Below are 57,671 nucleotides of genomic sequence, written 5' to 3' on the forward strand. Positions count from 1 at the left end.
GATGGTCGAGTTCCGACTGGGAACGGCGATCGAGGGCGGTGTGCCGGTGCGCTACGCCCAGCTCGCCGGCTCGCTCGGTGTCGAGCTCGGCACCCGTGTCGCCCCCGCCGACGTCCGCGCCGAGGTGCTGCGGCTCCGCGGGTCGAAGGGCATGGTGCTCGACGACGCCGACCCCGACACCTGGAGTGCCGGCTCGTTCTTCACGAACCCGATCGTGTCGGCCGGGTTCGCCCGGACCATGCCCGCCGACGCCCCGCGGTGGCCAGCCGGGGACGACGTGAAGCTCAGCGCCGCCTGGCTCATCGAGCGCGCCGGCGTGCACCGCGGCTACGGCCTCCCGGGGTCCCGCGCGGGGATCTCCACGAAGCACACGCTCGCGTTGACGAACCGCGGGGGCGCGACGGCCGCCCAGGTCGCCGAACTCGCCCGCTACGTGCAGGTGACGGTGGCGAACCGCTTCGGTGTGACGCTCGTGCCGGAGCCCGTCGTGGTCGGCGACCTGCTCGCCTGACGGACCGGACGGACCGGACGGACCGGACCGGCGCGCCGGACGCGGGGCGTGCCTCCCGGACGTCGCCGGTGTCGGCACCACGGTCGGCGACACCGCGCACCGTCACGGGACGGGGCGCGGTGTGCCGAACGGAGGCGGTCAGCCGAAGAAGCGTGCCAGGCGCGCGACGCCCTCGGCGATGTCGTCGTCGCCGAGCGCGTACGACAGGCGCAGGTACCCGGAGGGTCCGAACGCCTCGCCGGGGACGACCGCGACCTCGGCGTGCTCGAGGATCAGGTCCGCCAGTTCGAGCGTCGTGGTGGGGGTGCTGCCGGCCCACTCGCGCCCGAGCAGTGCGGTGACGTCCGGGTAGACGTAGAACGCGCCCTGCGGCTCCGGCGTGACGAAGCCCGGGATCGCGTTGAGGCCCGCCACGATCGCCTTCCGGCGGCGGTCGAACGCGCCACGCATGGCGGTGACGGGCTCCTGCGGACCGGTGAGGGCGGCGATCGCCGCGCGCTGCGAGACGTTCGAGACGTTCGACGACAGGTGGGACTGGAGGTTCGACGCGGCCTTGATCGCGTCGGCCGGGCCGACCATCCAGCCGACCCGCCAGCCGGTCATGGCGTACGTCTTGGCGACGCCGTTCACCAGGATCGTCGTGTCCGCGAGCGCCGGGACCTGCTCGAGCACACCGGAGAAGGTCAGGCCGTCGTAGACGAGGTCCTGGTAGATCTCGTCGCTGATGACCCAGATGCCGTGCTCGAGCGCCCATGCGCCGATGGCACGGGTCTGCTCGGCGGAGTAGACGGCACCGGTCGGGTTCGAGGGCGAGCAGAAGAGCAGTGCCTTCGTGCGCGGGGTCCGTGCCGCCTCGAGCTGCTCGACGGTGACCAGGTACCCCTGGTCGCTGCCGGCGAAGACGTCCACGGGCACACCGCCGGCGAGACGCACGGCCTCGGGGTAGGTGGTCCAGTACGGCGCGGGGAGCAGGACCTCGTCACCGGCGTCGACCACGGTCTGGAACGCCTGGTAGACGGCTTGCTTGCCGCCGTTCGTGATGATGACCTGCGACGGGTCGACGGTGGTGCCGGAGTCGCGAGCGGTCTTCTCCGCGACGGCGCGCTTGAGCTCCGGGAGGCCGGTGGCCGGTGTGTACCGGTGGTTCGCCGGGTCCTGCGCTGCCGCGACGGCCGCGTCGACGACGTGCGCCGGCGTGGCGAAGTCGGGCTCGCCTGCGGCGAAGGAGATCACGGGACGACCCGAGGCCTTGAGCGCCTTCGCCTTGGCGTCGACCTTGAGCGTGGCGGACTCGGCGATGGCCGCGATCCGGGAGGCGATGCGCGGCCGGTCCCCGGGCGCACTGGCGTCCGTACCCGTGCGGGTGCTGGTGTCGGGGCTGTCGGTGGGCTGAGGGCTGGCGGCTTCGGTGCTCACGGGGTCAGCCTACCGACGCGCCGCGCCGGAGCATCCGTCAAGTGGACACCGCCGTCGGGACTCCCGTACACTGTTCTGCGGCGGTTGAAGTCTGTCGGAAACGGACTTCTTCTCCCTGGAACGACCGGATCCCGTACGGGTGGACGTTCCGAAGGGCGGTGGCTCAATTGGTAGAGCAGCGGTCTCCAAAACCGCAGGTTGCAGGTTCAAGTCCTGTCCGCCCTGCACATCGGGAAGGGTTGAAGTGGCGAGCAAAGACGTGGAGACGACCGACGACGTCGTCGCCCAGGCAAAGGTCGACCGCGCACAGCGCCGCGGGCCCTTCGCCGCGATCGCACTGTTCATCCGCCAGGTCTTCGGCGAACTGCGCAAGGTCGTCACCCCGACCCGCAAGGAACTCTTCAGCTACACGGGCGTCGTGCTCGTGTTCGTCGTCGTGATGATGATCCTCGTGTCGGTCCTCGACTTCGTGTTCGGTCTCGGCGTCGGCTACGTGTTCGGCAACGGCCCCACGGCCTGACCCAGCTGGCATGAACCCCGGCGCGCTGCACTCCTGGCGCGCCCGGCCTGACCGCAGGTCCGACCGCTCCGGTCCTCGTCGGGGTACGGTCTCCCGGAGACGGCGACCCGTTCCCCGCCCGGGATCCGAGCGCCACACCGATCCGCACCATCGAACGGAAAGAACCGACTGTGTCTGACTACTCCCGCGACGACATCGACCTCGCGACCGCTGCCGAGCAGTCTTCCGAGGTCGAGGAGAACCAGGAAGGCGACGTCGAGACGAGCGAACTCCGTTCGACCGACTCCGCCGAGGAGCGCGCGATCTCCGTCGAGGACGAGGACGACGAGTCCCTCGGCCTGAGCGACGAGCCGGACGACGGCACCGTCGGCGCCGAGCTGGACGAGACCCTGGACGCCCTCGCCGAGTCCCGTGACCCGGAAGCCGACGCCGTCGTCGACGACGCGCTCGAGATCGACACCGCCGACGAGGCCGAGGCCGCCGTCGAGGCCGTCGAGGACGAAGAAGAGTCCGAGCTCGAGGTCGAGACCGCCGCCGAGGCGAACGCGACCATCGCCGCCGAGGAGTCCGCCGACACGCTCGGTGCCATCGCGCCGGAGTCCGAGGTCGACCTGGCCCCCGACACCGAGGTCACGATCACGGCCGAGGACGAGGACGACGAGTCCGAGGTCGACCCGTACGAGGCGTTCAAGGCCGAACTGCGGATGAAGCCGGGCAAGTGGTACGTCATCCACTCCTACGCGGGCTTCGAGCGCCGCGTGAAGGCCAACATCGAGAACCGCATGGTCTCGATGTCGATGGAGGACTACATCTACCAGGCCGAGGTCCCGATGGAGGACGTCGTCGAGATCAAGAACGGGCAGCGCAAGCTGGTCACCCGTGTCCGCATCCCCGGCTACGTGCTCGTCCGCATGGACCTCGACGAGGACTCGTGGTCGGTCGTCCGTCACACCCCGGGTGTGACCGGCTTCGTCGGCAACGCGCACAACCCGACCCCGCTGCGCTTCGACGAGGCGTTCGGCATGCTGAAGTCGCTCGTCCAGGTCGCCGAGGCCGCTCCGACCAAGGGCGGCGCGAAGGGCAGCGGATTCGCACAGGCGCAGCCCCAGGCCGAGGTCGACTTCGAGGTCGGCGAGACGATCACCATCAAGGAAGGCTCGTTCGCGGGTCTGCCCGGGTCGATCTCCGAGATCAAGCCGGAGAGCGGCAAGCTCACCGTGCTCGTCTCGCTCTTCGAGCGCGAGACGCCGGTCGAGCTCAGCTTCGACCAGGTGACCAAGCTCTAGAGCTGGACACCATCCACTAGACTGTTCGAGTTTGGGTCCGCGCGCCTCGTGCGCTGCGGGTCCGTCACCGCGATCCGGAACCGCCGGAGACGCGGGAGAGTGCACGGGTCCCCGTGCGTTCGATCCCAGGAGGAAAGCGAAACATGGCACCGAAGAAGAAGGTCACGGGCCTGATCAAGCTGCAGATCAACGCGGGCGCCGCCAACCCGGCACCGCCGATCGGTCCGGCACTCGGTCAGCACGGCGTGAACATCATGGAGTTCTGCAAGGCGTACAACGCCCAGACCGAGTCGCAGCGCGGCAACGTCATCCCGGTGGAGATCACCGTCTACGAGGACCGTTCGTTCACGTTCATCCTCAAGACCCCGCCGGCCGCTGAGCTCATCAAGAAGGCCGCGGGTGTGAACAAGGGTTCCGCGACGCCGCACACGGTGAAGGCCGGACGCATCACGGCGGACCAGATCCGTCAGATCGCCGAGACCAAGCAGGCCGACCTGAACGCCAACGACATCGAGCAGGCGACGAAGATCATCGCCGGTACCGCTCGTTCGATGGGCATCACGGTCGAGGCCTGAGCCTCACCCTCCACACCCCAGTACTCACCGTGGGAGAGCCGCGCCGGCTCGCCAACCACGTATCTCGCAAGGAGACCACCATGGCGAAGAAGTCCAAGGCGTACCGCGCCGCGGCCGCGAAGATCGTGGCCGACAAGTTCTACACCCCGACCGAGGCAGTCGCCCTGGCGAAGGAGACCGGCTCTGCGAAGACCGACTCCACCGTCGAGGTCGCACTGAAGCTCGGCGTGGACCCGCGCAAGGCGGACCAGATGGTGCGCGGCACCGTCATCCTCCCGCACGGCACCGGCAAGACCGCCCGCGTCATCGTCTTCGCGACGGGTGCAGCCGCTGAGGCCGCCATCGCCGCCGGCGCCGACGAGGTCGGTGGCGACGAGCTCATCGCGAAGGTCGCCGAGGGCTACACCTCGTTCGACTCCGCGGTCTCGACCCCGGAGCTCATGGGCAAGGTCGGTCGTCTCGGCAAGGTGCTCGGCCCGCGTGGCCTCATGCCGAACCCGAAGACCGGCACCGTGACGCCGAACGTGGCCCAGGCCGTGAACGACATCAAGGGCGGCAAGATCGAGTTCCGCGTCGACAAGCACTCCAACGTGCACTTCGTCGTCGGCAAGGCCTCGTTCACGCCGGAGCAGCTCGACGAGAACATCACCACCGCGCTCGACGAGATCGTCCGTCTCAAGCCGAGCGCCGCGAAGGGCCGCTACATCATGAAGGGCGCCGTCTCGACGACCTTCGGCCCGGGCATCCCGCTGGACGTCAACGTCTTCTGATCCTGATCAGCGGCGGATCGTCCTGATCCCCAGCGGCACTGCACCACACGAACGGCCCGCACTCCGGTGCGGGCCGTTCGTCGTCCGCCGGACCGGGTGCCGGACCAGTACCGTTGGGCCGTGCGGATCTTCGTGAACGTCCTGCGGCTCGTGGCCGCGATCGCCATCGTCGCGGCGATCGTCGACGACCTGCAGCGCGCACTGCAGAACGGGTTCGTGTTCTGGAACTTCTTCGGCTACTTCACGAACCAGTCGAACATCCTGGTCGCCGTCGTCTTCGTCCTCACCGTGGTGGCCGCAGCCGGACGCCGTGACGCCGGGCGACGGCTGGACCTGTTCCGCGGCGCGGCGACGGTCTACATCGCGACGACCGGCCTGGTCTACAACACGCTGCTCGTGCAGGTCGGTCAGGCGGTGGGGGAGTCCTGGTCGAACGACGTCCTGCACCGGTGGATCCCGCTCTACGCCGTGCTCGACTGGCTGCTCTTCTCGGACCGCAGCCGGCTGTTCTTCCGGGACGTCTGGTGGTTCCTCGTCTACCCCGCGGTCTGGCTCGTCGTGGTCGTGATCCGCGGAGCGACCGACGGCTGGGTGCCCTACCCGTTCCTCGACCCCGACTCGGGCTACGGCGTCGTGACCCTGTACTGCCTGGGCGTCGCGGTGTTCATCGGCCTGATGGGGCTGATCGTCGTCGCGCTGTCCCGACTGCGGCTGATCCCGGTCAGCGAGCGTCCCGCAGGCGGTCGAGCACCAGGTCCGCGAGTGCGATGAGTCCGCGGATGGCGTCGTCGTCACGGTCGATCCAGCGGCACTCGGGCTCGTCGGCGACCGGCACGAAGTCGTCGTGCTTCTCCCAGACGAACAGCGTCCGGTCGGCTCCGAGCACGTACTGCTGCCACCACACCTGCCGCATGTAGTGCCGGGGGACGCGGGTGAACCCGTTCGAGGTCGTCTTGATCTCGGCGAGGAGCAGGCGTCCGTCGCGGTCGAGGCCCACGCCGTCCGGTGTCGCCAGGTGCGCCCGGTTCGTGGCCGCGTGGAACAGGTGTGCGGAGGGCTGGATGCCGTGGGTCGCCGCGACCCACGAGGCGATGACGGGTTCGCGTTCCTTGCCGTGCTCGGTGTAGACGTTGCCGGCGAACCGGGAGCCGTACCGCTTGTCGGCGACGACCGCGTCGACGGCGCGCAGCGAGGCGAGGCGTGCGACGTCGGTGGCCGTGATGCCCATCGCGCGGGCGCGGAGCCAGGCGACCCGGTCCGACGAGTGCGCCACGATCCGCTCGGTGTGCCCGCGGAGGGCGGTGAAGGCGTCGTGTGCGCGGGCCGGTCGAGCAGCACCGGAGGACCGACCGCCGGCCGACGTGACGGGGCCGGGCTGGGCCTCCCACCCGTCATCCAGGTCGCCCCAGAGAGTGGGCTGCACGATCGTCACCCGATGATTCTCCACCCGACCACCGGCACCCGCGAAACCGGCACGCGGTCGGGGTGCGGCGGTCAGGAGACCAGCTGCCGACCCTCGGCCATCGTGACCAGCTCGTCGACGCCCGCGGGGGAGAGCGCGTACGCGATGGCCAGGGCGGCAGCGCCCTGGAGAGCGGCGATCGACCCGGCTCGGGACTGCGCGATGACGAGGTGCTCGGTGGCGAGGGGCATCGAACGGGAGTAGACGACCTCGCGGACGCCGGCGAGCAGGTGCTCCCCGGCCTGGGTGATCGAACCACCGAGTGCGATGACCGACGGGTTGATGAGGGAGACGCAGGTGGCGAGGACCTCGCCGATGTCCCGGCCCGCCTGGCGGACCGCGCCGATCGCGTCGAGGTCCGACCGGGCGACGAGTTCGATGACGTCGGCACTGGTGTGCACGTCGTGGCCCTTCGCGCGGAGTGCCCGGGCGATCGCGGGGCCGGAGGCGACGGCCTCCAGGCAGCCGGTGTTGCCGCAGTGGCAGGGGACGTCGCCGGCGCGGGAGACCCGGACGTGCCCGATGTCGCCCGCGGTGCCCTGTGCACCGCGCTGGAGCCGGCCCTCGGACACGATGCCCGAGCCGATCCCGGTCGCGACCTTGACGAAGAGCAGGTGGTCGAGGTCGGGCCAGCCGTGCGCCCGTTCGCCGAGTGCCGCGATGTTCACGTCGTTGTCGACGAGCACGTGGGCGCGGACGTGCTGCCGCAGCCAGCCCGGGACGTCGAACCCGTCCCAGCCGGGCATGATCGGCGGGTTCGCCGGGCGCCCGGTCGAGAACTCGACGGGGCCGGGCAGGCCGATGCCGAACGCGATGACGTCGTCCCGGACACGTCCGACCGAGTCGAGGAGTTCGTCGACCACGCCGACGAGCCACTCGAGCGTGGGGACGGGGCCGGCGGCGATGTCGATGCTGGCGTCGCGGGTGGCGAGCTGCCGGCCGATCAGGTCCGTGACGGCGACGCGGCCGTGGGAGGCGCCGAGGTCGGCGGCGACGACGAGTCGCGCGGCGGGGCGCAGCGCGATCTGTGCCGGGGGACGACCACCCGTCGAGGCGGCCGTGTCGACGGCGCCGACGAGTCCGACGTCCACGAGGGCGTCGATGCGCACGCCGATGGTCGAGCGCGCCATCCCGGTGAGGGCAGCGAGTTCACCGCGGGTCCGCGGGACGCCGTCGCGCAGGATCTGGAAGAGCTCGCTGGCCCCGACCGGCGGCGTCGTTGCCGTCCGTGTCAAGTCGACCATGCTCGGAGTGAACCACACATCGTCCGGGCCACGCAACGAAGGTCGTCGAACCCCTGCGAACTTTTGCTTGACCGCCGACAAAAGGCCCCATAGTGTGACGATCGGTCAGCGAAGACCACATCTCGATGAGGAGAACACCTGGTGACCCAACCGCTCTCGGTCCAGCTCTACACGGTGCGTGACGCACTGACGACGGACCTCCCCGGAACCCTGGCGACGATCGCCGACATCGGTTTCACGAACGTCGAACTCTTCGGCTTCGTCGACCGTGCCGACGAGTACGCGGCCGCCCTGCAGCAGGCCGGTCTGACCGCGCCCAGCGGGCACGCACGTCTGGTCGACGCGGACGAGCAGGAACTCGAGCGCATCCTCAGCGCGAGCGTCACCGTCGGGCTCGGCACCCTGATCGACCCGCACGTCGACGAAGCCCGCTGGACCACCCGCGCGGACGTCGAGGCCATCGCCCGGACGTTCAACGAGCTCGCCCCGCGCGCCGCCGACCACGGCCTGGCACTCGGGTACCACAACCACGCGTTCGAGTTCTCGAACCGGATCGACGGCACGAGCGCCTTCGAGGTCTTCGCCGGCGCGCTCTCCGACGCCGTCGTCCTCGAGCTGGACACCTACTGGGCGAAGGTCGGCGGGGACGACCCGGTGGCCGTGCTCGGCCGGCTCGGCGACCAGGTCCGCTTCCTGCACGTCAAGGACGGCGACGGCTCGCACGACGACAAGCAGCAGGTCGCGGTCGGCAACGGCATCATGCCCGTGCGCGACATCGTGGCCGCCGCACCCCACGCCCAGCAGGTCATCGAGCTCGACGACCACGACGGCGACGTCGTGCAGGCCGTCCGCGACTCGTACGCCTTCCTCGCGGGAGCACACGCATGAGCGGCGCAGGACGCGTCGGCGTCGGCGTCATCGGCGCCGGGGTCATCTCGGACCAGTACCTGTCCAACCTGACGGTCTTCCCCGACGTCGAGGTCCTCTTCATCGCCGACATCGACCTGCCCCGGGCTGCGTCGCAGGCCGAGAAGTGGGGCGTGCCCGGCTCCGGCACGGTCGACGAGCTGCTCGCGATCGACGCCATCGAGATCGTCGTGAACCTCACGATCCCGGCCGCGCACGTCGAGGTCGCCCTGCAGGCCCTGGCCGCCGGCAAGCACGTCTGGGGCGAGAAGCCCTACGCACTCGACCGCCAGAGCGCCGCGCAGCTGCGTGACGCCGCGGTCGCCGCCGGCAAGACGGTCAGCGTCGCCCCGGACACGTTCCTCGGCGCCGGACTGCAGACCGCGCTGCGCACGATCCGCGACGGGCGCATCGGCACCCCGCTGAACGGGCTCACCCTCTTCCAGAGCCCCGGCCCGGAGTCCTGGCACCCGAGCCCCGAGTTCCTCTTCGCGTACGGCGCCGGCCCGCTGTTCGACATCGGCCCGTACTACATCACGACCCTCGTGCAGGCGTTCGGACCCGTCGCGAAGGTCACCGCCACCGCGTCGAAGTCCCGCGCCACGCGCACGATCGGCTCGGGACCGAAGGCCGGCACCGAGTTCCCGGTCGACGTCCCGACGAACCACTCGGCACTCATCCAGTTCGAGAACGGCGGCAGCGCACAGAGCGTGTTCTCGTTCGAGTCCGACCGCGGCCGCACCGGCTTCGTCGAGATCGCCGGCGAGACCGGCACGGTCGTCTTCCCCGACCCGAACGACTTCGACGGCGACACCGAGCTGTACTCCCTCGGTGCCGACGAGCCCGAGACGATCCCCGCCGTCGGGTCCACCTACTCGCGGGGGACGGGCGTGGTCGACCTGGCCCGCTCCCTCCGTGCGGGTGAGGAGAACCGGGTCCCCGGTGCCCTCGCCTTCCACGTCCTCGACGTGATGGTCTCCATCGCCGAGGCAGCCGAACGTGGTGAGACCGTGCTCGTCGAGAGCACGGTCACACCCTCCCCGACCCTCCCCGAGGGTTGGGACCCCGCGGAGCAGACCCTGGCCTGACCAGGTCCAGCCCGACCGGATCCTGGTCCGTCACGGCCCTGCCCCGTCCCACACAGCAGCACCCAGCACCATCACCACCCTCCTGCAAGATCTCAACGACGAGAAAGTAGAGCCTCATGCGCACTGCCATCCGCGCACTGGCCATCACCGCGGCCGCGGCACTCACCGTGACCGGCCTCGCAGCCTGCTCCTCCGGGTCGTCCGGTTCCGCCGGCGACTCGAAGACGCTCACCTACTGGGCGTCGAACCAGGGCACGTCCCTCCAGAACGACAAGGAGGTGCTGACCCCCGTCCTCGAGAAGTTCACCAAGGAGACCGGGATCAAGGTCAACCTCCAGGTCATCGGGTGGAACGACCTCCAGACGAAGATCCAGACCGCCGTCACCTCGGGCCAGGGCCCGGACGTCGTGAACATCGGCAACACCTGGGCGACCTCGCTCCAGGCCACCGGCGCCTTCCAGGAGTTCGGTGACTCGGAGATGAAGGCGATCGGCGGTGCGGACAAGTTCGGCAAGGTCGCGCTCTCGACCGGTGGCGCCCCCGGCAAGACGGTCACGAGCGTCCCGCTCTACGGCCTCGCCTACGGCCTCTTCTACAACAAGCAGATGCTCAAGGACGCGAACATCGAACCGCCCACGAACTGGGACGACCTCGTCACCGCGGCCAAGAAGCTGACCAAGGGTGACACCTACGGCTTCAGCCTCGCCGGTGGGTCGTACACCGAGAACGCGCACTTCGCGTTCATCAACTCGGCGCAGAACGGCGGCGAGTGGTTCGACAAGGACGGCAAGCCGACCTTCACCTCGAGCGCCAACGTCGACGGCATCAAGCGCTACATCGACCTGATGCAGGTCGCGAAGGCCGCGAACCTGTCGAACGCGCAGTACGACAACGCCACCCAGTCGGTCACGGACTTCGCGAACAAGAAGGCCGCGATGATCCTCAACCAGAACAACGCGAACAACACCATCAACTCGCTCGGCATGAAGTCGGACGAGTACGGCGTCGTCCCGCTGCCCGCTCCGACCGGCGGCGAGCAGATCGCCAGCTTCCCGGCCGGCATCAACCTCTCCGTCTTCAAGAACACGAAGAACAAGGAGGGCGCGCTGAAGTTCGTCAAGTACATGACGAGCGCGGACACGCAGACCACGCTCGACAAGCCGTACGCGGCACTGCCGGTGCTCGCCGCCGCTGCTGACTCCGTCACGGACGAGCAGACGAAGACGTTCCTCGACATCTACAACAACAAGGCGAAGCCGCTCCCGCTGGTGCCCGCCGAGGACCAGTTCGAGTCCACGGTCGGCAAGGCGATGAACGACATGTTCGCCAAGATCGCGACGGGTTCGACGGTGTCCGACAAGGACATCAAGAGCGCGCTGCAGACGGCCCAGGACCAGGTCTCCCAGGCCGCAGGCTGATCTGACGGGAGGCCCGGACCACGACCGTCAGGTCGGGTCCGGGCCTCCCGCCCCACCTCTCGAACCCCCTCCACCAGCCGGAAGGCCTGCCCATGTCCACGACGGTCCTGCCAGACTCCGAGGCCATCGACCTGACGCACACCAAGGCGCCGACCCTCTCGGGGCCGTCGCCTCGCGGGAAGCGTCGCGTCCCGTGGCTCCCGTACGCGCTCGTCGGCCCCGCGATCCTCTTCGAGCTGCTCATCCACATCGTGCCGATGCTCGTCGGCATTTGGATCAGCTTCGTCCAGCTCACCAAGTACTTCATCGCGAACTGGGGTGCCGCGCCCTTCGCCGGGCTGCGCAACTACTCCGTCGCGGTCGACTTCGACCAGGCCATCGGGCGTGGGCTGCTCAACTCGTTCCTCATCACCTGCGCCTTCACGATCCTCGTGGTCGGGCTGTCGTGGGGCTTCGGCATGGCCGCCGCGGTCGCCCTGCAGAAGCCGTTCCTCGGCCGGGGCCTGTTCCGCACGCTGTTCCTGGTGCCGTACGCCCTGCCGATGTACGCCGGCGTCATCACGTGGAAGTTCATGTTCCAGCGTGACTCCGGCGCCCTGAACCACGTCCTGGTGGACCAGCTGCACCTGTTCGGCGCCAACCCGCCGTTCTGGCTCATCGGCAACAACGCCTTCGTGGCCGTCGTCATCGTGGCGATCTGGAAGACCTGGCCCTTCGCGTTCCTCATGCTCATGGCGGGTCTGCAGTCCGTGCCGGCCGACGTGTACGAGGCAGCCTCCGTCGACGGTGCGAAGCCGTTCCGCCAGTGGCGCTCGATCACGCTCCCGATGGTCCGTCCGGTCAACGTCACCCTGGTGCTCGTGATGTTCCTCTGGACGTTCAACGACTTCAACACACCGTTCGTGTTGTTCGGGTCGACCGCGCAGCCGCCGGCCGCCGACCTGTTGAGCTTCCACATCTACAACGCGTCGTTCATCACCTGGAACTTCGGCTCCGGTGCTGCGATGAGCGTCCTGCTCCTCCTCTTCCTGCTCGTCGTCACCGGCATCTACCTGGCCGTCACCAACCGGAGGTCCGTCCGTGCGTGAAACAGTGGGCGCAAAGTCCTTCAAGGTCATCGTCCTGGCACTCCTCACCGTCTTCACGGTGGTGCCGCTCTACGTCATGATCACGACGGCGATCAAGCCGCTCGGCGACGTGCAGAACGACTTCACGTGGATCCCGTCGCGGATCACGTTCCAGCCGTTCATCGACATGTGGTCGACGGTCCCGCTCGGCCGGTACTTCATCAACTCGCTCGTGGTCTGCACGGTCGCGACGGTGTTCTCGCTGATCATCGCCACGTTCGCCGCCTACGCGGTGTCGCGGTGGAACTTCAAGGGCAAGACCGCCTTCACCACGACGGTGCTCTCGACCCAGATGTTCCCCGGCGTGCTGTTCCTGCTGCCGCTGTTCCTGATCTTCACGAACCTCGGCAACTCGCTCGGCATCCAGCTCGTCGGCAGCTGGCTCGGCCTGATCATCACCTACCTGACGTTCACGCTGCCGTTCTCGATCTGGATGCTCGCGGGCTACTTCGAGACGATCCCGCGTGAGCTCGACGAGGCCGCGATGGTCGACGGTTCCGGCCCGATGGGCGCGCTGTTCCGGATCATCCTGCCCTCGGCCCGCCCGGGTCTCGTGGCGGTCGGCATCTACTCGTTCATGACGGCATGGGGCGAGGTCCTCTTCGCCTCCGTCATGACGAACGGCCTCGGCTCCACGCTCGCGGTCGGTCTGCAGCAGTACTCGACGCAGACGAACGTGTACTGGAACCAGATCATGGCGGCCTCGCTCGTCGTGTCGATCCCGGTCGTCATCGCGTTCCTCGTGGTGCAGCGCCAGTTCGTCGCCGGCCTCACCGCCGGCGCGGTGAAGTAGCCGCGACCACCTGACGGGAGGCGCGGTGCGGGTCCGTCCCGCACCGCGCCTCCCGTCTGTGGTGCGGCCCGTTGTCTGCGAAACACCGGTGTTCGTGCGTGGCATCGCGCTTTGGCGCGGCGTCTCCGACGAACACCGGTGTCTCGCCGCCCGCTCCCGCCCGCCCGCTCGACCGATCTCGCACGACAGGATGGACGCATGACCGAGACCCGTGGGCGGCAACTGCTGCCCGGACAGACCAGCCGCGTGCACGTGTACGACGTCGAGACGCGGACCGCTCGTCTGGTGTTCGCCTCGGACACGGTGCTGGTCGAGGCGCCGAACGTCCTGGACGCCGACACCCTCGTGCTCAACGCCGACGGCGACCTCTGGCTGCTGCCCGTGCCGGCGGCCGGGACCGTCCTCGACGAGACGGCCCTGGTGCCGGTGCCGATGGCGGGCGTGCCCGAGATCAACAACGACCACGTGCTGGAGCCCTCGGGGGAGTCCGTCGTGGTGAGCGGTCGTGACGGCGAGCTGTACCGCGTGCCCCTGCCGGGCGGCGGCACCGGGGTCCGGATCACCGACACCGCCGCCGTGCTGCCGACGGTGCGGAAGTACTACCTGCACGGCGTCGCACCGGACGGCTCCGCCCTGGCCGCGATCGTCGGCGAGCGCTCACCGGAGGGCGTCTGGACCACCGACGTCGCCCTCGTCGACCCGGCGACCGGTGCCACGACGTTCCGCACCCGTGACGGGCACCCGGACGACGGGTGCGCATGGACCCCGGACGGCGGGACCCTGCTGTTCAACACCGAACGCTTCACCCCCGGTACCGCGCAGCTCGCGGCGCTGCGGGACGGGTCGACCGACCCCGTGCAGATCACGGGCGACGAGCGGGTGAACTGGTTCCCGCACGTCTCACCGGACGGCGCGCACCTGCTCTACCTGTCGTACGAGCCCGGCGTGCAGGGGCACCCGGCCGACCACCGGGTGGAGTTGCGGCTGCTGCCCGGGCTCCTCGCCCGTGGTGCGCGGATCGCCGTGGTGCCGGAGACGCTGGTCGCCCTCGACGGTGGGCAGGGGACCGTGAACGTGCCGCCGTGGGCGCCGGACTCGTCGTGGTTCGCGTACTGCGACTACCCGGTCGCGGCGGGCTGACGCCGCCGCGGTCGCGGCGCGGCGGCTGCGGTGCGACTGGCGCGGCCGAGCTCCGTGGAACACCGGTGTTCGTCCGTCACGCCGCGGAGATCCGCGGTGTGACGCACGAACACCGGTGTTTTGCCGCCCCCCGCCCCCGCCCGCCGGCGCGACGCCGCGACTACACGTCGCGGACCTGTCCCTGCTTGATGTGCAGCCGACGCTCCGCGCGCCGCGCGACCCACGAGTCGTGCGTCACGATGACGACCGTCAACCCGCGGTCCTTCCACTGCCGCTCGATGAGGCCCATGATCTCGTCGCGGGTGCCCTCGTCGAGCGCACCGGTCGGCTCGTCGGCCAGCAGGACCGTCGGGTCCTTCACCAGCGCTCGGGCGATCGCGACGCGCTGCTGCTGCCCGCCCGAGAGCTCCGCGGGCAGGTGGTCGAGCCGCTCCTCGAGGCCGACCTCGCGCAGGGCGGTGCTCGCCCGTTCGCGGACCTCGGCTCGCGACCGGTTGGCGAGGCTGCCTGCGAACGCCGTCTCGACGTTCTCGAGTGCGCTGAGGGTCGGGATGAGGTTGAAGCTCTGGAACACGAAGCCGATGTCGGTCGCCCGGACGTCGGTGAGCGCACGGTCCCCGAGGGACGCGACGTCCCGGTCGCCCAGGTACACCGAGCCACTGCTGGGCCGGTCGAGGGCACCGAGCATCTGCAGCAGCGTCGACTTGCCGCCGCCGGTCGGGCCCTGGACGGCGACGAGCTGCCCCTGCGGGATCTCGAGGTCGACACCGGCCAGTGCCGTCACGGTCCGGTTCTTCTGTCGGTAGGTCTTCGTCACGCCCGACAGGCGGTAGACGGGCCGGGAGGCGGTGGGCACGCCGCCGGTGGTCGGTGCGGTCTCGGTGGTGGTCACGATGGCTCCTGGGTCGGTCGTCGGGGTGGTCGTCCTGGTCGTGCTGGTCGTGCTGGTGCCGGTGCCGGTGCCGCTGGTGCCGGTCGGGGTGCGGCGGTCCGTCGGCATCAGGCCACGCTCCGGAGCGCTTCCGCGGGACGCAGCCGGGAGGCCCGCCACCCGCCGAGCGCACCGGCGAGCAGCCCGCCGAGGACCGCGAGCCCGATCGCGAGCAGGATCACCTCGACGGTGACCGGCGCGTGCAGCACGACGTCCGTGGTCGCCGCCGCCTGACCGCCGCCCCCGAAGCCACCCGCGGGAGCGCCGCCGGTCGTGCCGCTGCCGGCCGCCGCCGTCGCCGCTGCACCGGGCATGCCACCGCCTGAGCCGGGGCCGGTCCGGGTGCTGGTGGTGGCGCTCGCCGAGACGGTGGGGGCGATGACGTTCACCACGAGGATGCCGACGAGCCCCGCCGCGGCACCGATGACGCCGCCGATCAGACCCTGCACGAGCGACTCGCCCGCGACCTGCCGGGTGATCCGACCGTTCGACCAGCCGATGGCCTTGAGGGTGCCGAACTCCCGGGTGCGCCGGGTGACGCCGGAGATGGTGAACAGGATCGCGATGAGGAACGCCGCCGCCAGGACGACGATCGACAGCCACCGGCCGAGGTTCGACACGAGGCTCGACGCCGTCGCCAGGGAGCCGGAGACGCTCGAGGCGAGGTCGGACTCGGTGGACACGGTCGCGCCCGACAGCTGCTCCTGCAACGCGGCCTTGACCGTCGCGACGTCGGAGGACGACTCCGCGGAGACGTACACGGAGGTCACCTTGCCGGACAGGTCGGCGAGCGTCTGCGCGGTGTCGAGCGGGATGTACGTGTTCGAGCCGGTGGTGGACGCCGACCCGGTCGAGGCGACGATGCCGATGACGTCGAAGGTCTTCCCGCCGATCGAGACGGTGTCGCCGACGGCCTCGGACTCGCTCGTGGCGTACGCCGAGTCGAGCACGACGACGTCCTTGCCGGCATCGGCCGCGGTGAAGGTGCGACCCTTCGTCGTCTCGGTGCTCGTGAGCGGGCCGACCGTGTCGCCGGACACGGGGATGCCGGTGACGGTGAACGAGTCGACGCTGAACGAGCCGCCGCCGAAGCCGCCGCCGCCGCCCTGCCCGGTGCCGCTGGGCGGGCCGCCCTGCGCCGCGCTGTCACTGCTGCTGCTGTCACTGCTGCTGCTGCTGTTCTGCTCGACCTGCCCGGAGAACGTGCTGTTCTCGAGTGTCAGGACCCCGGTCGCGGCCTCGACCCCGGCGGTGCCGGTGACCGTCGCCACGTTCGCCGCGGTCAGGGTGCTCGACCCGCGGGACACCGCCAGGCGGGACTGCGAGAGGTCCGTCGAACCGCTGCTGCTGTCCGACGAACCCTGGTCGCCGAAGTCGAACGACGGCCGTCCGGTGCTGCTCGACGACGGGGTCTCGGTCTTCGTCACGGTGATGTCGGTGCCGACGCCGTACACGGACGCCAGGACGCTCGACTGGGCGGACTGCACGCCGCTCGCGATCGACGAGACGATGACGACGAGCGCGATGGCCAGCGCCATCCCGACCGCGATGATGACCGTCTGCTTCTTGCGGTTCGTGAGCTCGCGCCTGAGGTAGGTCAGGAACATGGTTCTCCTCGATGGGGGCCGGCTCCGGGAGCCCCGGTCGCGCGGATCGCGCGGCGGGGGCCGACGAGGAGAACCTAGGAAGGGGTGCCAAGGGCACCCCTTCGGTCCGCTATGAGGAGTGTGTGGACGTCAGGACGCGTCGCCGTAGGTGCGGCGGAGGTGCTCCGCGTACCCGCCGGGGGTCCGGCCGTCGAACCGACCGCTGGTGACGACCGGGAGGCTCGTGGTCGCGTCCACACGCAGCCCCAGCGCGCGGGCGCGGGCCACCAACCGCACGTCCTCGTGCTCGGGCACCGGGTCGAAACCGCCGACCGCACGGTAGGCGTCCGACCGGATGCCGAGGTTCGCCCCGTGCACGTGGCCGAGCGTGGCCCCGGGCGGGTGCGTCGCCTGCCACCGGGCGAGGACCACGGCGTCGAGGTCCGCCGGGTCCGGCACGACGGCCCCGACGAGGACGTGCGCACCGGCCAGGAGGGCGTCGAGCTGCTGCACGAGCCACCGCGCCGACACCCGGGAGTCCGCGTCGGTGTGGGCGAGCCAGCGCCGGTCGAGGTCGGCGTCGTGGTCCTCGGGCTGGTCGTCGGCGGCTGCGAGCGGTCGGGCCAGAGCATGTGCGGCACCGAGCGACCGAGCCGGACCGACCCCGACGTGGTCGGTGACCAGCGAGTCGAGCCACGAGGACCCGGCGGCGCGGGCGGCGACCAGCGCCGCGGTGTCGTCGGTGCAACCGTCGAGGACGACCGTCACGTGGACCGCAACGTCCGGGTGCTCGTGCCGGAGGGTCGAGACGGCGGTGCCCAGTGCCTCCAGACAGGCGGTGATCCGGTCCTGTTCATCGTGGGCCGGGACGACGACGTCGAGGCGCGGCGTCACCGGACGAGTCCCTCGGCCCGGGCGACGCTCGTCACCGACGGACCGGGCAGGACGCTGAGGACGAAGTCCGGCTCCACGTGCCGGACGAGTGCCGGCCGGGGCCAGCGGGCGGACAGGTGCGCGTCGACCGTGTCCCCGTCCGTCACGGCGTCGCTGTCCGGGTGTCGCCAGTGGCAGGCGACGAGCACGCCGTCGTCGTCGAGCGACGCGAGCACGCGGTCGATCGTGACGTCGAGGTCGGCCGGGGAGAGGTAGTACCCGACCTCCGACATCACCACCAGGTCCCAGCGTCCGGTCGGCCACTCGGCGGGCAGGGCGGCCTGGACGAACCGGGCGGACGGCGCTCGCCGACGGGCACGCTCGAGCGGCGCCCGCGAGATGTCGGTGCCGAGGACGGCGTCGGCGCGCTCGGTCAGCGCAGCGGTGAGCACGCCGGTGGCGCAGCCGAGCTCGAGCGCCGATCGGAAGCGGGGGCGGGGGAGGGCGGCGAGGGTCACGGCACGTTTCCGCTGCTCGTACCAGGAGCCGTCGAAGTCCCAGCCCTCGGGCTTCCGGTCGTAGTGGGCGTCGAAGGACTCGCGAGAGCGCGAGGCCGTCGCGGGCTCGGTCGTCGCGTGCTCGGTGTCCGCGGTCACGAACCACTCCTCGGTGCGCAGGTGGTGCCGGGCGTGCCGGTCGTCGACGATCGCCTCGTCCCCGGGCGCCGGCGAGAGGGGGCGGACCTGCGAGTCGTGGGCGTCGAGGGCCCGGCGCTTCCGGTCGAGCACGGCCGTCGACAGCGGCAGCGCGCGGAGCCCGGCGACGGGCAACTCCGGCGTGGCCGGGTCGTCCCAGTGCCACGCCCACACCGGGTAGGACAGCAGGTCGACGTCGGGCGCGTCCGCGGCGATGCGCTCGGCGATCTCGCCTGCGATCCGGTGGTCACGGTGGCCGTCGCCGCGCCACGGCGCCACGAGCAGGGTGCGCCCGGGTGTGGCGGAGCCCGGCCCGGTCGCCAGCTGCTCGGTGAGTGCGACCGCGAGGACCTCGGCGTGCTCCCGCAGGCCGCCGTCCGGCACGTCCAGGACGGAGGACGTCACCGCGGGGTGCAGCGCCAGGAGCGCGACACGGAACTCCTCGGCCCGACGGACGGCGAGGTCCGCGGCCGTGGTCGTGGGGGAGTCCGGGTGCGAACCCTCGCCCCGGCTGACCAGGACGACGTGCACCGGCAGTCCGGCGTCCGCCGCGGTCGCGATGAGCCCGCCGGCACCGAGGGTCTCGTCGTCGGGGTGCGGCGCCACGACGAGCACCCGGTCGTGGCGGTCCAGGGTGACCGGCAGCGAGTCGACCGCGTCGAGCACCGGCGTCCAGGCGTCCGGGTCGGTCCCCGGGGCCCGGTGGTCGAAGCTCACCACGCGACACCGCCGCGCTCGAGCACCATCCGGCCGATGCGGGCGAGGTCGCGGTCACCGTGGTCCTGCAGCACGTAGAGCTCGAGGTCGGCGACCCGCGCGGCGACGGCGGGGTCGCTCGTCAGCGGCCCCGGGCCGATCGAGCGGACGACCTCGGTCCGGACGGCGTCGACGGCGCGACGCACCCGGGACCGGACGAGCTGTGCGACGAGGGGCCAGTCGGCGTCGTCGGACCCGCTGGCGCTGTCGTCGATCAGCCGGGCAGCACCGGCGACGGCGTCCTCCGCGTCGGCCAGGTCCGCGACCACTGAACCGAGTGCGGTCCGGAGCAGTTCGGAGTCCGGACGTGCGGCGGCGTGGGCACGGAGCACCCGGGCCAGCCCGACGGCACCGCCCCACCAGCAGGCCGCGACCCCGATGCCGCCCCAGGCGAAGCCCGGACGTCGGAGGTACCAGCCGGGTTCCCCGACCACGCTGGCCCGGACGTCGGTGAAGTCGACCGGGCCGCTCGGCACGTCGGGCAGCCCACGGGCGACCCAGACCGCGTCGTGCGGCACGACGCCGTCTTGGCGGAGCGACACCGCGACGAGTCGGCGCTCGTCCCCGACGTGGGCGGTGACGAGGGCGTGCGAGAGCGTCGACGCGAGGGAGCACCAGGGCTTCGTGCCGTCGAGGACGACCGTGCCGACCGGTTCGGCTCCGGCGGGGTGCGCCTCGAGGCGGAGGCCCGGGGCCTCGGCAGCGTAGACACCCCACGTCGAGCCCGCGGGGACCTCCACCCCGGCCTGCGCCAGGATGGTCAGGGCGTCGAGGTGCGGTTCGACCACCCGGGCGGTCGCGACGTCCGCCGCGGCGACGGCGGCGAGGGTCGCGAAGACCTGGCCGGCGGTGCCGGCCACGAGCGGCGGGGTGGTGGCCGCGAGGGTCTGCGCGACGGTGAGCCGGTGCGGCGGGGGCGGGACGGCCCTCCCGGCGGTGGTGTCCGGTCCGTCCACGAGGGCGGCGATCGCGGCGGTGGCGACGTGGCGCGCGCCGTCGGACCAGGCAGGGGAGACCAGCATCACGACCAGGCTAATGAGGTGTCCATCCACATCGCGAGGTCGATCCACAGGGCGCACTGGGACGGGCCACAGACGGCTCATAGGAATCTCTCGATACTCGAAGACGTGACCATCTCCCAGCCCTCCGCACCCCCGCGCCTCACGCGTGCCGACGGTTCGCCGTTGCGCATCCTGGTCGTCGACGACGAAGCCAGCCTCACCGACCTGCTCTCGATGGCGCTCCGCTACGAGGGCTGGGATGTCCGGAGCGCGAACGGCGGGCAGGACGCCCTCACCAAGGCGCGGGAGTTCCACCCGGACGCGATGGTGCTCGACGTGATGATGCCGGACCTCGACGGGCTGCAGGTCCTCAGCCGGCTGCGCCAGAACAACGACGACACCCCGGTGCTGTTCCTCACCGCCAAGGACTCCGTCGAAGACCGCGTCACCGGTCTCACCGCCGGCGGCGACGACTACGTCACCAAGCCGTTCTCCCTGGAAGAGGTCGTCGCACGCCTCCGTGGGCTCATCCGCCGCTCGCAGATCTCCGTGAGCGAGGCCGGGGACTCCCGCATCGTCGTCGGCGACCTGGTGCTCGACGAGGAGTCCTACGAGGTCACGCGCGCCGGCCGGTCGATCGAACTCACCGCGACCGAGTTCGAACTGCTCCGCTTCCTCATGCGCAACCCCCGCCGCGTGCTGTCGAAGGCGCAGATCCTGGACCGGGTGTGGTCGTACGACTTCGGCGGCAAGTCCTCCGTCGTCGAGATCTACATCTCCTACCTGCGCAAGAAGATCGACGTCGGCGAGCAGCCGATGATCCACACGGTGCGTGGCGTCGGCTACGTCATCAAGCCCACCGCCTGAACCCGGGCGCCCGCATGACCCTCCGTCGCCGGCTCGTCCTGAGCATCGTCGCCCTGGTCGTCGCCGTCAGTGCGGTGATCGGGGGCGGCAGCATCATCGCGCTCTTCTCCATCCAACGCTCGGCCATCGACGAGCAACTGCAGTACGCGACGAGCCGGGCGCAGCGATCGGTCGAACAGCAGGGGCCGAACGGGCCGGAGTTCGGGCGCCCGTCCGCGCAGGCGGCCGGAACCCTGACGGTGTACATCCTCGACGGCAACGCGGTCGTCGGTAGCCTCCTCGACAACTCGGGCCAGGCCGAACGTCTGTCGACCGCCGTGGTCCGGCCGCTCAGCGGGCTGGCCGTCGACGGGCAGCCGCACACCATCGACCTCGGGTCGGACCTCGGCCGCTACCGGGTGACGGCCGCGAACGTCGGTCCCGCCGTGCTCGTCGTCGGACTGCCACTCGCGCCGGTGTACGAGAGCGTGTGGAAGCTGCTCGGGGTGGTGCTCGTGGTCACCGTGCTCGCCCTCCTCGTCGCCTCAGCCGTCGCCACCGCCGCCGTCCGTCGCGCACTCCGGCCGCTCGACCGCGTCGCCGAGACCGCCTCGACCGTCGCCCGGATGCCCCTCGACCGCAGCGACGCGCTCGACGGCGTCCGCGTGCCCGACGCCGACCCCGCGACCGAGGTCGGCCGCGTCGGCACCGCCTTCAACCGGATGCTCGGGCACATCGGGAACGCCATGCAGGCCCGCGAACGGTCCGAACAGAAGGTCCGGCAGTTCGTCGCCGACGCCTCGCACGAACTCCGGACGCCCCTCGCCTCGATCCGCGGGTACGCCGAACTCACCCGGCGGATGGGTGCCGACCTGCCGCCGGACGTCGTCTACGCGATGAGCCGGGTCGAGTCGGAGTCCGTCCGGATGACCTCGATGGTCGAGGACCTGCTGCTCCTCGCCCGACTCGACGAGGGCCGCGAGATCCAGTTCGCCGACGTCGACCTGACCGGCCTCGTGCTCGACGCCGTCAACGACGCCCACGCTGCCTCGCCGGACCACCCGATCGAGGTCGACCTGCCCGCCGAGCCCGTCGAGGTCGTCGGCGACGCGGCACGCCTGCACCAGGTGATCGTCAACCTCGTCACCAACGCCCGTACCCACACGCCCGACGGCACGCGCATCACCGTCGGCATCGCACCGGCCACCGACGGTGGCGTCGACCTCACCGTCCGCGACGACGGACAGGGCATCGACCCGGAGTTCCTGCCGAAGCTCTTCGAGCGGTTCGCCCGCGCGGACAGTTCACGCTCGCGCACCGCGGGGTCGACGGGGCTCGGGCTCGCGATCGTCGACGCCGTCGTGCAGGCGCACGGCGGTCAGGTCGGCGTCACGAGCGAACCGGGCGCGACGGTGTTCACGGTGCACCTGCTCGCACGGGGCGCGGGTGCGGACCACGTCGCGGGCGAGCCGGCGGTCGCCGGTGCGCCGGTCGGGGGCGCGCCGGCCGTCGGCGGCGGCGGCGCTGCTGCTGCCGGCAATGCTGCTGTCGGCGATGCCGACGTGGACACGTGGTCCGGGGTGCCGGAGCGCTCGTGAGCGGGACCGGCGGGGCGGGCGGGGACCGCGCCTCCCGGCTGGTCGGTGGTTCCGGACCGCCGCCGTCGTGTGGTACGGTTCTGTTCAGCCAAAGACCGCTGGTCGTTGCTGCCGTGCTCAGGTACGGACAGTGACCGAAGGTCCTCGTCACGAGGCCGCCCGCGCAGGTGTTCAGAACCACTCCCACACATCGTGCGGGAGCAGCTCCGAGCCTCTGCGCCGGAGCTTTTTTCGTGTGCGGGTTGTGTTCACCACAGCCATGGGACCCGGGGCTGCCAGCAAGAACCCCAAGGAGAACCATGGCGAACAAGGAAGCTGCGGTCGCCGAGCTCACGGAGTCCTTCCGTAGCTCGAACGCCGTTCTGCTCACCGAGTACCGCGGTCTCACGGTCGCGCAGCTCAAGGAGCTCCGCAACTCGATCCGTGAGCACGCCACGTACGCCGTGGTGAAGAACACGCTGACCAAGATCGCGGCCAACGAGGCAGGCATCACGTCGTTCGACGACGAGCTCGCCGGTCCGTCCGCTCTCGCCTTCGTCCACGGTGACACCGTCGCCGTCGCGAAGTCGCTGCGTGCATTCGCCAAGGCGAACCCCGAGCTCGTGGTGAAGGGTGGTTACTTCGACGGTAACCCGCTCTCCGCGACCGAGGTGGACAAGCTCGCCGACCTCGAGTCCCGCGAAGTGCTGCTCGGCAAGCTCGCCGGCGCCTTCAAGGCCTCGCTGTTCGGTGCTGCGTACCTGTTCAACGCACCCCTCTCGCAGGCCGTCCGCACGGTGGACGCCCTCCGCGAGAAGCAGGAGTCCGCGGCCTGACCAGGCACGCGTTCCACAACCACATCACGTACTGAGTAGTAGGAGAAAATCATGGCGAAGCTTTCGCAGGACGAGCTCATCGAGGCCTTCAAGGAGCTCACGCTCATCGAGCTCTCTGACTTCGTGAAGAAGTTCGAAGAGGTCTTCGAGGTCACCGCTGCTGCCCCCGTCGCGGTCGCCGCGGCCGGTGGCGCTGCTGCCCCCGCCGAGGAGGTCGAGGAGAAGACCGAGTTCGACGTCGTGCTCAAGTCGGCCGGTGACAAGAAGATCCAGGTCATCAAGGAGGTCCGCAGCCTCACGTCGCTCGGCCTGGGCGAGGCCAAGGCCCTCGTCGAGACCGCCGACGCCAAGGTGCTCGAGGGCGCCAACAAGGAGACCGCCGACAAGGCCAAGGCTTCGCTCGAGGCCGCCGGCGCCACCGTCGAGCTCGTCTGAGTCTGACCTTCTGGTCACGAAGGCCGCTGCCCCTCGGGGCGGCGGCCTTCGTCGTGTGCGGGGCGCGCGGCCGCGGGCGGACCGCGGGCGCCGAGCCTCGGCGCTGCTGCTCCGCCTCAGACGCGGATGCCGTGCTGTCGGAGGAGTGCGGAGTCGCTCGGGGTCGGCGAGGTACCACCAGGTGACACGGATCACCGTGCGGACTCCCGGCAGGGCGCGGAGTTGGTCCTCGCGGATCTTCTCCTGCCAGAGGACCTGCGCTGCATCGCGGCCCGCGAGCATCGTGGGGTCGACGTACTTCTGCTGCCCGTCGAACTCGAGGACGACACCGAGCGAGGGGATCCAGAAGTCGACCCGTCGGAGGGTGCCGTCCGGTGACCGGAACTCGTACTGCGGCTGGGCCGGACCGACGCCGAGCTCGACCAGGCGGACTGCGGTGGAGGACTCGCCGACTGACTCGTGCCGTGCATCGAGAGCCGCAACGACGAGCCGAGCGCGACGCGACCAGCGGGCTGGCGCTTCGGGGAGAGCGAGCTGGAGGGACGCCGGGTCGACGGACCCGTTGCGGACGGCGTGGTCGATCGCCACGGCGGCGGTGCTCGGGTCAGACGTGGTCGCGACCAACACCGCCGTCACGGCGCGGAGCAGGGTCGGCTCGGTGATCTCCATGGAACCGAGGCTCGCGCTGCCGGACGCGGTGCGGGCCTCCCCGCCGGTTCCGGTGCACTGACGCCGTTCTCCACAGCAGCCGGCGGGGAAGCGAGGCTCGCCTCAGCGGACACTTTCCGTGCGCCAGCCGCCGCAAAATGTCCGCCCGGCCGAGGCTCGGCGCCGGGCCCGCCCGCCCGCGGCGGGGCGCTACGCGAGCGTGCTGTGGCGGCGGCCGTAGGCCACGTACAGCACTGCGCCGACGACCATCCAGATGCCGAAGGCGATCCACGTGCCCGCACCGAGCGTCACCGCCAGGAACAGGCAGAACAGGACGCCGAGGACCGGCACCACCGGGAAGAACGGCACGCGGTACGACCGTTCCAGGTCCGGCTGGGTGCGACGGAGCACGATCACCGAGATGTTCACGAGCGCGAACGCGATGAGTGTGCCGATGCTCGTGGCGTCGGCGAGTTCGCCGAGGGGGACGAGCGCCGCCACGATCGTGACCACGATGCCGACGATGAGGGTGTTCGCGATCGGGGTCCCGGTGCGCGGTGACACCCGCCCGAACACCTTCGGCACGAGACCGTCACGCGCCATCGTGAGCAGGATGCGGGTCTGGCCGTAGAGCACGGTCAGGACGACGCTGGCGATCGCGATGACGGCGCCGATCGAGAACACGAGCGCGACGACCGGCTCCCCGGTGACGTCGACGACGATCCGGACGAGCGAGGCCTCGTCGGCGGAGAACGACGTCCACGACCGGGCACCGATCGCGGCGACGGCGACCAGGATGTAGAGCGCGGTGATGAGGGCGATCGACCCGATGATCGCGCGCGGCAGGTCGCGGCGGGGGTTCTTCGCCTCCTCGCCGGCGGTGGATGCGGCATCGAACCCGATGTACGAGAAGAACAGTCGGGAGGCAGCCGCACTCACGCCCGCGGCACCCATCGGCGCGAGCGGCTCGAAGTTCCCGATCCGGAACGCCGAGAACGCCACGATGACGAAGAACACGAGCAACGCGATCTTCACGAGCACCATGAGCGTGTTCACCCAGGCGCTCTCCTTCGCCCCGGGCAGCAGGACGAGCATGGCCACGAGGACGAGCGCGGCGGCCGGCAGGTTCACGAGACCGCCGTCGCCCGGAGGCGCGGAGAGCACGGCCGGCAGGTGCAGCCCGAACACGCGCAGGGTCTCGTCGACGTACTCGCTCGCTCCGACCGCGACGGCGGCGACCGACACCGCGTACTCGAGGACGAGACACCACCCGCAGACCCAGGCGATGCCCTCGCCCATGGTCGCGTACGTGTAGGAGTAGCTCGACCCGGAGGTGGGGACCGCTCCGGCCATCTCGGCGTACGACAGTGCCGACAGCAGCGCGGCGACGCCGGCGAGGACGAACGAGATCCAGACGGCGGGCCCGGCGAGCGGGACGGCGGTGCCGAGGACGACCAGGATCCCGGTCCCCAGGGTGGCCCCGACGCTGATCATCGTCAGGTGCCACACGCCCAGGGTCCGGCGGAGCGGCTGCCCGTCGACGCCCTCCGCGGCCTCGGATCGGAGCTGGTCCACGGGCTTCCGCCGGAGGAGCTGATGGGCGAGTGACGGCGCGGACGACATGGGACCTCACGGGGGCACGAGCGGGGGACGGGTCATCGTCCCACGGCCCCCGGACGGGGTCCAAACCGGTCCCGTCCGCTCCTCCACACGGGAGGCACGGATCACCTCTGTCCACAGCCCTCGGCGAACGGGTCGGGCCGGGTCGGTCCGCGGGCGTACATTCGTGCGAGGACGACGCCGCGAGGCGTGGAGAGGGTGTCGATGAGTCAGATGGGCTCCGTCGCCGGTGGCGGCGGGATGCGTGGTGGTGGCGGGCCCGGCGGCGGGCACGGCCGAGGCCGGATCTCGAGTGGCGACCCGGACGCGCAGCGTGCGGCGAACGCGGAAGCGCCCCGGATCCCGCACCTGCTCCGACGCATCGCCGGGCTCTTCGTCCCACACCGACGCTCGATCGGCCTGACCGTCGTCCTCGTGCTCATCGGCGCGGCCATCTCGGTGATCCCGCCGCTGCTGACCCAGCAGGCGTTCGACCGCGGACTGTTCCCGCCCGGCGGACGACCGGACGTGCCGGTGCTCGCCGTGCTCGTCGGCGCCATGATCGGCCTGTGGATCCTCAACGCCGGCATCGGCGTCTGGCAGACCTACCTGACCGCCACGGTCGGCAACAAGGTCATGGGTGCGATGCGGATGCGGCTCTTCGGACACCTGCAGCGGATGGAACTCGCGTTCTTCACGCGGACGAAGACCGGCGTGATCCAGAGCCGGTTGCAGAACGACGTCGGCGGTGTCGCCAGCGTGCTGAACAACACGATCTCCTCGGTGCTCGGCAACACCGTGACCGTGATCGCCGCCGTCGTCGCGATGCTGTTGCTGAGTTGGCAGATGACCCTCGTGGCCGTCGTGCTCCTGCCGTTGCTCGTCATCGCGCAGCGGAAGGTCGGCAAGGTCCGCGCGCGGATCGCCGCGCAGACCCAGGAGTCGTTGTCCGACATGACGTCCATCACGCAGGAGACCCTGAGCGTGTCGGGGATCCTGCTCGCGAAGAGCTTCAACCAGCAGCGCAGCGAGATCCACCGTTACGGTGACGAGAACCGCAACCAGATCGGCCTGCAGGTGCGCCAGCAGATGTCCGGTCAGTGGTTCTTCGCGATCGTGTCGATCTTCCTGTCGATCATCCCCGCGGTGATCTACCTGGTCGCCGCGTACCTGATCGAGGGCGGGGTCCCGATCACCGCCGGCACCATCGTGGCGTTCACGACCGTGCAGTCCCGGCTGCTGTTCCCGACGGTCGGACTGCTGCGGGTCGTCCTCGACCTGCAGACCTCGGGCGCCCTGTTCGCCCGCATCTTCGAGTACTTCGACCTGAAGCCGGCGATCACGGACTCCGCCACGGCGAAGCCCGTCGACGAACGACGCGTCGGGCACGTGGCGTTCGACGACGTCTCCTTCGCCTACCCCGACGGCGAGCCGGACAAGCCGACCCTTCGCGGCGTCTCGTTCGAGTTGCAGCCGGGGCAGTTCGCGGCGTTCGTCGGACCCTCCGGTGCGGGCAAGACCACGATCTCGTACCTGGTCCCGAGGCTCTACGAGGCGACGGCGGGTTCCGTGCGGTTCGCGGGGCAGGACGTGCGGGACATCGAGCACGACGACCTGATGGCGCACATCGGCATCGTCAGCCAGGAGACGTACCTGTTCCACTCGTCGATCGGTGACAACCTGCGCTACGCCAAGCCGGACGCGACGGACGCCGAACTCGAGCGTGCGGCACGGGCGGCGAACATCCACGAGACGATCGCGTCGTTCCCGGACGGCTACGACACGATCGTGGGGGAGCGGGGCTACCGGCTCTCCGGCGGCGAGAAGCAGCGCATCGCGATCGCCCGCGTCCTGCTCAAGGACCCGCCCGTCCTCGTCCTCGACGAGGCGACGAGTGCCCTCGACTCGATCTCGGAGCGCGTCGTGCAGGCGGCGCTCGACACCGCTGCCCGGGGGCGGACGACCATCTCCATCGCGCACCGGCTGTCGACGATCCGGGATGCGGACGTGATCTTCGTCCTCGACCACGGGCAGATCACCGAGCAGGGCACGCACGACGAACTCCTCGCACTCGGCGGGACGTACTCGACCCTGCACGAGCAACAGAGCGATCCGGTGGTCGCCGGTCGCGCCTGACGCCGGAGGACGGACCAGACGGAGCGGGGTCACGATGGGGGCCTGCTGAGCATCCGTCGTCGGACGTCGCACAGGCAGGACCGCCACCTAGACTCGTCGGGTGCGTTACGCGAACTCCGTCGTCGACCTGGTCGGCGACACCCCGCTGGTCAAGCTGAACCGTGTCACCGAGGGCATCCGGGCCACCGTCCTGGTCAAGGTCGAGTACCTGAACCCGGGTGGGTCGTCGAAGGACCGCATCGCGACGCGGATCATCGACGCGGCCGAGGCCTCCGGCGACCTGCGTCCCGGCGGCACCATCGTCGAGCCGACCTCCGGCAACACCGGTGTCGGTCTGGCGCTGGTCGCCCAGCAGCGCGGGTACCGGTGCGTGTTCGTCCTCCCCGACAAGGTCGGCGAGGACAAGCGGAACGTCCTCACCGCGTACGGCGCCGAGATCGTCGTCACCCCGACCGCCGTCGCCCCGGAGGACCCGGAGTCCTACTACTCCGTGTCCGACCGGCTGGTGCGCGAGATCCCCGGGGCCTACAAGCCGAACCAGTACGCCAACCCGAACGGGCCGCGCAGCCACTACGAGACCACGGGTCCCGAGATCTGGCGGGACACCGAGGGGCAGCTCACGCACTTCGTCGCGGGGGTCGGCACCGGCGGCACGATCTCCGGCACCGGCCGGTTCCTCAAGGAAGCCTCCGACGGTCGGGTCCGGATCGTCGGCGCCGACCCGGAGGGCTCCGTCTACTCCGGCGGCACCGGTCGCCCCTACCTGGTGGAGGGCGTCGGCGAGGACTTCTGGCCGGACGCCTACGACGCCGGCGTGCCGGACGAGATCATCGCCGTCTCGGACGCCGACTCGTTCGCGATGACGCGGCGGCTCGCTCGCGAAGAAGGCCTGCTCGTCGGTGGGTCGAGCGGCATGGCCGTGGTGGCCGCGCTGCGCGCCGCCGAGTCGTTGTCCGAGGACGACGTCGTCGTGGTCCTGCTCCCGGACGGCGGCCGCGGGTACCTCGGCAAGATCTTCAACGACCGGTGGATGCGCTCGTACGGCTTCGCCGAGACCGACGACGAACGCTCCGTCGGCGACCTCATCGCCGGCAAGGACGGCCGTCTGCCCGACCTCGTGCACGCCCACCCCTCGGACACCATCCGCGACGTCATCGACATCATGACGAAGTACGGCGTCTCGCAGATGCCCGTCCTCAGCGCCGAACCGCCCGTCGTGATGGGCGAGGTCGTCGGTGCGGTCGAGGAGAAGGCCCTGCTCGGCCAGGTCTTCACCGGCGCCGCGGGCATGGCCGACGCGCTCACGCCGTTCGTCGGCGACCCGCTGCCGTTGATCGGCATCGGGGAGTCGCTCGCAGCCGCCCGCAAGGCCCTCGAGGGGGCGGACGCCCTGCTCGTCGTCGGCGACGGCAAGCCGGTCACGGTCCTCACCCGCCACGACCTCCTCACCTACCTCTCCGAGTGACGGCGGCCCGGCCGGCGTCGACCGAGCCCGCCGCAGAGCACCCGGTACCGTCGGCCACCGCGAGCCGACCCACCCAGACCGCACCGAGCCTCCCGGAAGGGGCACCCGCGACATGACCGAGTTCAGCACCCGCGCCATCCACGCCGGCCAGGAGCCGGACGGCCCCACCGGCGCCGTGATCCCGCCCCTCTACCTGACCTCCACCTACGTGCAGGACGGCATCGGCGGTCTGCGCGGCGGGTACGAGTACTCGCGGTCCGGCAACCCGACGCGTGACTCGTTGCAGACGCTCCTCGCCGACCTGGACGGCGGCGTCGCGGCCTACTCGTTCTCGTCCGGTCTGGCGGGTGAGGACGCACTGCTCCGCGCCTACCTGGAGCCCGGTGCCCGGATCGTGATGGGCAACGACGTCTACGGCGGCACCCACCGGCTGGCGAACCGCCTGCACGTGCCGTGGGGCATCGAACTCGTGACGGTGGAGATGAGCGACCCGGACCGCGTCCGCGCCGCGCTCGCCGACAGCCCCGCGAAGACCGTGCTGTGGGTCGAGACCCCGACGAACCCGCTCATGAAGATCGCCGACATCGAGACCCTCGCCGCGATCGGACACGAGGCCGGCGCCCTGGTCGTCGTCGACAACACCTTCGCCTCGCCCGCCCTGCAGCAGCCGATCGCGCTGGGCGCCGACGTCGTCGTGTACTCGACGACGAAGTACCTCGGCGGTCACTCGGACGTGGTCGGCGGCGCCGTCGTCCTCCGCGACGCGGAGCTCGCCGAGAAGGTCGCGTTCGTGCAGTTCGGCGGCGGTGCGATCTCGTCACCGTTCGACGCGTGGCTGACGATCCGCGGCATCAAGACCCTCAGCGTCCGCATGCAGCGGCACTCCACCAACGCGCAGACCGTCGCCGAGGCCCTCCTCGCCCACCCGGCCGTCGAGCACGTCTACTACCCGGGCCTGCCGGAGCACCCGGGACACGACGTCGCCGCGAAGCAGATGCGTGGCTTCGGCGGCATGCTGTCGGTGGCGCTCGCCGGTGGTGCCGAGGCGGCGAAGCGGTTCGCGGAGTCGACCGAGCTGTTCGCGCTGGCGGAGTCGCTCGGCGGGGTCGAGTCGCTCATCGGGTACCCGAGCGAGATGACGCACGCCTCGGTCAAGGGCACCGAGCTCGCCGTCCCCGAGAACGTCGTCCGGCTGTCGGTCGGCATCGAGGACGTCGGGGACCTGGTCGCGGACGTGCAGCAGGCGCTCGAGCGCTGAGCCCCGGCCCGTAGTCACGGCCGCGGCCCGGCTGCGGGCCAGCGCCAGCGCCAGCGCCAGGATCACGACCACGGAGCACGGGTCGGACGGGCCCGGCGCTCGGCGTCCTACGATGAACGGGTGACCTCCACGACGGCGACGCGGCCGAGCATCTTCGAGCGCCGACACCTCGTGGCCACGATGGGCATGATCGCGATCGTGGCGGTCTCGGCCTTCCAGAACCTGGCGATGACGACGATCATGCCGGTGATCGCCGCCGACCTGCACGGTGAGCGGCTGTACTCCCTGAGCTTCGCGGCGCCGCTCGCGGCCGGCGTGCCGGGCATGGTCCTGGCGGGCAACTGGGCCGACCGGGCTGGCGGCCGGATCGTCGCGTGGGTGTCCGCCGCCTTCTTCGCGACGGGCACGGCGATCGTGATGCTCGCCCCGACCATGCCGGTGTTCCTCGCCGGTCGCCTGGTCGAGGGGTTCGGCGCGGGCGCGATCGACGTCGTGCTCTACGTCCTCGTCGCACGGGTCTTCCCCGCCGAGCTCCACGGCTCGGTGTTCGCCGGGTTCGCCGCCGCCTGGGTCGTCCCGGCGCTCATCGGTCCGGCGCTCGCGGGCATCGTCACCGACGCCTTCGGCTGGCACTGGGTCTTCGCCGGTGCACTCGGCATCGCGGTGGTCGCGTTCGCGTGCCTGGTCCCGACGCTCCGCCGTCTGCACCCGCCCCTCCGGGAGGCACGCCCACCATGGCAAGGTGCGCGGATCGGGTGGTCGGTCGGCGCCGCCACCGCGGTGCTGCTGCTCAACACGGCACCGGACCTGCCCGGACCGGTCCGGGTGGTCGCCGTCGTGGTGGGGCTGGTCGGCGCATGGGCCGCGCTCCGGCCGCTGCTGCCGCGGCGGACCTTCACGGGTGGCCCCGGTCTGCCGTCGGTCGTGTTGCTCCGCGGCGTCCTGGCGGCGGGGTTCTTCGGCAGCGAGGCGTACGTCCCGTTCCTGCTGCAGGCACAGCACGGGTTGCGTGCCTCGACCGCCGGACTCGCCCTCACCGTCGCGGCGCTGAGCTGGGCGTCGGCGAGCTGGGCGCACGGCCGACTCGGCGAGACCCGACTGCCCGCCGCCCGTGCGTTCGGCGTCGGCCTGGCGCTGGTCCTGGTGAGCCTGCTGGCGGCGCTCGCGGTGGCGGTGTTCGACCTGCCCGCCGGCGTCCTGGTCGCCGGGTGGTTCGTCGGTGGTGCGGGCATGGGCGTCGCGTACCCGCGGACGTCGATGCTGACGCTGCGGTTCTCCCGCGAGGGCGACGACGGGTTCGCGAGTTCCGCCCTGACGATCGCCGACGCATCGGGGAGCGTGGTCGGGTTGGCCGTCGCCGGACTGCTCTTCACGGCGGCGGGCGGACGGGACGAACCGGTCGCCTTCACGCTCGTCTTCGCGGCGATGACCCTGATCGCCCTCGTGGGGATCGTCGCCGTGCGTCGCCTCGGTGCCGTCCCGCCGCCGCCGCTGTCGGGCGGGTAGCCTGACAGACCCGGAACGAGGAGGAACCGTGCGCCGCACCGCAGCTGCCGTCCTGACCGCCGCACTCGCGGCGTTGACGGTCGTGGTGTCCGGTTGCACCGGGACGACCACCGCCGCCCCGACGCCCGTCCGGAGCACCGACCTGACGAGTTCCGACGGTGGCTTCGCCGAGAACGCGGTGATCGGTGTCGTCCTGACCGGGGACGCGGCGACGCCCGGCGACTCCGGGGACGGCCGTTCGTTGGCGACCCGGTTCCGCGAGGAGCTGACGGCGGCGGGCTTCCGGCCGGACATCCGTGTCGCCGGTGCCGATGAGGCCGCCCGGCAGCGGTCGGCGGTCCGCGACCTGGTGCAGACCGGCGCGAAAGCACTGCTCGTCCGTGCCGCGGACCCGTCGACGCTCCGGAGCGAACTCCGCACCGCGCACGACGCCGGGGTCGTCGTGGTGGCGCTGGACGGTCCGCTGCCGTCGTCCGGTGGTGGCAACGACGGGCTGTCCTCGGACTACCGGCTCGACGGTGGCGACTCCGACGCGCAGCTGGTCAGCCGGGCGATCGAGATGGTGACCTCGCTGCAGCGCGGCGAGGAACCCACGGAGCAGTAGGGGCGGGTCAGCTCCACCAGGCCGGGAACGACCGGGTGATCGTCTCGACCAGGGCCTTGCGGGAGCGCCGCGGACCGCCGAGCCAGGCCTCGATCGCACCGACGAACCCCTGGGCCACGAAACCGGCGGCGACCTCGTCGATGATCTCCGGCTTCACGGCGGGGTCGAGGCCGCGGATGTGCATCGCGCTCGACACCGTGAAGTGGTCGACGAGCAGGCGGTGCAACGAGGCGTCGGCGGTGTCGGGGAGCGCGAGTGCGTAGATCTCGCGGTGGGCCGTCACGTGGTCGACGACGGCGTTGATGCCGCGCCGGGTGATGGCCGCGAGTTCGTCCGGGCCGGCACCGTGCTCGACGGCGGCGCGTCGGGCGTCGGCGTCGTCCTCACGGATCCGGTCGAGTTCGGGTGTCAGGACGTCGGCGAGCAGCGAGCCGGGGGAGACCGCGTGCGAGTAGAACGTCGCCCGGTTGATGCCGGCCGCGCGGGTGACGTCGGCGACCGTGATCTGCGAGACCGGACGGTCGGCGGCGAGGCGCAGGACGGCCTCGCGGAGCGCGGCCGTGGTGTGCAGGATCCGAGCGTCGACCATGACGCTCCTCCCATCTCGTTCGGTCCCGCGACGTGCGCGGGTCGGGAGTCCGACGGTACCGCACCGTCCGGCCCGGCCACGCGTCCGCCGCACCGTCCGTCGGGGACGGAGGACGGGCCTCCCGGCCGTGGTCCGAAGGCGAGGACGACGGTGCAGGACGAGGTCGGTCCGTGGAGCGCGGACCGTCCCGACCGACGGTTGTCCGCCCTCCGGACGAACCCGTACCATGACGGAACGGACCGAATCGATTCGAGCGGCCGATCCCCTCTTCTTCTCCCCCCTTCGGAGGACTCCTCGTGTCCGCGCCCGCGACCACCGGTTCCCACAAGACCGTCCTGCACCCCGGCGATTCGCTGACCCGTGCCCAGCGCCTGGTCTACGTCTTCGTGCTCGGCGCGCTCACCGCGCTCGGGCCGTTCACCATCGACCTCTACCTGCCCGCGTTCCCGTCGCTCGAGCGCGACCTCGGCATCTCCGCGGGAGCGGTGCAGCTCACCCTCACGGCGACCACCATCGGCTTCGCGATCGGCCAGCTGCTCGTCGGCCCGTGGAGTGACAAGGTCGGTCGCCGACTGCCGCTCATCATCGCGACCAGCGTGCACGTCGCCGCGTCGATCTGCGCCGCCCTCGCGCCGAACGTCGAGGTCCTCGCCGTGTTCCGCGTCCTGCAGGGCATGGGAGCCGCGGCCGGCGGTGTCGTCGCGATGGCGACGGTCCGCGACCTGTTCGGCGGCAAACCGCTCGTCCGGATGCTCTCGCGTCTGGCGATGGTGAACGGGTTGGCGCCGATCCTCGCACCGCTCATCGGCTCGCAGATGCTCCGGTTCGTCTCGTGGCGCGGCATCTTCGTGTTCCTCGCCTGCTACGGCACCGCCGTCGTGATCGCGTCGATCCTGCTCATCGTCGAGACCCTGCCGAAGGAGCGCCGCCAGGAGGCCGGACACTCCACCATCGGGCAGCGCTACAAGGCGCTCTTCTCGGACCGGATCTTCGTCGGTGTCGCCCTCATCGGTGCGATGGTGTTCAGCGGGCTGTTCTCGTACCTCAGCGCGTCGCCGTTCCTGTTCCAGGGGGTGTTCGGGCTCGATCCGCAGCAGTACGGCCTGCTGTTCGCGGTGAACTCCGTCGGCGTCGTGCTCGGGGTGCAGATCTCCTCCCGGCTGGCGCAGCGGGTCGGACCGCAGTGGATCCTGGCGTGCTCGACGGCGACCCTCTTCCTCGCCGCCCTGGCCATCGTGGTGCTCGACCAGCTCGGCGCCGGGCTCGTCGGAGTCCTCGTCCCGCTCTGGTTCTACATCGCCGCATGCGGGTTCTCGTTCCCGCTCGTGCAGGTGATCGGCCTCGCCTCCCACGGGAAGGAGGCCGGGACCGCCGCCTCGCTCCTCGGCGCGCTGAACTTCGGTGTGGCGGGGATCATCTCCCCGGTCGTCGGGCTCCTCGGCATCTCGACCGCGACCCCGATGGCACTCGTGATGGGCTGCACGGCGGCCGTCGCGATCCTGGTCCTCTGGGTCGTGGTGCGTCCGCGAACGGTGCCGGCGCTGTCGCACTGACCGGGTTCTCCACAGGTCTGCCACTGCTCCGGACGGGGCACCGGTGCGTCCCTAGGCTGTGCCGCATGGACGACGACGCGGTGGAGCAGGCCCGGGCAGCGGCGGTCGCTGCGCGGGCGGCAGCGGACGAAGCGGTGCGGTTGGCCGAGGACGCGGTACGGCGGGCGGACGAGCTCGCGGCCGCGTTGCGTCCCGGGCCGGAGGCGCCGCTCACGTCCGACGCCGAACCGGCGGTCGTGCGGTCGCCGGCCCCGACCGGGGCGGAGGCTCCGCTCGCGCCCGATGCGGAGCCTGCGCCCGGTGCGGAGCCCGTACCCGGTGCGGAGCCCGTACCCGGTGCGGAGCCCGTACCCGGGGCGGAGCCCGCACCCGTCGCGGGGTCGGCGCCCGTCGCCGCGGCAGCGCCCGCTGCGAGGCCGCCCGTGGTGTCCGGTCCACTCGGCGCCGACGCGGTCGCCGCGGTCCGGCAGGGCTACCAGCTCGAGGGCAGCGTGCTCGAACTCGGTGTGCTCGTGAACGGCGACGCGCTCCGCGACGTGCCGATCCGCATCCCGCTCGGCATGCTCAACCGGCACGGCCTGGTGGCCGGCGCGACGGGCACCGGCAAGACCCGCACCCTGCAGCTGCTCGCCGAACAGATCGCGAGCGCCGGGGTGCCGGTCTTCGCCGCCGACGTCAAGGGCGACCTGTCCGGACTCGGGGTGCCCGGTGAGCCGACCGACCGCCTGCTCGAACGGACGACGGGGATCGGTCAGGACTGGTCGCCCGCGGCCGTCCCGGTGGAGCTCTACTCGTTGGGCGGGCAGGGGACCGGGGTGCCGATCCGGGCGACGGTGTCCGGCTTCGGCCCACTGCTGCTGGCGAAGGTCCTCGGGCTGAACCACACGCAGGAGTCCTCACTCGGCCTGGTGTTCCACTACGCGGAACGGTCCGGACTCCCCCTGGTGGACCTCGCCGACCTGCGGAGCGTCCTGACGTTCCTGGTCAGCGCCGAGGGCAAGGCCGAACTGACGGAACTCGGCGGCCTGTCGAAGCAGACGGCGGGCGTCATCCTCCGCGAACTCATCACCTTCGCCGACGCCGGTGCCGACCAGTTCTTCGGCGAGCCGGAGATCGACACCCGGCTGTTCCTCCGGTCGGCGCCCGACGGCCCCGGCATCGTCAGCCTGCTCGAGGTGCCGGGCGTGCAGGACCGGCCCGAGGTCTTCTCCACCTTCCTGATGTGGCTGCTGGCGGACCTGTTCAACGAGCTCCCCGAGGTGGGGGACCGCGACCGACCGGAGCTGGTGTTCTTCTTCGACGAGGCACACCTGCTGTTCGACGGCGCCTCGAAGGACTTCCGCGACCAGATCGTCCGGACGGTCCGCCTCATCCGTTCGAAGGGCGTGGGGATCGTCTTCGTCACGCAGAGCCCCGAGGACCTGCCGAGCGAGGTCCTGGCGCAGCTCGGGTCGCGCATCCAGCACCAGCTCCGCGCGCACACCCCGGACGACGCGAAGGCGCTCCGTGCTGCCGTGTCGACGTACCCGACGAGCGACTACGACCTGGCGCAGGTGCTGACCTCGCTGGCCACGGGCGAAGCGATCGTCACCGTGATGGACGAGCGCGGTGCGCCGACCCCGGTCGCGTGGACCCGGCTCCGGGCGCCGCGGGGCTCGATGGACCCGATGCCCGCCGACGTGATGCGGGCACACGTCGATGCGTCGCCGCTCCTGGCGACCTACGGCATCCGGGCGGACCCGGACTCGGCGCACGAGATGCTCGCTCGTCGGCTGGAGGCCGCGGCGGCCCGGGCGGCGGCCGACGACGCCGCCGAGGCCGCTGCGGACGCCGCGGCCGACGCCGGACGAGCAGCCGCGAAGGCCCAGGCCGAGGCGGCACGTCGGGCCGCAGCGGATGCGAAGCGCGAGGCGGGGGAGCGTGCCGCCGCGCAGGCGGAGTACGAGAAGGCGCAGCGGGACATCGAGCGGGCGGATCGTGCCGCGGCACAGCGTCGGTCGCGGTCGTCGTCACGGTCGACCAGGTCGTCCACCTCCCGCTCGGACGGGGACCCGTTGAGCGACCTGCTCGGCGGAGCGCTGGGCAGCTCGCTCGGACGGTCCATCGCGAAGGAGGTCGTGCGAGGCGTCTTCTCGACGCTGCGTCGACGTCGGTAAGACGGGCCCCGTCGGCGTCGTGAGGACGGACCCGTCGTCGCCGTCAGCGCCGAGCGAGCCCGACGGCCTCGGCGACCAGCAGCCCGCCGACGGCAAGGGCGGTCACCCCGCCGACGAGCACGTAGGCGCGGGGCTGCTCGTACCAGGCGCGGATGCCGGGCCAGCGGCGGGTGAACTCCCGTGTCGACATCGGGCGGGCGAGCCGGATGGTGCGGACGTCCAGGGCGTCCACCAGACGGTCGATGCCGTCATCGCCCCAGACCTCGCCCCGCATCCGGAACAGGGTGTCACCTGCCGCGTCGAAGGCCACGAGTTCACGACTGGTGCGGTCCACCGTGGGCCCGTGGGTGATCGCGAGCACCAGCTCGTGCACCTGTGTGCGCGAGAACGACCGGCGCGCGCTGAGCACGCCACGGATCGCGACCCGACCCGGGTCGACGGCGACGAAGGACGAGCGCAGGCGCAGGAAGACGGCCAGGACACCGACCGTGAAGAGCGCGACGACCGCGCTGACGACGAGCCAGGGGCCGTTCGGGACGGCGACCCAGACGACGGCGACGGCGATCGGGACGGCCGAGAACCCGATGCTCAGGGCCGTCGACCGGACGAGGGCCGCACGCGGTCGGATGACCACGTCTGCGGTGCTGGTGTCGAGCGGTGTCGCTCGCGCCGTCGTTGCCCCCACGGCAGGCCTCCTCGTCCCCGGACTCCGCCGGACCGCTCGGCAGGTGCCCGGATCAGGGGCGACCGCTGGAGCGGAGATCGCGCCGGGAGCGGCTCGTCGCCGGTCCCGTGACAGCGCCTGTGCCGTCCGATGCTGGTGAGCCGACCGGGTCCCTCCGGCGTGCTCGGTCCGGTCAGCATAGGGGAGAGTCGGGCGCCGGAACAGGGTGTGTGCCGCTTTCCGGACGGTGCTGAGTGGACGGGGTTCGTGGCGGTCCGCAGCCTGGGGGACCAGCGGCCGACGTGCCTCCCGCCGACGTGCCTGCCTGAACGACGGAAGCCCCTGAACGACGGAACCCCCGCAACTGACGCTGCGGGGGTCCGGTCTCGATCTGCGGAGGATGGGGGATTCGAACCCCCGAGGGCTTGCACCCAACACGCTTTCCAAGCGTGCGCCATAGGCCACTAGGCGAATCCTCCGAGCCGTCACCTCGCGGTGACGACACCCCATGGTACAGGTCCGGGAGGGTGCTCACGACCACCGCGACGGCCAGGGACCTCACGGGCGCCCCGGAGGTCCGTGCACATGCGAGGGCTACCCTGGGGCAGGTGTCGACCCGCATCTACATCACGTCAGCAGAAGGACACACCGGGAAGAGCACCGTCGCACTCGGCGTGCTCGAGACGCTCGCCCGCACCGTCGGACGCGTCGGCGTCTTCCGACCGGTCGCGCGGTCGGTCGCCGAACCCGACTACGTCCTCGAGCTCCTGCTCCAGCACACCGCCGTCGAGATCCCGTACGACGACGCGGTGGGGGTGACCTACGACGACGTGCACGCGGACCCGGACGCAGCCCTCGCGACGATCCTCACCCGCTTCGGCCAGGTCGAGCGTCGCTGCGACGCGGTGGTCGTCCTCGGCTCCGACTACACCGACGTCGGCAGCCCCACCGAGCTGTCGTTCAACGCGAAGGTCGCCGCGAACCTCGGCGCACCGGTGCTCCTGGTGCTCGGCGGTCGCGACTCGGCCGAACGGGCTGCCCGCACCGCGGACGACATGGCACAGGTCGCCGACGTCACCACGAGCGAGCTCCGTGCCGAGCACGCCCAGCTGCTCGGCGTCGTCGTGAACCGGGCGGACCCGGACGCCCTCGAGTCGATCGTGGCGAGCGTCACCACCGCCGTGCACGACCACCACCCGGACGCCCCGGTGTGGGCGATCCCGGAGGACGCGGTCCTCGTCGCCCCGACCGTGCGTGCCCTCCTCGCCGCGACCGGGGCGACCCTGGTCCGCGGCGACGACGCGCTCCTCGACCGGGAGGCCCTCGGCACCGTGGTCGCCGGCATGAGCATGGAGAACGTCCTGCCGCGGCTCATCGAGGGCGGCATCGTCGTCGTCCCCGGCGACCGCAACGACGTCCTCATCGCCACGCTGCTCGCCAACGAGTCGGAGACGTTCCCGAGCATCGCCGGGGTGATCCTCAACGGCGGCTTCGAGACGGCACCGCAGATCTCCCGGCTGCTCGAGGGACTGTCGAGCTCGTTGCCGATCGCGCAGAGCGACCTCGGCACCTACGACACGGCGCTCCGCATCACCCAGACGCGCGGACGTCTCGCCGCCGACTCGCCGCGCAAGGCCGAGCTGGCCCTGGCGCTCTTCGAACGGCACGTGGACGCCGAAGCGCTCCTCGCCCGTCTCCAGCTGACGCCGTCCGGGGTGGTCACACCGCTGATGTTCGAGCACGGTCTCATCGACCGGGCGCGCGAGCACCGGAAGCACATCGTGCTGCCCGAGGGCGACGACGACCGCATCCTCCGTGCCGCTTCGACACTGCTGCAGCGACAGGTGTGCGACCTGACGATCCTCGGCGACCCGGCTGCGATCCGCGCACGCGCGACCGAGCTCGGCCTGGACCTCGACGCGGCCCAGCTGCTCTCCCCGTTCGACCCGGAGCTGCGGGAGCGGTTCGCCGAGGAGTACACGGCCCTCCGCGCCCACAAGGGCATGAGCATCGAGCTCGCCCGCGACACCGTCACCGACGTGTCGTACTTCGGCACCCTCATGGTGCAGCTCGGCCTGGCCGACGGCATGGTCTCCGGCGCGAAGCACACCACGGCGCACACCATCCGGCCGTCGTTCGAGATCATCAAGACCCGACCGGACACCTCCATCGTGTCGAGCGTGTTCCTGATGGCCCTGGCCGACCGGGTCCTGGTCTACGGCGACTGCGCCGTGATCCCCGACCCGACCAGTGAGCAGCTCGCCGACATCGCGATCTCCTCCGCCGAGACCGCGACGCAGTTCAGCATCGAGCCGCGGGTCGCGATGCTCAGCTACTCCACCGGCGACAGCGGGTCGGGTGCGGACGTCGACAAGGTCCGCGCCGGCACCGCCTTCGTCCGCGAGCGTCGACCCGACCTGCCCGTCGAGGGCCCGATCCAGTACGACGCCGCCGCCGACCCGACGGTCGCGAGCACGAAGATGCCGGGCTCCGCGGTCGCCGGGCAGGCCACCGTCTTCATCTTCCCGGACCTCAACACCGGCAACAACACGTACAAGGCCGTGCAGCGCTCGGCCGGTGCGGTCGCGATCGGACCGGTGCTGCAGGGGCTGCGCAAGCCGATCAACGACCTGTCCCGCGGCGCGCTCGTCAGCGACATCGTCAACACCGTCGCCATCACCGCGATCCAGGCCGGCACGGCAGCGCCGACCACCCGAACAGAAAGCGACCCCTCGTGAGTGCAGCCCTCGTCGTCAACTCCGGCTCGAGTTCGTTCAAGTACCAGCTCATCGAGCTCGACGACGAGCGCACGCTCGCGTCCGGACTCGTCGAGCGCATCGGCGAGTCCCGCGGATCGTGGAAGCACACCAACGCGCTGACCGGGGAGACCTCGTCGAACGACAGCGCCGAGGTCCCCGACCACGCTGCCGGCTTCCAGGCGATGATCGACGCGTTCAGCAAGGTCGGGCCCTCCTTCGACGAGCACCCGCCGGCGGTCGTCGGCCACCGCGTCGTGCACGGCGGGACCCGCTTCGACCAGGCCACCGTCGTCACCGACGAGGTCGAGCAGCAGATCGACGACCTGTCGAGCCTCGCACCGCTGCACAACCCGGCGAACCTCGAGGGGATCCGCGCCGCGAAGCAGGTCTTCTCGGACGTCCCGCACGTCGCGGTCTTCGACACCGCGTTCCACCAGACGATGCCGCCGCACGCGTACACCTACGCGATCCCGGCAGACCTCGCCGAGCGCTACCAGATCCGCCGCTACGGCATGCACGGCACGAGCCACAAGTACGTCTCGGAACAGGCCGCGGTCTTCCTCGACCGGCCCCTCGCGGAGCTCAAGACGATCGTCCTGCACCTCGGCAACGGGGCCTCCGCCGCAGCCATCGACGGCGGGAAGTCGATCGAGACGTCGATGGGGCTCACCCCGCTCGAGGGGCTCGTGATGGGCACCCGCTCCGGCGACCTCGACCCCGCCGTCCTCATCCACCTGCACCGCGAGGCCGGGCTCTCCTTCGACGAGCTCGACACCATGCTCAACAAGCAGTCGGGCCTGCTCGGCCTCACCGGCAGCGGCGACATGCGCGACGTGCAGGACGCCGCGACGAAGGGCGACGAGACGGCGGAGGCGGCGCTCGCCGTGTACCGCCACCGCATCCGCCGCTACGTGGGCGCCTACACCGCCCAGCTCGGCGGGCTGGACGCCGTCGTGTTCACGGCGGGCGTGGGGGAGAACAACGCGCTGCTCCGTCGACGTGTGCTCGCCGGACTCGAGCACCTGGGCATCGAGATCGACCCGGACCGCAACGAGCTCCACTCGAAGGAGGCGCGTCGCATCTCCACCGATGCCTCCCGCGTCGCGGTCCTCGTGATCCCGACCGACGAGGAGCTCGAGATCGCCCGTCAGTCGGCGGCGGTCGCGCTCTGACCAGCGCCGTGCTGTCGGTCGCCGTCGTGCTCGGCGCGACCCGCTGACGGACGGGAGGCCCGCCACCGGACCGGTGGTGGGCCTCCCGTCCGTCCCGCGGCGCGGTCCGTCAGCCGAGCGCGTTGAGCGCGGCCGGGATCGGGGTGTCGCCGCTCGTGACCTCGAACTGCCGTCCGACGGCCGAGTCGTCGAGGAGCGCGTGCAGGACGACGGCCGCGACGTCCGCGCGGGGGATCGACCCGCGGGGGACCGTCCGGCCGACCGTCACCGTGCCCTGCGGCGGCGTGTCGAGCAGCCCACCCGGGCGGACGATCGTCCACCGGAACCGGCGCATCCGCACGTTCGCGTCCGCCTCGGCCTTCGCGCGGAGGTAGACCTGGAACACGTCGTCCTCGTTCTGCGCGGGCAGCTTCGCGCGTTCCGGGTCGTAGGCGTCGGCACCCATCGCCGAGATCATCACGAAGCGGTCGATGTCCAGACGGACCGCGGCCTCCGCGAGCAGCACGGCGGCATCGCGGTCCACCGAGAGCTTCCGCTCGGCGCCGCTGCCCGGTCCGGCACCGGCGGCGAACACCACCGCGTCCACGCCGCGCAGTCGGAGGGCCAGCTCCTCCTCGCTCAGCTGCTCCAGGTCGGCGACGAGGGCTCGCGCACCGGTCTGCTCGACGTCGGAGACGTGCGCGGGGTTCCGGACGATGCCGATGGCGTCGTGACCGGCTTCGGTGATGAGGCGTTCGAGGACCAGGGCGATCTTGCCGTGTCCCCCTGCGATGGCGATCTTCATGGGTTCGATGCTGCTCCTTCTGTCCGGTAGAGTGTTCAGCGGCTCCTCACGTGACGCCATCCAGGCCAACTCCCCCAGGGCGGAAACGCAGCAAGGGTAACCGGGCTCTGGCGGGTGCGTGAGGAGTCTTCTTCGTTTCCGCTGCGGAGTGCATGCCCTGTGGAGAGCACCGTCGGTCGGGCTGTGGAGAGCGGTGTCGAGGTGTCGGCGGTCCCGACTACCCTGGTCGCGTGGTCACTGCCCTGTATCGCCGTTACCGGCCCGAGAACTTCGCCGAGCTGATCGGGCAGTCGCAGGTGACGGACCCGCTCCGTACCGCGCTCCGGACCAACCGTGTCAACCACGCGTACCTGTTCAGCGGCCCGCGTGGCTGCGGCAAGACGACCTCCGCCCGCATCCTCGCGCGCTGCCTGAACTGCGCCGAGGGCCCGACCGACACCCCGTGCGGCGTCTGCCCCAGCTGCGTCGAACTCGCGCGTGGCGGCAGCGGCTCCCTCGACGTCATCGAGATCGACGCCGCCAGCCACAACGGTGTCGACGACGCCCGTGACCTGCGCGACCGGGCCGTCTTCGCCCCGGCGCGCGACCGATTCAAGATCTTCATCCTCGACGAGGCCCACATGGTCACGCCGCAGGGCTTCAACGCGCTCCTCAAGCTCGTCGAGGAACCGCCGGAGCACGTGAAGTTCATCTTCGCCACCACCGAGCCCGAGAAGGTCATCGGCACGATCCGGTCGCGGACCCACCACTACCCGTTCCGCCTGGTGCCGCCGGCCACGATGCTCGAGTACATCGAGCAGCTCTGCGCGCAGGAGTCCGTCTCCGTCGCACCCGGGGTCCTGCCGCTCGTGGTGCGAGCCGGCGGCGGGTCCGTCCGCGACACCCTCTCGCTCCTCGACCAGCTGATGGCCGGCAGCGAAGACGGCGCGATCGCCTACGAGCGCGCGGTCGCCCTGCTCGGGTACACCGACGCCGCCCTGCTCGACGACGTCGTCGACGCGCTCGCCGTGGCCGACCCGGCGTCCGCGTTCTCGGCCATCGACCGCGTGGTGCAGACCGGGCAGGACCCGCGACGCTTCGTCGAGGACCTGCTCGAACGACTCCGCGACCTGATCGTCGTCGCCGCCACGAACGAGAGCGCCGGCGCGGTCCTGCGTGGCGTCTCACCCGAAGAACTCGACACGATGTCCCGCCAGGCCGGGGTGTTCGGCGCCACCGCGCTGTCCCGTGGTGCCGACATCGCGAACCGGGCCCTGACCGAGATGACCGGCGCGACCTCGCCCCGACTGCACCTCGAACTCATGGTCGCCCGCATGCTGGTGCCCGAGGCCGACGACACCCAGCGCGGCGCGCTCGCCCGCGTCGAACGGCTCGAGCGACGCGTCGGTGTCGGGGACGCCGGCGGACACCAGGCCCCGCCGGAGACCATGTCGACGGCACCGTCCGCCGTCGCGTCGCCGTCCGTCGCGCCGCAGTCCGTCACGCCGCCGGCCGCCGCACCGCAGGGTGCGTCGTCGTCGGCTGCTGCGTCGAACCCGGCGCCGTCCGTGACGCCCGCGGTCCGGACCACCCCGACCGCCCCGGTCAGCACTGCGCCTGCTGCTGCCGCTGCGCCTGCCGCTCCCGAGACACCGGCCGCACACGCGGACGAGGGCCCCGGCGAAGCCGCTCGTGACGCCGCGGCCTCCTGGGCCGCCGCCGTTCCGTCGAGTGCCCCTGCCCCGCACCGGCCCGAGCCTGCGGTGGAGGCGGAGCCTGCCGCGGACGCCGAGTCCGAGGGACAGGCCTCGCCGTCGTCGACCGGTGTCGGCACGGTGATCGGCTCCGAGCCCGCGGTCCGCTCGGTCACGCCGGTCGGCCTGCAGCAGATGCGGGACACGTGGCCGCAGATCGTCGAGCACGTCCAGCGCGCCAAGCGGTCGGCGTGGGCGGTCGTGGCGACAGCGCAGGTCACCGCGCTCAAGGACGACGTCCTGACCCTGACCTTCCCGAGCCAGCAGGACGTCGCCTCGTTCAAGGAGATGAGCGGCCCGGACACCAGCGTCAGCGAGCACGTGCGGAGCGCGATCTCGGACCTGCTGGGCTTCCGGGTGAAGTTCGTCGCCCGTGGACCGGTCGGCGCCGCTGGTGCTCGACCGCAGCAGGCGCAGTCGGTGCCCGCGCAGCCGGCACCCGCCCAACGAGCTCCCGCGCAGGCGGCAGCGTCGCAGCCCGCAGCGTCGCAGCCCCCAGCGGCGCAGCCCGCACCGTCGCAGCCGACCGAGGGCGCGTCGAAGCCCCAGCAGGTCGAACAGCCGGAGCAGGAGCCGTCGCAGCGCCCGGCAGCACCGGAACAGGCAGCACCGGAGCAGGCAGCACCGAAGCAGGCAGCACCGTCGCCGGCAGCCGCCGAGCGTCCGGCCGCCGAACGTCCGGCTCCTGAGCAGCCCCCGGCCCACGACGCCGGGCCGGTCACCGAGTGGGCCGTGGCGACCATCCCGGCATCGGACCCGACCGCCGGTGCCGTGCCGGAGGACGTCGTCCCCGCGTGGGGCGCCCCCTTCGGCGTCGTGCCCTCGGACGCCGAGGTCGCACCTGCCGGATCCGCCGAACCCGCCGCGCCCGCCCGGACCAGCACGCCTTCTGAGCCGACCCAGCAGACGGGGGCCGCTCCTGGCGGTCAGGCCCGTGCCGGCCGTGGGGAGTCGACGACCGCAGCGACCCCGGCGGCCGACACCGCGCCTCCCGAGCCGACGGAAACCATCCCGGTCGACGACTACCCGCTGGACGACGAGCCCTTCGACGACGGCGCTCCGTTCCCGGACCCCGGCCACGGACGGACAGCGCCGGGCCAGCGCGGCCCGTCGAAGCCGGCGGCCCCGCAGCAGAGCACGCCGCAGCGGAGCACCCCACAGCGGAGCACCCCGCAGCCGAGCGCTCAGCAGCAGTCGTCCGCACCGGCGCAGCAGCCCCGTCAGGCGCCCCAGGCACCGGCCCAGTCCGGCGGCGTCCGGCGCACCCCGGTGCCCGGGCGGTACGGCGAGGCGGTCGTGCGTGAGATCCTCGGCGCCCAGTTCATCGAGGAGACGTCGCTGACCGAGGGGACCATCTGATGTACGACGGCATCGTGCAGGACCTCATCGACGAGTTCGGACGGCTGCCCGGCATCGGTCCGAAGTCGGCGCAGCGCATCGCGTTCCACATCCTCCAGACCGAGTCGTTCGACCCGACCCGTCTGTCCGAGCTCCTGGCGGACGTCAAGGAGCGGGTCCGCTTCTGCGAGATCTGCGGCAACGTCACCGAGAACGTGCAGTGCAGCATCTGCCGTGACCCGCGTCGTTCGCCGACCACGATCTGCGTGGTCGAGGAGGCGAAGGACGTCGCCGCCATCGAGCGCACCCGCGAGTTCCGTGGGCTCTACCACGTGCTCGGCGGCGCGATCAGCCCGATCGACGGCGTCGGCCCGGACGACCTGCGGATCCAGCAGCTGATGGTGCGTCTCGCCGACGGCACCGTGGACGAGGTCATCATCGCCACCGACCCGAACCTCGAGGGGGAGGCGACCGCCACGTACCTCAGCCGGCTGCTGGTGCCGATGGGCATCCGCACGACGCGCCTGGCGTCGGGACTGCCCGTCGGCGGCGACCTGGAGTACGCGGACGAGGTCACGCTCGGCCGTGCCTTCGAGGGTCGTCGAGTCGTCGGCGGCTGACCGGTCAGGGCCCCGGAGCCGTCAGCCGCGCGGGATCGTTGCGTGCCGACCCGCTCGGACGCAACATCCGTGGAACACCGTCTACGATTGTCGAGCCGCGTGACGTCGCGGTGAACCGTCCCCAGGAGTGCGTGCCCGTGGCCTTGATCGTGCAGAAGTTCGGTGGGTCGTCCGTCGCGGATGCCGAGAGCATCAAGCGCGTCGCGAAGCGCATCGTCGAGACGAAGAAGGCCGGCAACGACGTCGTCGTGGCGGTGTCCGCGATGGGCGACACGACCGACGAACTCGTCGACCTGGCACACGAGGTCACGCCGATCCCGGCGGGCCGTGAACTCGACATGCTCCTCACGGCAGGCGAGCGGATCTCGATGGCGCTCCTCGCGATGGCGATCAAGAGCCTCGGTGTCGAAGCATCGTCGTACACGGGCAGCCAGGCGGGCATGCTCACCGACGCGCAGCACGGCAAGGCCCGCATCGTCGACGTCACCCCCAAGCGCGTCCGCGAAGCCCTCGACGCCGGGCACGTCGCGATCGTCGCCGGCTTCCAGGGCTTCAACCGCACGACGGGGGAGATCACCACCCTCGGTCGCGGTGGCTCCGACACGACCGCCGTCGCCCTCGCGGCAGCACTCGACGCCGACGTCTGCGAGATCTACACCGACGTCGACGGCATCTTCACCGCCGACCCGCGCATCGTGCCGAAGGCCCGCAAGATCGACCGGGTCACGACCGAGGAGATGCTCGAGCTCGCAGCATCCGGTGCGAAGGTCCTCTACATCCGCGCCGTCGAGTACGCCCGCCGGCACGGAGTCACCCTGCACGTCCGTTCCTCGTTCAGCAACGTCGAGGGCACCATCGTCTACAACCCTGCCGAGGGGGAAACCGTGGAAGAACCGATCATCACCGGCATCGCCGGCGACCTCTCCGAGGGCAAGATCACCGTCGTCGGTGTGCCCGACCAGCCGGGGAAGGCGGCCGAGATCTTCACGATCGTGGCTCGCGCCGGCGCGAACATCGACATGATCGTGCAGAACGTCTCGGCGGCCTCGACGGGGCGGACCGACATCTCGTTCACGCTGCCGAAGGACCAGGGCCAGAGCGTCCTGACGGCGCTCGAGGTCTCGAAGTCCGACATCGGGTACGAGGGCATCCAGTACGACGATCAGATCGGCAAGCTCGCGCTGGTCGGCGCGGGCATGCGCACGAACGCCGGCGTCTCCGCCCAGCTGTTCCGGGCGCTGCACGACGCGTCGATCAACATCGAGATGATCTCGACGTCGGAGATCCGCATCTCGGTCGTCACCCGCGCCGACACCCTCAACGAGGCGATGCGCGTCGTGCACGAGGCGTTCGGTCTCGACGCCGACAACGAAGCCGTCGTCTACGCCGGCACCGGCCGCTGAACCCGAGCAGGAGCACCATGCAGCACGACACCAACCAGCTCACCGTCGCGGTCGTCGGCGCCACCGGTCAGGTCGGCGCCGTGATGCGCCGCCTGCTCGAGGAGCGCGACTTCCCGGCCGACACGGTGCGCTTCTTCGCGAGCGCCCGGTCCGCGGGGACGACCCTGCCCTTCCGCGGTCAGCAGATCGTGGTGGAGGACAGCGAGACCGCCGACCCGGCGGGCATCGACATCGCGCTGTTCTCGGCCGGTGCGACCGCCTCGCGCACACTGGCGCCACGCTTCGCCGCCGCGGGAGCGCTCGTCATCGACAACTCCAGCGCCTGGCGTCTCGACCCGCAGGTCCCGCTCGTGGTCAGCGAGGTGAACCCCGACGCGATCGACGCCGCCGAGAAGGGCATCATCGCGAACCCGAACTGCACGACGATGGCCATCATGCCGGTCCTCAAGGCGCTCGACACCGAGTCCGGCCTGCGTCGTCTCGTCGCGACCACCTACCAGGCGGTCTCCGGCAGCGGTCTCGCGGGTGTCGAGGAGCTCCTCGGGCAGGCCCGCGCCGCGCTCGAGCAGGACACCGCGGCCCTCACCCACGACGGTTCGGCGGTGACGTTCCCGGAGCCGGTCAAGTACGTCCGTCCGATCGCCTTCGACGTCGTCCCGCTCGCGGGCAGCCTCGTCGAGGACGGCTCGGGCGAGACCGACGAGGAGCAGAAGCTCCGCAACGAGAGCCGGAAGATCCTCGACCTGCCGGACCTGCTCGTCGCTGGCACCTGCGTCCGCGTCCCTGTCTTCACCGGCCACTCGATCTCCGTGCACGCCGAGTTCGAGCGCCCGCTCTCGCCGGAGCGCGCGACCGAGGTGCTCGCGTCCGCGCCGGGCGTCGAACTCTCCGACGTCCCCACGCCGTTGCAGGCAGCCGGGCAGGACCCGACCTTCGTCGGTCGCATCCGCGCCGACCAGTCGGCCCCGGCAGGGCACGGCCTGGCCCTCTTCGTCAGCAACGACAACCTCCGGAAGGGCGCCGCGCTCAACGCGGTGCAGATCGCCGAGGTCGTCGTCGCACGACGAGCCGTGCACGCCTGACCGATCGGCGACAGGCGATCGGCGTCTGGCGATCGGCGACTGGCGGATCAGCATCTGACGGACGGGAGGCGCGTCACCAGCCGGTGACGCGCCTCCCGTCCGTCTTCCCGCACGTCGGGTCGGTCGTCAGCGGTCGGAGGTAGGGTCGACGGGTGGCAGTGAAGCAGGTGGACCCGATCGATGTCGTCCTCGTCGGCGGAGGGATCATGAGCGCCACGCTCGCCGCGATCATCCACCGGCTCGAGCCGGACTGGAAGATCCGCGTCTACGAGCGTCTCGGCTCCGCCGCCCAAGAGTCGTCGAACCCGTGGAACAACGCCGGGACGGGCCACTCCGCGCTCTGCGAGCTGAACTACACGCCCGAGCTCCCGGACGGCCGTGTCGAGATCGCGAAGGCCGTGACGGTCAACGAGCAGTTCCAGGTGTCGCGGCAGTTCTGGGCGCACCTGGTCGAGGACGGCACCCTGCCCGACCCGACGAGCTTCATCAACCCGACGCCGCACATCTCGTTCGTGTGGGGTGCCGACAACGTCGCCTACATGCGCGCTCGTTACGACGCCATGAAGGACCACCCGCTGTTCGCCGGCCTCGAGTACAGCGAGGACGCCGAGCAGATCCGCAAGTGGGCGCCGGCGCTCATCCCGGGCCGCAAGAAGGACCAGCCGATCGCCGCGACGTACTCCGCCGCCGGATCGGACGTCGACTTCGGCTCGCTCACCCGGCAGCTGTTCGACCAGCTCGAGATCGACGGGCTCGAGTTCGAACCGTCGCACCGCGTGACGAAGATCGTGCGCTCGAAGGTGTCCGACGGCTGGGTGCTCGACGTCCGCAACGAGGTCGGTCGTACCAAGCAGCGCATCGCGGCGGACTTCGTCTTCGTCGGAGCCGGCGGTGGCGCCCTGCAGCTCCTGCAGAAGTCCGGCATCCCGGAGATCCGCGGGTACGGCGGCTTCCCGGTGTCGGGCGAGTTCCTGCGGACCGACGACCCCGAGGTGGTGCAGAAGCACTCCGCGAAGGTCTACGGCAAGGCGAGCGTCGGTGCGCCGCCGATGTCCGTCCCGCACCTGGACACCCGCATCGTCGACGGCAGCGCCTCGCTGATGTTCGGCCCGTACGCCGGGTTCAGCCCGAAGTTCCTCAAGCAGGGTTCGGTCCTCGACCTGTTCGCGTCGATCCGTCCGCACAACCTGCGGCCCATGCTCGCGGTGGCGTTCTCGAACTTCGACCTGCTCAAGTACCTGATCGGACAGCTCCTCGCGTCGAAGCAGACCAAGTTCGACGCACTCCGTGACTTCATGCCCGCCGCTGAGCCGGAGCACTGGCACCGGATCACCGCCGGGCAGCGCGTGCAGGTCATCAAGCCGGACGCGGACAAGGGCGGCGTCCTGCAGTTCGGGACCGAGGTCATCACGTCCGCGGACGGGTCGATCGCCGGACTGCTCGGTGCCTCGCCGGGCGCGTCGACGGCGGTCCCGATCATGCTGAGCCTGCTGCGCAAGTGCTTCCCGGACCGGTGGGACGCCTGGCAGGGTGCGGTGCGCGAGATGGTGCCGACCTACGGCCAGGACCTCGGTGACGACGCTGCGCTCGCGGACGCCACGCTCGAGCGCACTGCGGCGGTGCTCGGACTCCACCGCTGACCCCGGTCGTGTTGCACGCGCTTCGAACGTGTGTTCGAATGGGTGCATGCGTTGGGACGGACAGGCGATCACGGCCGAGCGGAGCGACATGCTCCCCGGCCTCGAGTCGAACAGTGGATTCGTCCGGAGCGTGACGACGCCCGAGTTCGCGGGCGTGACCTTCCACGAGGTCCTGGCGAAGTCGGCGCTGAACAAGGTCGGGGGAGCGGACGGCGGCACCTGGGGGATGACGATCAACCCCTACCGCGGGTGCAGTCACGCGTGCGTCTACTGCTTCGCCCGTCCGACCCACACCTACCTGGAGTTCGACGGTGGCGCGGACTTCGACCAGCAGATCGTCGTGAAGACCAACGTGGCGGACGTCCTGACGCGCGAGCTCGCGAAGCCGAGCTGGGACCGGCACCCGGTCGCCCTCGGGACGAACACCGACCCGTACCAGCGTGCCGAGGGCCGGTACCGGCTGATGCCCGGCATCATCCGGGCACTGGCGGAGTCGGGGACGCCGTTCAGCATCCTCACCAAGGGCAGCCTGCTGCGGCGGGACATCCCGCTCCTGGCCGAGGCGGCGAAGTCCGTGCCGGTGGACATCGCCATGTCGATCGCGGTGTACGACGACGACCTGCAGCAGTCGGTCGAGCCGGGGACGCCGACGACCTCGGCCCGGCTGGCGACCGTCCGCGCCGTCCGTGACGCCGGTCTCGACTGCTCGGTCTTCCTCATGCCGGTCCTGCCGTACATCACGGACACCCGTGCACACCTGCAGGACGCGATCGGTCGGTCGGCGGCGTCGGGAGCCACCAGCCTGATGTACTCGGCACTGCACCTCAAGCCGGGCATCAAGCCGTGGTGGTACGAGTGGCTCGGACGCACCCACCCGGACCTGGTCGGCCGGTACCGGGCGATGTACCTCGACAACACGTACGCCCCGAAGGACTACCGGCGGTGGCTGGCAGAACGGGTCCGCCCGATCCTGCACGAGCACGGGCTGTCCCTCGGGCAGGTCGACCCTGCCACCGGTTCCATGGGGTTCTCCGACGATGCCGTTCCCCGCACGTCCGACCAGTCGCCGCTGAAGCGCGCCGACCCCGGGTACGCGCACCGAGCGGAGTACCGACCGACCGGTCAGCGACCGGGCGGCCAGCGACCGGGCGGCCAGCGACCGGTCGTCCCGCCGGTGCCGTCGACGACCGCCGGAGCGCCGGGCGCCGTCGTCCGGCCGGTGCCCGCCGCCGCTGTCGGTGGACCGCGCCTGTTCTGAGTCGGAGTGGGGTCAGGATCCCGTGTCCGGGGGACAGCCGGAGGTCGGCGGTCCCCGCTACCATGGACCGGTCTGCCGCCTGAGGATCTGATCGGGGTACACCACCTCGTGCATCGTGGTTGGATCGGAAGTGGCGCCCCCGCAGCTGAACGGCCTCCCGAACGGTCGTCGGCAGCGGAGAGCACTCGCTGATCGAGTGCTCCGTGACCCATCGACCGCACGGAAGGACAGCCCCGGTGCTCGGCATCCCCACGCATCTCGCCCCGCGGGTGAACGCGTGGTCGACCGTGCGTGCCTTCCACGCCGCGGCGATCGGATCGCTCGTCGCCGCCGCGCTCCTGCTCCTGCTGTACCGCATCGACGCCCCGGACGACCACGTCCTGGCCGCGGTCCTGGCCGTCGTGCCGATGCTCGTGATGATCGGCGTCCACACCCACGTCGGCACCTGGCGCTCCGCAGCCGCGTTCCTCGTCGTCGGGGGCATCTGTTCGTGGTGGTTCGCCACCGTGGTGCAACGCGAGCTCAGCGAGGTGCCGTGGGTCAGCTCGTACCTGCTGTCGCTCGTCGTCGTGCCACTCGTCCTCATCGGTGGCTCGGGCAGCGGCACCGTCCGGGTGGTCCTCTGGTCGGTGTCGGGGTTCGTCGTGGGTCGGGTCGTGACCTCGATCGCCGCGGTGCAGTCCGGTGGCCCCGACCACCCGCTCGTCCTCGCCTGGGTGACGCTCGGGTTCGTGATCGCGCTCGTGGTCGCGGTGAGCCGGTCGACCGCGCGGTCTGAGCGTGTGCAACCCGAACTGCTGCGTGCCGCCCGGGAAGAGCACGTCACCGCCTACCGCGCCGGCATCGAGGCCGAAGCCGCCGCGATCCTGCACGACACCGTCCTCAACCACCTCAACGCCATCGCCCTCGCTCCGGCCGGTCCGATGGACGAGCACCTGGCCCGCACGATGGAGTCCGACGTGGCGATGCTCACCGGTCGGGCCTGGCTCGCCGGCGGCACCACGGCGCCGGACGGTACGGAACCGGCGGACGCGGCGTCCAGAGCCGTCGCCGCCTTCGACCGGATGCTCGACGAGCAACGGGCCACGGGCCTCCAGATCGCCGTCACCGGAGACCCGTCGTCGATCAGCCGCCTGGACCCGCTCGCCGTCACCGCGGTGGTCCGAGCCGTCGGGCAGTGCCTGGCGAACGTGGTGAAGCACGCCGGCACCGACTCCGCCGAGGTCAGCGTCTTCGACGACGGCGTGGCCTGCACCGTGATGGTCGTCGACGACGGCCGCGGCTTCGACGAGCAGGCGACGGGCGCCGACCGGATGGGGCTCCGGAACTCCGTCCGTGAGCGCATCGGGCGGATCGGGGGCGACGTCCAGGTGTGGTCCTCGCCCGGATCCGGCACGAGCGTCATGATGAGTGTGCCGTACGGCGCGGTCCGCGACGCGGCCCCCGTGACGCACATCGGTGGCGACGACGTGGAGCGTGCCTCGTGACGGCCGCGCGGAAGGACGACGGCCGTCGGGGGAGTCGTCGGCCGGCGCACGGGACCCGCCGGACCGCCCAGCAGTACGACCCACTCGGCGCGATGGGCTCCCGCCCGCTCGCCGTGGTGATCGGGGCCGGCGGCGTCCTCTGGGCCGCCCTGGTCTCCCTGTTCGACCGTGACGTCCTCGGCAGTCCCACGGTGAGCGCGCTGACCGTCCTGCTGCTCGCGGCCTCCGCGGTCGTCGTCATCAGCGCCTCCAGCCCGTTCCGTGCGCCCTTCACCCGGTGGGCGTTCGTCGCCCACGTCGGCCTGCTGGCCGCGGCGACGGTCACGAGTGCGGCGGCGCAGTGGGGCCCGGACCGGTCCCTCGTCAACGACTTCATGGTGCTGCTGTGCGCGATCGGCATCGTGGCCGTCGCCCCGTACCGCCCGTGGACCGACCTGGTGGTGGGCGGCCTGGTGCTCGCCGCCGTCAACGCCCTCACCGCGGGAGGCGTCGCGGCAGTACACCCGGCCGGCGTGCCGGTGTCGGTGGCCGCCTTCCTGGCCGCAGCCCCGACGCTCGTCCTCACTGCGGCGGCCGCCGTGTTCGCCGACACGTTCGCGGGTCTGGCCGAGCGGGTCCAGATCCGCGCGGGGTCGTACTCGGTGGAGCGGGCCGAGCGGGACGGCATCACCGCGAGCGTGCAGCAGGACCGGTCGACGATCCTGGCACGCGACGTGGCGCCCTTCTTCGCCGAGCTCCGGACCCGCGCTGCGATCACCGACGCCGATCGGGCCCGGGCGCGGGCCATCGCGGACGGCATCCGACAGGTGATGGTCGCCGAAGCCGACCGGACCTGGCTCGAGTACGCCGTCCGCGTGTCCGGCGACGCCGCGGCCACCGTGGACGACCCCGAGGGGTTGGCAGCGGCCATGGACGCCGACGAACGTACGGTCGTCCGGACCGTCGTCCGGGCGCTCCTCGGTGCGCCGACGGTGGACCCGGCCGGTGTCCACGTCACCGTCGCACCGATCACCGCCGGGCCGGGCTCGCTCGCCCGGGGTCCCGCCGGCTCGGGTCCCGCCGCCACGATGGTGCCCGGTGCTGCGCGCCCACGCGTCGCCATGACCTTCGCGGTGGCCGTGGCGGATTCCGACGTCGGCATCCACCGCTCGTTCGACCCGTACTTCGCCGTCCTCCGCGTGACGTTCCCCGACACCGACGTCGCCGTCCGACCATCGTCACTGACATTAAGGTTCTCGTATGACCAGCACTGACCCGAACCGGCTCGCGGAGGGCGGTCCATCGATGCCGACCCCGGGTTCGCGCCGGGTGCGTTTGGCCATCCTCGACGACCACGAGGTCCTGCTCGACAGCCTGTCGAGCTGGATCGCCGTGAACGCCTTCGACTTCGACCTGGCCCTCACCGCGCACACCTGGCTCGAGATGGTGCACAGCGACAGCTTCCCGACCGACCTGGTGTTCCTCGACTTCCAGCTGAAGGAACCCGTCTCGATCGAAGCCCGGGTCCGCACCTGTCGTGCCGCCGGAGCGAAGGTCATCGTGCTCTCGAGCGTCGACGCCCGAGAATCCCGCGACCGGTCACTCGCGGCCGGTGCTGCCGCGTTCCTGTCGAAGTCGCTGCCGATGCGCGAGGTCATGGACATCGCGCGCGAGGTCATGGGCGTCGCGCGCGAGACCCCGGCGCAGCGCGAATGGCGTCCGCTGCCCACCGGTGCGAGCGCGCACCAGCGGCCGAAGCTCAGCCACGGCGAAGAGGAAGCACTGCGCCTGTACGTCTCCGGCTACTCCACGAACGAGGTCGCCGCGCAGATGAACGTGCAGTACGAGACCGCGAAGACCTACCTGCGACGCGTCCGTGAGAAGTACGCGAAGGTCGGCCGTCCGGCGTCGAAGAAGTCCGATCTGATCCGTCGTGCGGCGGAGGACGGCTTCCTCGCGTAGTGGCGAAGCTCTACTTCCGCTTCGGCGCGATGAACAGCGGCAAGAGCACCGGGCTCCTGCAGGCCGCCTACAACTACGAGGAGCGCGGGCAGCGCGTGCTGCTCGCCAAGCCCGCCGTGGACACCAAGGGCGACCGTGAGATCGTCTCGCGACTCGGCGTGACGCGGACCGTCGACGTCGTCCTCCCCGCCGACGCTGACGTCCGCGCTGCGGTCGCCGATGCCGGTGCCGTCGACCCGGAGTCAGCCCGCCTCGACGGCATGGTCCGGCCCGTCAGCTGCGTGCTCGTCGACGAGGCGCAGTTCCTCACCCCGCGCCAGGTCGACGACCTGCTGCGGGTCGCGGTCCTCGACGACATCCCGGTCCTGGCGTACGGCATCCGCACCGACTTCCGGACCGAGGCGTTCCCCGGCAGCCGGCGCCTGCTCGAGGTCGCGCACTCCCTCGAAGAACTGAAGACGATCTGCCGGTGCGGACGCAAGGCCGTCTTCAACGCCCGCAAGATCGACGGACAGTTCGTGTTCGACGGGTCACAGGTCGCCATCGACGGTGCCGACGTCGAGTACGAGTCGCTGTGCGCCAACTGCTACCTCACCGAGTCCGGTGGTCGGCTGGACGGCGCCGCCGAGCGCTGACGCACCTTCCCGGCCGGGAGGCGCGGAATGGTCACGGGGCGGCTCGCGTTGGCTCCGACATGAGCGACGCACCCCTGCACCTTTCCGTCCTCGACCTCGCCACGCGCGAGTACGGCCAGTCGAACACCGAAGCCCTGCAGGGCTCGATCGACATGGCCGTCCGGGCCGAGCAACTCGGCTACGAACGGTTCTGGGTCGCCGAGCACCACGGCATGCCCGGCATCACCTCGTCGGCGCCGGCTGTCCTGCTCAGCGCCGTCGGGGCCGCGACCTCCACCATCCGCATCGGGTCCGGCGGTGTGATGCTGCCGAACCACGCCCCCCTGGTCATCGCCGAGCAGTTCGGCACCCTCCGTGCCCTCTACGGCGACCGGGTCGACCTCGGCATCGGCCGGGCGCCCGGCACCGACGGTGCCACCGCGATGGCCCTGCGCCGCACCGACCGCCTCGACGTCGACGACTTCCCGCAGCAGCTGGCCGACCTCGTCGGGTTCTTCACCGGCATGGAGGAGTCGAACCCGCTCTCCCGCATCCGCGCCGTGCCCGGGTACGGCGACGTCCCCGAGTTCTGGCTGCTCGGCTCCTCCGGGTACAGCGCGCAGGTCGCGGGTGCCCTCGGCATCGCCTTCGCGTTCGCGCACCACTTCGCCTCGGACAACACCGAAGCCGCCCTGGCGCTCTACCACCAGTCCTTCCGACCCTCACGCTTCCGCTCCGAGCCGCTCGCCTTGATCGGCGTGCAGGTGGTCACGGACGAGGACCCGGCCGTGGTCGAGGAGCAGAGCGCCCCGGGCATGATCTCGTTCATCCGGATGCGCCAGGGGACGAAGCCCGAGCCGGTTTCGATGGACGAGGCCCGGGCGTACCAGTTCTCCGATCTCGAGCGGCGGTTCATCGCCGCACGTACCGAGCGCCAGGCGTACGGCACGCGTGACGAGGTCGCGAGGAAGATCAACGACCTGGTGGAGTCCACCGGCGCGGACGGTGTCATCGTCGCTCCGGGAGCGGCGCAGTCGCGCTACCGGCACCAGGCGCTCGAGGTCGTTGCCGGACTGCACGCCGAGGGGCGGCTCGTCCGCGCCGGCGTGTCGGTCGGCTAGGGGAGCGGTCGGGCCTGCAGCACAGGTCCTGAGCCGGTTCCGCGAGGACAGGCACTGCTGGAACCGGTTCGCGCCACGGGAGACCGTGGCGCGAACCGGTTCTCGGCATGCGGCGGCCCCGAGGGTGCAGGCCCCGACGGTACAGGCCCCGACGGTACAGGCCCGACGGTGCAGGCCCGGGCGTGCGGCGGTCCGAGCGCACGACCGGACCCCGGACATGCAGAACGGCCCTGGTTCCGAGTGGAACCAGGGCCGTGGCTGTCGGGGTGACAGGATTTGAACCTGCGACCTCGTCGTCCCGAACGACGCGCGCTACCAAGCTGCGCCACACCCCGCGGTGTGATCACTCCGTTCCCGGAGCAACCCCAGAAGTCTATCCGATGTTCGGGGGTGCTCACGACCACGTTGTGTCGGCCGGGCGCGTCGCGGTCCGAGGACGCGGGACGGAGCAGGGGCGGGCCTCCCGTGTTGCCGACCCCGGACACGGAGACGGCAGATGGACCGCAGCACGGGGCGGCCGGTGCGCCCGCACCGCTGCACAGAGTCGCGACGGGTCAGCCGCGGGCAGTGAGGGTGACGACGACGGCCTCGGGGCGCACCGCGAAGCGGATCGGGGCGTAGATCGAGGTACCGAGGCCCGCCGAGACGTTCAGCCAGGACCAGTGCGTCCGGTTCTGCCACTGGTGCAGGCCACTCGCGTAGCGACGCGGCAGGTCGGAGTTCGTCACCAGCGCGCCGACTCCGGGGAC

General features: G+C 71.2%; 49 protein-coding genes, 3 tRNA genes and 1 other RNA gene (2 of these 53 cut by a window edge). 38 read left to right on the forward strand and 15 right to left on the reverse strand.

Annotated features, from left to right (window positions below; all coding sequences use genetic code 11):
* Positions 1 to 511 carry the final stretch of a UDP-N-acetylmuramate dehydrogenase gene (locus E9228_RS13360; RefSeq protein WP_208386265.1) on the forward strand. Its footprint begins 527 nt before the window's first position, so the window shows 511 of its 1,038 coding nt (coding positions 528–1,038); its start codon lies beyond the left edge, outside the window; the stop codon is at positions 509 to 511.
* A gap of 138 nt (positions 512 to 649) precedes the next feature.
* On the opposite strand, the gene E9228_RS13365 is transcribed toward E9228_RS13360, so the two are convergent.
* Positions 650 to 1,831, reverse strand: a complete 1,182-nt coding sequence (locus E9228_RS13365; RefSeq protein ID WP_166781332.1) for an aminotransferase class I/II-fold pyridoxal phosphate-dependent enzyme — start codon at positions 1,829 to 1,831, stop codon at positions 650 to 652.
* Positions 1,832 to 2,079: 248 nt separating this feature from the next.
* Here E9228_RS13365 and E9228_RS13370 point away from each other — a divergent pair.
* From E9228_RS13370 to E9228_RS13395, 6 genes are all read left to right on the forward strand, one after another.
* Positions 2,080 to 2,152 (forward strand) — tRNA-Trp (locus E9228_RS13370).
* A 19-nt stretch (positions 2,153 to 2,171) separates the two neighbouring features.
* The gene (gene secE / locus E9228_RS13375) at positions 2,172 to 2,447 is read left to right on the forward strand and encodes a preprotein translocase subunit SecE (RefSeq protein WP_111044383.1); all 276 of its coding nucleotides are present in this window, start codon (positions 2,172 to 2,174) and stop codon (positions 2,445 to 2,447) included.
* Positions 2,448 to 2,617: 170 nt separating this feature from the next.
* A complete protein-coding gene (nusG, locus tag E9228_RS13380) occupies positions 2,618 to 3,733 on the forward strand; it encodes a transcription termination/antitermination protein NusG (RefSeq protein ID WP_166781043.1) in 1,116 nt (371 codons plus the stop codon).
* 143 nt (positions 3,734 to 3,876) lie between these two features.
* Positions 3,877 to 4,308, forward strand: coding sequence for a 50S ribosomal protein L11 (gene rplK / locus E9228_RS13385; RefSeq protein ID WP_110824626.1), 432 nt, complete (start codon positions 3,877 to 3,879; stop codon positions 4,306 to 4,308).
* An 80-nt stretch (positions 4,309 to 4,388) separates the two neighbouring features.
* Positions 4,389 to 5,078 (forward strand): 50S ribosomal protein L1, encoded by a 690-nt coding sequence (rplA, locus tag E9228_RS13390; RefSeq protein ID WP_166781044.1) that lies wholly within the window; start codon positions 4,389 to 4,391, stop codon positions 5,076 to 5,078.
* A gap of 120 nt (positions 5,079 to 5,198) precedes the next feature.
* On the forward strand, positions 5,199 to 5,849 hold the full coding sequence (locus E9228_RS13395; RefSeq protein WP_166781045.1) for a Pr6Pr family membrane protein: 651 nt from the start codon (positions 5,199 to 5,201) through the stop codon (positions 5,847 to 5,849).
* On the opposite strand, the gene E9228_RS13400 is transcribed toward E9228_RS13395, so the two are convergent.
* Together E9228_RS13400 and E9228_RS13405 are read right to left on the reverse strand one after the other, a co-directional pair.
* Positions 5,800 to 6,510: a YqaJ viral recombinase family protein gene (locus E9228_RS13400; protein ID WP_166781046.1), complete on the reverse strand. Its 711-nt coding sequence runs from the start codon at positions 6,508 to 6,510 to the stop codon at positions 5,800 to 5,802. The two genes, E9228_RS13395 and E9228_RS13400, sit on opposite strands and share 50 nt — an antisense overlap.
* A gap of 62 nt (positions 6,511 to 6,572) precedes the next feature.
* Complete coding sequence (locus E9228_RS13405; protein WP_166781047.1) at positions 6,573 to 7,784, reverse strand: ROK family transcriptional regulator; 1,212 nt, start codon at positions 7,782 to 7,784, stop codon at positions 6,573 to 6,575.
* A 141-nt stretch (positions 7,785 to 7,925) separates the two neighbouring features.
* Here E9228_RS13405 and E9228_RS13410 point away from each other — a divergent pair, with 141 nt between their 5' ends.
* The 6 genes from E9228_RS13410 to E9228_RS13435 all read left to right on the forward strand — a co-directional run bounded on the left by E9228_RS13410 (position 7,926) and on the right by E9228_RS13435 (position 14,256).
* Entirely contained in the window at positions 7,926 to 8,672 is a 747-nt protein-coding gene (locus tag E9228_RS13410; protein ID WP_166781048.1) for a TIM barrel protein, read from the forward strand.
* The gene (locus tag E9228_RS13415) at positions 8,669 to 9,778 is read left to right on the forward strand and encodes a Gfo/Idh/MocA family protein (RefSeq protein WP_166781049.1); all 1,110 of its coding nucleotides are present in this window, start codon (positions 8,669 to 8,671) and stop codon (positions 9,776 to 9,778) included. The genes E9228_RS13410 and E9228_RS13415 overlap by 4 nt, the downstream gene beginning before the upstream one ends.
* A gap of 116 nt (positions 9,779 to 9,894) precedes the next feature.
* Complete coding sequence (locus E9228_RS13420; protein ID WP_166781050.1) at positions 9,895 to 11,196, forward strand: ABC transporter substrate-binding protein; 1,302 nt, start codon at positions 9,895 to 9,897, stop codon at positions 11,194 to 11,196.
* 92 nt (positions 11,197 to 11,288) lie between these two features.
* Positions 11,289 to 12,284, forward strand: coding sequence for a carbohydrate ABC transporter permease (locus E9228_RS13425; RefSeq protein WP_166781051.1), 996 nt, complete (start codon positions 11,289 to 11,291; stop codon positions 12,282 to 12,284).
* Entirely contained in the window at positions 12,277 to 13,116 is an 840-nt protein-coding gene (locus E9228_RS13430) for an ABC transporter permease subunit (RefSeq protein WP_166781052.1), read from the forward strand. Before E9228_RS13425 ends, E9228_RS13430 begins: the two co-directional genes overlap by 8 nt.
* Positions 13,117 to 13,314: 198 nt before the next feature.
* Positions 13,315 to 14,256 (forward strand): TolB family protein, encoded by a 942-nt coding sequence (locus tag E9228_RS13435; RefSeq protein WP_166781053.1) that lies wholly within the window; start codon positions 13,315 to 13,317, stop codon positions 14,254 to 14,256.
* A 160-nt stretch (positions 14,257 to 14,416) separates the two neighbouring features.
* Here E9228_RS13435 and E9228_RS13440 read toward each other — a convergent pair whose 3' ends face one another.
* From E9228_RS13440 to E9228_RS13460, 5 genes are all read right to left on the reverse strand, one after another.
* Entirely contained in the window at positions 14,417 to 15,256 is an 840-nt protein-coding gene (locus E9228_RS13440) for an ABC transporter ATP-binding protein (protein ID WP_166781054.1), read from the reverse strand.
* Complete coding sequence (locus tag E9228_RS13445; RefSeq protein WP_166781055.1) at positions 15,256 to 16,794, reverse strand: ABC transporter permease; 1,539 nt, start codon at positions 16,792 to 16,794, stop codon at positions 15,256 to 15,258. Before E9228_RS13445 ends, E9228_RS13440 begins: the two co-directional genes overlap by 1 nt.
* A gap of 129 nt (positions 16,795 to 16,923) precedes the next feature.
* Entirely contained in the window at positions 16,924 to 17,667 is a 744-nt protein-coding gene (locus tag E9228_RS13450) for a glycosyltransferase family 2 protein (protein ID WP_341849893.1), read from the reverse strand.
* Positions 17,664 to 19,058, reverse strand: coding sequence for a PIG-L family deacetylase (locus E9228_RS13455; protein WP_341849894.1), 1,395 nt, complete (start codon positions 19,056 to 19,058; stop codon positions 17,664 to 17,666). Before E9228_RS13455 ends, E9228_RS13450 begins: the two co-directional genes overlap by 4 nt.
* Positions 19,055 to 20,119, reverse strand: a complete 1,065-nt coding sequence (locus tag E9228_RS13460) for an acyl-CoA dehydrogenase (RefSeq protein ID WP_166781057.1) — start codon at positions 20,117 to 20,119, stop codon at positions 19,055 to 19,057. Before E9228_RS13460 ends, E9228_RS13455 begins: the two co-directional genes overlap by 4 nt.
* A gap of 105 nt (positions 20,120 to 20,224) precedes the next feature.
* Between E9228_RS13460 and E9228_RS13465 the strand changes: the two genes are divergently transcribed.
* The 4 genes from E9228_RS13465 (at position 20,225) to rplL (ending at position 23,792) form a co-directional block, all read left to right on the forward strand.
* Positions 20,225 to 20,965, forward strand: a complete 741-nt coding sequence (locus E9228_RS13465; RefSeq protein WP_425248380.1) for a response regulator transcription factor — start codon at positions 20,225 to 20,227, stop codon at positions 20,963 to 20,965.
* A gap of 14 nt (positions 20,966 to 20,979) precedes the next feature.
* Complete coding sequence (locus E9228_RS13470; protein ID WP_166781058.1) at positions 20,980 to 22,542, forward strand: sensor histidine kinase; 1,563 nt, start codon at positions 20,980 to 20,982, stop codon at positions 22,540 to 22,542.
* 299 nt (positions 22,543 to 22,841) lie between these two features.
* Positions 22,842 to 23,357 carry a 50S ribosomal protein L10 gene (rplJ, locus tag E9228_RS13475; protein ID WP_110902650.1) on the forward strand — a complete coding sequence of 172 codons (516 nt, stop codon included), beginning with the start codon at positions 22,842 to 22,844 and terminating at the stop codon, positions 23,355 to 23,357.
* Between the two features lie 51 nt (positions 23,358 to 23,408).
* Positions 23,409 to 23,792 (forward strand): 50S ribosomal protein L7/L12, encoded by a 384-nt coding sequence (gene rplL / locus E9228_RS13480; RefSeq protein WP_166781059.1) that lies wholly within the window; start codon positions 23,409 to 23,411, stop codon positions 23,790 to 23,792.
* Positions 23,793 to 24,650: 858 nt separating this feature from the next.
* Here the strand turns inward: rplL and E9228_RS13485 are convergent.
* On the reverse strand, positions 24,651 to 26,063 hold the full coding sequence (locus E9228_RS13485; protein WP_166781060.1) for an amino acid permease: 1,413 nt from the start codon (positions 26,061 to 26,063) through the stop codon (positions 24,651 to 24,653).
* A 210-nt stretch (positions 26,064 to 26,273) separates the two neighbouring features.
* Between E9228_RS13485 and E9228_RS13490 the strand changes: the two genes are divergently transcribed.
* The 5 genes from E9228_RS13490 to E9228_RS17630 all read left to right on the forward strand — a co-directional run bounded on the left by E9228_RS13490 (position 26,274) and on the right by E9228_RS17630 (position 33,008).
* Complete coding sequence (locus tag E9228_RS13490; RefSeq protein WP_208386282.1) at positions 26,274 to 28,175, forward strand: ABC transporter ATP-binding protein; 1,902 nt, start codon at positions 26,274 to 26,276, stop codon at positions 28,173 to 28,175.
* Positions 28,176 to 28,275: 100 nt separating this feature from the next.
* Positions 28,276 to 29,640 carry a cystathionine beta-synthase gene (locus E9228_RS13495; RefSeq protein ID WP_166781061.1) on the forward strand — a complete coding sequence of 455 codons (1,365 nt, stop codon included), beginning with the start codon at positions 28,276 to 28,278 and terminating at the stop codon, positions 29,638 to 29,640.
* Positions 29,641 to 29,752: 112 nt separating this feature from the next.
* Entirely contained in the window at positions 29,753 to 30,898 is a 1,146-nt protein-coding gene (locus tag E9228_RS13500) for a cystathionine gamma-synthase (RefSeq protein ID WP_166781062.1), read from the forward strand.
* A 120-nt stretch (positions 30,899 to 31,018) separates the two neighbouring features.
* Positions 31,019 to 32,404 carry an MFS transporter gene (locus tag E9228_RS13505; RefSeq protein WP_166781063.1) on the forward strand — a complete coding sequence of 462 codons (1,386 nt, stop codon included), beginning with the start codon at positions 31,019 to 31,021 and terminating at the stop codon, positions 32,402 to 32,404.
* 28 nt (positions 32,405 to 32,432) lie between these two features.
* Positions 32,433 to 33,008, forward strand: a complete 576-nt coding sequence (locus tag E9228_RS17630) for a substrate-binding domain-containing protein (protein ID WP_166781064.1) — start codon at positions 32,433 to 32,435, stop codon at positions 33,006 to 33,008.
* A gap of 7 nt (positions 33,009 to 33,015) precedes the next feature.
* Here the strand turns inward: E9228_RS17630 and E9228_RS13515 are convergent, their stop codons facing one another.
* On the reverse strand, positions 33,016 to 33,597 hold the full coding sequence (locus E9228_RS13515; protein WP_166781065.1) for a TetR/AcrR family transcriptional regulator: 582 nt from the start codon (positions 33,595 to 33,597) through the stop codon (positions 33,016 to 33,018).
* A 296-nt stretch (positions 33,598 to 33,893) separates the two neighbouring features.
* On the opposite strand from E9228_RS13515, the gene E9228_RS13520 reads away from it, so the two are divergent.
* Entirely contained in the window at positions 33,894 to 35,150 is a 1,257-nt protein-coding gene (locus tag E9228_RS13520; protein ID WP_166781066.1) for a Bcr/CflA family efflux MFS transporter, read from the forward strand.
* A gap of 65 nt (positions 35,151 to 35,215) precedes the next feature.
* Complete coding sequence (locus E9228_RS13525) at positions 35,216 to 37,306, forward strand: helicase HerA-like domain-containing protein (RefSeq protein WP_166781067.1); 2,091 nt, start codon at positions 35,216 to 35,218, stop codon at positions 37,304 to 37,306.
* A gap of 43 nt (positions 37,307 to 37,349) precedes the next feature.
* On the opposite strand, the gene E9228_RS13530 is transcribed toward E9228_RS13525, so the two are convergent.
* The gene (locus E9228_RS13530) at positions 37,350 to 37,991 is read right to left on the reverse strand and encodes a hypothetical protein (RefSeq protein ID WP_166781068.1); all 642 of its coding nucleotides are present in this window, start codon (positions 37,989 to 37,991) and stop codon (positions 37,350 to 37,352) included.
* Positions 37,992 to 38,364: 373 nt separating this feature from the next.
* Positions 38,365 to 38,449 (reverse strand) — tRNA-Ser (locus E9228_RS13535).
* Positions 38,450 to 38,578: 129 nt separating this feature from the next.
* On the opposite strand from E9228_RS13535, the gene pta reads away from it, so the two are divergent.
* Together pta and E9228_RS13545 are read left to right on the forward strand one after the other, a co-directional pair.
* Positions 38,579 to 40,708 carry a phosphate acetyltransferase gene (gene pta, locus E9228_RS13540; protein ID WP_166781069.1) on the forward strand — a complete coding sequence of 710 codons (2,130 nt, stop codon included), beginning with the start codon at positions 38,579 to 38,581 and terminating at the stop codon, positions 40,706 to 40,708.
* Positions 40,705 to 41,901: an acetate/propionate family kinase gene (locus E9228_RS13545; RefSeq protein WP_166781070.1), complete on the forward strand. Its 1,197-nt coding sequence runs from the start codon at positions 40,705 to 40,707 to the stop codon at positions 41,899 to 41,901. The genes pta and E9228_RS13545 overlap by 4 nt, the downstream gene beginning before the upstream one ends.
* A 109-nt stretch (positions 41,902 to 42,010) precedes the next feature.
* Here the strand turns inward: E9228_RS13545 and E9228_RS13550 are convergent, their stop codons facing one another.
* Positions 42,011 to 42,685: an NAD(P)H-binding protein gene (locus tag E9228_RS13550; protein ID WP_166781071.1), complete on the reverse strand. Its 675-nt coding sequence runs from the start codon at positions 42,683 to 42,685 to the stop codon at positions 42,011 to 42,013.
* Positions 42,686 to 42,722: 37 nt separating this feature from the next.
* Here E9228_RS13550 and ffs point away from each other — a divergent pair.
* The 12 genes from ffs to E9228_RS13610 all read left to right on the forward strand — a co-directional run bounded on the left by ffs (position 42,723) and on the right by E9228_RS13610 (position 56,922).
* Positions 42,723 to 42,819: signal recognition particle sRNA small type (ffs, locus tag E9228_RS13555), an RNA gene on the forward strand.
* Between the two features lie 96 nt (positions 42,820 to 42,915).
* The gene (locus tag E9228_RS13560; protein ID WP_166781072.1) at positions 42,916 to 45,777 is read left to right on the forward strand and encodes a DNA polymerase III subunit gamma and tau; all 2,862 of its coding nucleotides are present in this window, start codon (positions 42,916 to 42,918) and stop codon (positions 45,775 to 45,777) included.
* Positions 45,777 to 46,376 carry a recombination mediator RecR gene (recR, locus tag E9228_RS13565; RefSeq protein ID WP_166781073.1) on the forward strand — a complete coding sequence of 200 codons (600 nt, stop codon included), beginning with the start codon at positions 45,777 to 45,779 and terminating at the stop codon, positions 46,374 to 46,376. The genes E9228_RS13560 and recR overlap by 1 nt, the downstream gene beginning before the upstream one ends.
* A 137-nt stretch (positions 46,377 to 46,513) precedes the next feature.
* Positions 46,514 to 47,779 (forward strand): aspartate kinase, encoded by a 1,266-nt coding sequence (locus E9228_RS13570; RefSeq protein ID WP_110824600.1) that lies wholly within the window; start codon positions 46,514 to 46,516, stop codon positions 47,777 to 47,779.
* Positions 47,780 to 47,796: 17 nt separating this feature from the next.
* On the forward strand, positions 47,797 to 48,861 hold the full coding sequence (locus tag E9228_RS13575) for an aspartate-semialdehyde dehydrogenase (protein WP_166781074.1): 1,065 nt from the start codon (positions 47,797 to 47,799) through the stop codon (positions 48,859 to 48,861).
* A gap of 206 nt (positions 48,862 to 49,067) precedes the next feature.
* Positions 49,068 to 50,501, forward strand: a complete 1,434-nt coding sequence (locus E9228_RS13580) for a malate:quinone oxidoreductase (RefSeq protein WP_252728295.1) — start codon at positions 49,068 to 49,070, stop codon at positions 50,499 to 50,501.
* Positions 50,502 to 50,547: 46 nt separating this feature from the next.
* Positions 50,548 to 51,759, forward strand: a complete 1,212-nt coding sequence (locus tag E9228_RS13585; RefSeq protein WP_166781075.1) for an Rv2578c family radical SAM protein — start codon at positions 50,548 to 50,550, stop codon at positions 51,757 to 51,759.
* A gap of 236 nt (positions 51,760 to 51,995) precedes the next feature.
* The gene (locus E9228_RS13590) at positions 51,996 to 53,246 is read left to right on the forward strand and encodes a sensor histidine kinase (RefSeq protein WP_166781076.1); all 1,251 of its coding nucleotides are present in this window, start codon (positions 51,996 to 51,998) and stop codon (positions 53,244 to 53,246) included.
* Positions 53,243 to 54,499: a hypothetical protein gene (locus tag E9228_RS13595; RefSeq protein ID WP_166781077.1), complete on the forward strand. Its 1,257-nt coding sequence runs from the start codon at positions 53,243 to 53,245 to the stop codon at positions 54,497 to 54,499. The genes E9228_RS13590 and E9228_RS13595 overlap by 4 nt, the downstream gene beginning before the upstream one ends.
* Positions 54,486 to 55,187: a DNA-binding response regulator gene (locus E9228_RS13600; RefSeq protein ID WP_239539788.1), complete on the forward strand. Its 702-nt coding sequence runs from the start codon at positions 54,486 to 54,488 to the stop codon at positions 55,185 to 55,187. Before E9228_RS13595 ends, E9228_RS13600 begins: the two co-directional genes overlap by 14 nt.
* Positions 55,187 to 55,822: a thymidine kinase gene (locus tag E9228_RS13605; protein WP_166781078.1), complete on the forward strand. Its 636-nt coding sequence runs from the start codon at positions 55,187 to 55,189 to the stop codon at positions 55,820 to 55,822. The genes E9228_RS13600 and E9228_RS13605 overlap by 1 nt, the downstream gene beginning before the upstream one ends.
* A gap of 59 nt (positions 55,823 to 55,881) precedes the next feature.
* On the forward strand, positions 55,882 to 56,922 hold the full coding sequence (locus E9228_RS13610; RefSeq protein ID WP_166781079.1) for an LLM class flavin-dependent oxidoreductase: 1,041 nt from the start codon (positions 55,882 to 55,884) through the stop codon (positions 56,920 to 56,922).
* A gap of 261 nt (positions 56,923 to 57,183) precedes the next feature.
* Here the strand turns inward: E9228_RS13610 and E9228_RS13615 are convergent.
* Positions 57,184 to 57,257, reverse strand: a tRNA-Pro gene (locus E9228_RS13615).
* Between the two features lie 219 nt (positions 57,258 to 57,476).
* Positions 57,477 to 57,671: the final stretch of a metallophosphoesterase gene (locus E9228_RS13620; RefSeq protein ID WP_166781080.1), read on the reverse strand. Its footprint extends 759 nt past the window's final position; the window shows 195 of its 954 coding nt (coding positions 760–954); its start codon lies beyond the right edge, outside the window; it ends in the stop codon at positions 57,477 to 57,479.

The sequence above is a fragment of the Curtobacterium salicis genome (assembly GCF_011759505.1).
GTDB classification, from domain to species: Bacteria; Actinomycetota; Actinomycetes; order Actinomycetales; family Microbacteriaceae; genus Curtobacterium; species Curtobacterium salicis.

What these genes read in the sequence shown, in the direction of transcription:
- rplK (WP_110824626.1), top strand. Translation starts at nt 3,877, where the DNA reads ATGGCACCGAAGAAGAAGGTCACGGGCCTGATCAAGCTGCAGATCAAC.
- rplA (WP_166781044.1), top strand. Translation starts at nt 4,389, where the DNA reads ATGGCGAAGAAGTCCAAGGCGTACCGCGCCGCGGCCGCGAAGATCGTG.
- E9228_RS13405 (WP_166781047.1), bottom strand. Translation starts at nt 7,784, where the DNA reads ATGGTCGACTTGACACGGACGGCAACGACGCCGCCGGTCGGGGCCAGC.
- E9228_RS13415 (WP_166781049.1), top strand. Translation starts at nt 8,669, where the DNA reads ATGAGCGGCGCAGGACGCGTCGGCGTCGGCGTCATCGGCGCCGGGGTC.
- E9228_RS13420 (WP_166781050.1), top strand. Translation starts at nt 9,895, where the DNA reads ATGCGCACTGCCATCCGCGCACTGGCCATCACCGCGGCCGCGGCACTC.
- E9228_RS13425 (WP_166781051.1), top strand. Translation starts at nt 11,289, where the DNA reads ATGTCCACGACGGTCCTGCCAGACTCCGAGGCCATCGACCTGACGCAC.
- E9228_RS13435 (WP_166781053.1), top strand. Translation starts at nt 13,315, where the DNA reads ATGACCGAGACCCGTGGGCGGCAACTGCTGCCCGGACAGACCAGCCGC.
- E9228_RS13440 (WP_166781054.1), bottom strand. Translation starts at nt 15,256, where the DNA reads ATGCCGACGGACCGCCGCACCCCGACCGGCACCAGCGGCACCGGCACC.
- E9228_RS13445 (WP_166781055.1), bottom strand. Translation starts at nt 16,794, where the DNA reads ATGTTCCTGACCTACCTCAGGCGCGAGCTCACGAACCGCAAGAAGCAG.
- E9228_RS13460 (WP_166781057.1), bottom strand. Translation starts at nt 20,119, where the DNA reads ATGCTGGTCTCCCCTGCCTGGTCCGACGGCGCGCGCCACGTCGCCACC.
- E9228_RS13470 (WP_166781058.1), top strand. Translation starts at nt 20,980, where the DNA reads ATGACCCTCCGTCGCCGGCTCGTCCTGAGCATCGTCGCCCTGGTCGTC.
- rplJ (WP_110902650.1), top strand. Translation starts at nt 22,842, where the DNA reads ATGGCGAACAAGGAAGCTGCGGTCGCCGAGCTCACGGAGTCCTTCCGT.
- rplL (WP_166781059.1), top strand. Translation starts at nt 23,409, where the DNA reads ATGGCGAAGCTTTCGCAGGACGAGCTCATCGAGGCCTTCAAGGAGCTC.
- E9228_RS13485 (WP_166781060.1), bottom strand. Translation starts at nt 26,063, where the DNA reads ATGTCGTCCGCGCCGTCACTCGCCCATCAGCTCCTCCGGCGGAAGCCC.
- E9228_RS13490 (WP_208386282.1), top strand. Translation starts at nt 26,274, where the DNA reads ATGGGCTCCGTCGCCGGTGGCGGCGGGATGCGTGGTGGTGGCGGGCCC.
- E9228_RS13500 (WP_166781062.1), top strand. Translation starts at nt 29,753, where the DNA reads ATGACCGAGTTCAGCACCCGCGCCATCCACGCCGGCCAGGAGCCGGAC.
- E9228_RS13515 (WP_166781065.1), bottom strand. Translation starts at nt 33,597, where the DNA reads ATGGTCGACGCTCGGATCCTGCACACCACGGCCGCGCTCCGCGAGGCC.
- E9228_RS13525 (WP_166781067.1), top strand. Translation starts at nt 35,216, where the DNA reads ATGGACGACGACGCGGTGGAGCAGGCCCGGGCAGCGGCGGTCGCTGCG.
- E9228_RS13550 (WP_166781071.1), bottom strand. Translation starts at nt 42,685, where the DNA reads ATGAAGATCGCCATCGCAGGGGGACACGGCAAGATCGCCCTGGTCCTC.
- recR (WP_166781073.1), top strand. Translation starts at nt 45,777, where the DNA reads ATGTACGACGGCATCGTGCAGGACCTCATCGACGAGTTCGGACGGCTG.
- E9228_RS13575 (WP_166781074.1), top strand. Translation starts at nt 47,797, where the DNA reads ATGCAGCACGACACCAACCAGCTCACCGTCGCGGTCGTCGGCGCCACC.
- E9228_RS13580 (WP_252728295.1), top strand. Translation starts at nt 49,068, where the DNA reads ATGAGCGCCACGCTCGCCGCGATCATCCACCGGCTCGAGCCGGACTGG.
- E9228_RS13585 (WP_166781075.1), top strand. Translation starts at nt 50,548, where the DNA reads ATGCGTTGGGACGGACAGGCGATCACGGCCGAGCGGAGCGACATGCTC.
- E9228_RS13600 (WP_239539788.1), top strand. Translation starts at nt 54,486, where the DNA reads ATGACCAGCACTGACCCGAACCGGCTCGCGGAGGGCGGTCCATCGATG.
- E9228_RS13610 (WP_166781079.1), top strand. Translation starts at nt 55,882, where the DNA reads ATGAGCGACGCACCCCTGCACCTTTCCGTCCTCGACCTCGCCACGCGC.